We start from the raw sequence: 55,186 nt of genomic DNA, 5'->3' as shown, positions 1-55,186 counted from the left end.
CAGCTCAATGGTGTGTCGGCATAACATCGCTGGTTTCCTCACTCAAGGGGAGCAGGGGCGTGGAGTCGTTCTCTGTCGTCGTAACGCGCCAGACGACTGCCTGCCAGAGTGTGTTCAATCGGCTGTTTGCGCTTTCGAGTGGCGCGCTGGTCATTTCAGTCTCGCGTACGCGTTGACGGGGAAAGCGCAATCGAAGGCGCTGCCATACAGCCGGTTCAAGCCAACTATGGAGCAGTCCCAGCGGATCGGAATCGGGTGGCAGCATGTTGGGAGGCAGCGCCTTGGAGAGGCGCGTGCACCACAAGTGATGAGCTTCATTCAATGGGGACGTGGCGGCAGGATTGAAGGTTTCGTGAACCAGTGTCAGCACCAGGTTGAGTTGCTCCGCCGAGCTCAAGGCCAAGCGCAGCACGGTAGGGTGAGGTTCAGCAGGAAGGCAGGCGGAAAACCCTGTGAGGGTGTCTGGGGCTGACCGCCGACTGTGAAAAAGCACTTCAATCGCAGGATACTCGCTGCCCTTCCAGTCTTTGTGGGCAGACGTCCAGGGAAACACCCACCATTGTGCCCAGGCCAAGTGCTCACGCATGAGGGAATCGGAGCTAGGCGCCATGAATTGAACTCGTTGAATCGCCTTCCAAGGCCGACGCTTGAGGTGCTCGCTGACGGCGATTGCGCACGAACAATGTGCCAGCCACGGCCGATATCAGGCCAAGCAACAAAGCGATGACGCTGGTTCGCCAGAACCCGAGATCATCGCTGGGCACCAGGAACGGGCCGAAATACACCAGGCGTTGTTGTTCTTGATAAGTGGTGGCAGGTACGAATATCACGGTGAGCTTTTGCGGGTCGTTCACCGCCGTCGTCATGCCTGGGATGCTGCTCGCCACCATTCTGCGAACCCGTGCGCGGATGTTATCGGGGTCCAGACGTGGATCATGCTTCATAAACACTGACGCGGAGGCGGGTTGGACCGGCTCTCCTGGAGCGATGCGTTCCGGCAGCACCACGTGTACGCGTGCGACGATAACGCCGTCGATGTTGGACAAGGTGGCCTCAAGCTCTTGAGACAAGGCATAGATGTAGCGTGCTCGCTCTTCCAGCGGCGTGGAGATTACCCCTTCCTTGCGAAACGTATCCCCCAGCGTGGCGCGGGCAACTCTGGGTAGACCGGCGGCTTCCAGCGTGCGTACAGCGCGGCCGATGTCGGCAGTATTAACCGCCACGATGACACCATCTTTGGCCGGGATTTTTTGTGCGCGAATATGTTTATCCGCCAACTCTGCCACCACCTCATTGGCTTCCTGTTCGGAGAGCTGGCGATGAAGTTCCACGCGATCACTGCAGCCACTCAATATCAATGCAATGCCCAGGGCTAAGGCGAGAAACAGAGAGTTATTCATTGTTAAGACTGCATGTTGCAGATCTTGTCGATACCCTGTGTCGTCTTGGCAAGGCATTTCACCATCAGTTGTGATGTAAGTTGCGCGTTATATAGTTCGCGCGGGAAATTCGCTATCGCCTCGACGTCTATTTCTGTTTTGGTAGAGCGAAGTATTTTTGCAAAACCATTTCTTGATTCGCTGAGATGCTTTGACGCTTCTGTCAGAAGTACTGAGTCGCCAGGTCTGACAGAGGTATTGTTGGTCGGGTGTGAACTCTCCAACAGGGACGTGAAAAAGTTGACGTCCATACTTTGCCCTGATTGTTCCGGTGTCGTTCGGGCAGCCGTGATGACGTCGAATTCGTCTGAAAATTGATTTTCTATTATTCTCATGGACTCTCCACTCTCTCAGGGCATAAAGCAACTTATATAGAGATACGTCAAATAGCCCGCAGAGCTGATCGGATGATTACCTCTCGAGCTGAGAGGTAATCGATCAAGCAAAGTTACTGAGCCTTGGAAGAGGCGATCAGGCCTTTAAGGTGACTTACTCGAGACGAGGTCCAGGCATTATCTAACGTGTCTCTAATGGTTTTTTTCTGGATATATTCGGCTTCAATCTCATCTGGAGTCTTAGACTTCGATTTCATGTAACCATCGGCACGGTGACCGATATTGGTAATGCCTTGTATAAGTGAACCTATGATCATGTAGAGCTCCACTGATAACTTAAGGAGGTATTTAATATGCCTTTCTTCAAGCCCCGGGGGTGAAATAGCGTACGGTGAGGCTTGATGTTGACATATAACTATGTGGCCTATGCGAGCGAAGTGTTCCATGACTTTTTAGGCTTAGGTGTTTCTGAATTTTACTGGGGGGCTTATCACCCAGTTCAGTTGGGTTGTATGCCTATTCAGTTGATACGCGAAGGTTAATATTGGCTGCCAAGGCAATCGCTAGTTGGAGGGCGCGATGGCGCTTATACCAGCGATATGTCGAGTTGTTTCATCCTGTAGTACAGCGTGCGTTTAGCGACCCCCAGTTCAATAGCCGCGGTATCTACACAGTGATGGTGGCGATACAACGATTCTTCAATGAATGCTTTTTCGATGCAGTGCAGGCGTGCCTTGAGGCCGGTCCGGGCATCCTGTTGGTCGCTCTCCGAGGTTGAAAACGGTGGCAGGCCCAGTACGAACCGTTTGGCCGTAGAACGTAACTCACGAACATTGCCCAGCCAGGTGTGGCACAGCAGTTGTTGCAGCAGTCCGTCGGAGGGCGCTGGGGCTGTGCATTTGAACTGTTGGGCTTCTTGCTGAATCATTTTCAGGAACAACGGGATGATGCACTCTCGGCGGTCACGCAGGGCTGGAAGCTGGATGTTGACGACATTCAGGCGGAAGTACAGGTCACGCCTGAAGGTTCCGAGTTCGACCATCTGATGGAGTGAGTGCTGGGCAGATGCTATGACACGCATGTCCACCGGGATAAAGCGGGTTGAGCCCAGGCGCTCGACCCCCCGTGACTCCAGCACGCGCAGCAGTTTGGCTTGCAGGTTCAACGGCATGCTGTCGATCTCATCAAGGTACAGGGTGCCGAGATGGGCGGCCTCGATAAAACCGGCACGGGACTGGATTGCTCCGGTATAGGCACCGCTGTTGACGCCGAACAATTGGCTTTCGGCGAGACTTTCAGGAATGGCTGCACAATTGACGGCAACAAAGTTGCCACGCCGTGCCGATAGACGATGAACCCGCTGTGCCAGGGTATCTTTACCGGTGCCGGTCTCTCCCAGTAACAGTATGTCTATGTTGAGGGATGCCGTGCTTTTCAGTGTGTTTTCAATATCCGTGTCTTCGAAGAGTGAAAGGTCTTTTTGATCTTCTCTAGGGGCGGAGACCGACATCGAAGAGTTCTCCATTTTCGCTGGACTTCAGTGTTGAGAGGGCAGTGCGCACGTGTTAATCAGGGAGGGAGGGTATAAGATTTATCATGCGATATTGAAGTAACAGTGGGCCGAAATAATGTAGGAAAACCCGGTTTTATCGAGTTTAAATTGTGTAACTGCTGGGTTGCTTTAAGTGCGGGGGAGTCAGTAGGGGAAGTCTGATAGTTGGGCGTGACTGATGCTGATCAGAGGATATGAATATTCAGCCACAAAAAAAGCCGATGCAGTGCATCGGCTTTTTTGTTCGGACAATCGCGGTGTTTACACGTTAAAACGGAAGTGCATCACATCGCCATCTTTTACGATGTATTCCTTACCTTCCAGGCGCCACTTACCGGCTTCCTTGGTACCGGCTTCACCCTTGTACTGGATGAAGTCGTTGTAGGCGATCACTTCGGCGCGGATAAAACCTTTTTCGAAGTCGGTGTGGATCACGCCGGCGGCCTGAGGTGCGGTGGCACCAACCTTAACGGTCCAGGCACGCACTTCTTCGACACCGGCGGTGAAGTAGGTCTGCAAGTTGAGCATTTCGTAACCGGCGCGGATCACGCGGTTCAGGCCAGGCTCTTCCAGGCCCAGGGCCTCAAGGAACATGTCTTTTTCTTCGCCGTCATCAAGCTCGGCGATTTCTGCTTCGATCTTGTTGCACACCGGAACCACGATGGCGCCTTCTTCGTCGGCAATGGCCTTGACCACATCAAGCAGCGGGTTGTTCTCGAAACCGTCTTCTGCGACGTTGGCGATGTACATCACCGGCTTGGTGGTCAGCAGGTGAAAGCCCTTGATCACGGCCTTTTCGTCAGCGCCCATAGTCTTCATCAGGCTACGTGCCGGCTTACCCAGGGTGAAGTGCGCAATCAGCTGCTCCAGCAGGCCTTTCTGGACCACAGCGTCCTTGTCGCCGCCCTTGGCGTTACGCGCGACTTTCTGCAGTTGCTTCTCGCAGCTGTCGAGGTCGGCGAAGATCAGTTCCAGGTCGATGATCTCGATGTCGCGTTTCGGGTCGACGCTGTTGGAGACGTGAATCACGTTTTCGTCTTCAAAGCAGCGGACCACGTGGGCGATGGCGTCGGTTTCACGAATGTTGGCCAGGAACTTGTTGCCCAGGCCTTCACCTTTCGATGCGCCGGCCACCAGGCCTGCGATGTCGACGAACTCCATGGTGGTCGGCAGGACGCGCTTGGGATTGACGATGGCCGCCAGTGCGTCCAGGCGTGGATCCGGCATCGGCACGATACCGCTGTTGGGCTCGATGGTGCAGAAGGGGAAGTTCTCCGCCGCAATACCGGACTTGGTCAAAGCGTTGAACAAGGTGGATTTGCCGACGTTGGGCAGGCCGACGATGCCGCAATTGAATCCCATGGTGTTTCCCCTCGGAAAAAAGTCAGGCCTTCTGGCTGTGCAGGTTTTTCATCGCACGGTTCCATTCCCCGGCGAAGATATCCGGCAGCACGCCGAGGGCAAAATCGATGCTGGCATCGAGTTTTTCCTGTTCGGCGCGTGGCGCACGACCCAGGACGAAATTTGAAACCATACTGGCGACGCCTGGGTGGCCAATGCCGAGCCGCAGACGGTAAAAAGTATTCTGATTGCCCAACTGCGCGATGATGTCGCGCAGGCCATTGTGCCCGCCGTGCCCGCCGCCTTGCTTGAGCTTGGCAACACCGGGTGGCAGGTCCAGTTCGTCATGGGCCACCAGGATTTCCTCGGGTTTGATCCGGAAGAAGCCCGCAAGCGCCGCGACAGCCTGGCCGCTGCGGTTCATGTAGGTGGTGGGAATCAGCAGACGAACATCCTGACCCTGGTGCGAGAAGCGCCCGGTCAGGCCAAAATATTTGCGATCGGCGGCCAGGTTTACACCTTGGGCGTGGGCGATGCGCTCAACAAAAAGGGCCCCCGCGTTATGCCGGGTCTGTTCGTATTCGGCGCCTGGATTTCCCAGGCCAACGATCAGTTTAATGGCAGTCACGACAGGGGCCCTTCCTTTGGAGTTGTGGATAATATCGCCTGACCTGAGTGCGGCGAAAGTGGACGACAGGAGCTAACTTATCCAGAGATAAACTTCGCGTTATCGCCCGCTTTCTCGCTACGTTTCGGTCCGCGATGTTTCCTCAAGCTCCGGCAATACAGAGTGAATTACTCTGCAGCGCCTTCTTCAGCTTCTGGAGCAACGCGTGGAGCGTGTACGTTTGCAACAGCTTTGTCATCACCGTGAGCCAGTGCAACGAATTCAACGCCTTTAGGCGCTTTGAGGTCGGACAGGTGAACGATGTCGCCGATTTCCAGAGCCGACAGGTCGACTTCGATGAACTCAGGCAGGTCTTTCGGCAGGCAGGTCACTTCGATCTCAGCGACAACGTGCGAGACTTCGCCGCCTTTCTTGACCGGAGCTTCTTCACCAACAAAGTGCACAGGCACGATAGCGGTCAGTTTCTGACCGGCTACGACGCGTACGAAGTCAGCGTGCAGCACGTGGCCTTTAGCTGGGTGACGTTGCAGGGCCTTGATGATGACGTTCTGCTTTTTGCCACCCACGTTCAGCTCGATGATGTGGCTGTAGGCCGCATCGTTTTCGAGCAGCTTGGCAACTTCTTTAGCCAGCATGCTGATGGATTCAGGGGCTTTGTCGCCACCGTAAACTACAGCTGGAACCAGGCTTGCGAGACGACGCAGGCGGCGGCTCGCACCTTTCCCCAGGTCGGAACGCACTTCAGCATTCAGAGTAAAATCGTTCATGTTGTATCTCCAAAATAACCACATTCGCCCCAGCGTTTGCGACCAGCGCTAAAGGCGATATGGGCAAAAAAGCCCCGCCCCAACAGAATGCTGGGGCGGGGCGCTTTTCGTCAGTGAGGTGTTCCGAAGGTTTGACCCTTAGCGGAACATCGCGCTGATCGATTCTTCATTGCTGATGCGGCGAACCGCTTCGGCAACTACCGGTGCGATATCCAGTTGACGGATACGCGCACAGGCTTGAGCAGCGGCGGACAACGGGATGGTGTTAGTCACCACCAGTTCGTCCAGCACGGAGTTCTCGATGTTCTCGATCGCTCGGCCCGACAGCACAGGGTGTGTGCAGTAGGCGAAGACTTTAGCAGCACCGTGCTCTTTCAAGGCTTTGGCCGCGTGGCACAGGGTGCCGGCGGTGTCGACCATGTCATCAACCAGAATACAGGTACGCCCTTCGACATCACCGATGATATGCATCACTTCAGAGTGATTGGCTTTCTCGCGGCGTTTGTCGATGATCCCGAGGTCCACGCCCAGGGATTTGGCAACAGCCCGTGCACGCACGACGCCACCAATGTCCGGGGACACGATCATCAGGTTTTCAAAGCGCTGGTCTTCGATGTCATCCACCAGAACGGGGGAGCCGTAGATGTTATCTACCGGAATATCGAAGAACCCCTGGATTTGGTCAGCGTGCAGGTCAACCGTGAGAACACGGTCGATGCCTACCACGGTGAGCATGTCAGCAACGACTTTCGCGCTGATAGCCACACGTGCGGAACGCGGACGGCGATCCTGACGGGCATAACCAAAGTAAGGGATTACAGCTGTGATTCGAGTCGCTGAGGAGCGGCGGAAGGCATCAGCCATCACGACGAGTTCCATCAGGTTATCGTTGGTCGGAGCGCAGGTCGGCTGAATAATGAAGACGTCTTTACCGCGGACATTTTCATTGATCTCGGCTGTAATTTCGCCGTCGGAGAACTTACCGACAGAGATGTCACCGAGAGGGATATGCAGCTGACGTACGACACGTCGAGCCAGATCGGGGTTGGCGTTCCCCGTAAAGACCATCATCTTGGACACGCGCAGTACCTAGAGGCTGAGGGTAACCTGGATGAGTATTAGAAAATGGCAGGGGCGGCTGGATTCGAACCAACGCATGGCAGGATCAAAACCTGCTGCCTTACCGCTTGGCGACGCCCCTGTATCTGTTGCAACGAGTACCCAGTACTCGATTCCTTTTAGAGCAGACTTTGCAGCTTGCGATGCAACATCGAAACGTTGCTTCCCTTTGCTACAAACCCTGTAAGGGTCTCTGTAAGAAGGGCCGAGACTTTATCAGCTTCAGCTTTGCTTGGGAAGCCCCCAAACACACAACTTCCAGTTCCGGTTAATTTTGCTTCGGTAAATTTACCTAACAAATTCAAAGCGTTACGTACCTCTGGATAACGCCTTGCTACAACCGGCAAGCAGTCATTTCGACTGTTTCCCTTGGGAACGGGGCGCACTTTAATGGGAGGAGAGTTACGTGTCAACAGTGGATCTGAAAAAATTTCTGCTGTACTTACAGATACTTGCGGGACAAGCACGACATACCACGGCTCTTCGGGGTATTCCGGGGTGAGTTTTTCCCCCACGCCCTCAGCAAAAGCGGCGTGTCCACGCACGAAAACCGGGACGTCGGCGCCCAGCGTCAGGCCCAGCGCAGCCAGGCGATCAAAGTCCCAGCCCAGTTGCCACAAGTGATTGAGACCCAGCAGCGTGGTCGCGGCATTTGAGCTGCCACCACCTATTCCGCCCCCCATGGGCAAAATTTTATCGATCCATATATCGATGCCCTGGGAACAACCGGACTGCTCCTGAAGTTTTCTGGCCGCCCTCACGATCAGATTGCTGTCGTGGGGCACGCCTTCGAATTCAGTGTGCAGCTGGATCACGCCGTCGTCGCGCACGGCGAAGGTGAGCTCGTCGCCGTAGTCGAGAAATTGAAACAACGTCTGCAACTCGTGGTAGCCGTCTTCACGGCGACCCAGAATGTGCAGCATCAGATTGAGTTTGGCCGGGGAGGGCAGGGTCAACTTTTCTACGGTCACGTTTATTGCCCCAGCTTGCGTGGTTGCCAGTCCTTGATCACCAGCGTGACGTCCAGGTCGGTGCCATGCAGCTTGATGCGCTCGGGCAGCCAATAGCCACCCTGTTCCACGTAGCTGAGGTACTCAACCTGCCAGCCATCTTGCTCCAGGTTGGCCAGACGGCTGTCACCGTTAAGGCTCAGGCGGCTCTTGCTGTCCGGCGCAGGCAGGCCGCGGACCCACCACACGAGGTGCGAGACCGGCAGTTTCCAGCCAATCTGTTCTTCCAGCAGCGCTTCGGGCGAGGTGGCTTCATAGCGCCCTTGATTGGCAACTTCGAGGCTGACTTGCCCAGGGCGACCCGTCAGGCGAGCGGCGCCACGCCCCAAGGGGCCTGACAAGCGAATGTCGTAGTAGTCCTGGCGTTGCAGCCAGAACAAGGTGCCGCTGCCGGAGTCTTTCGGCGCGCGAACCCCGACTTTGCCTTCGATCTGCCAGCCGTCGATGCTGCTGAGCTGATCCTTGTGCTGTTGCCATTGTGCCGGGTTGCCCTGGCCCTCGACGGATTCACGGCTGCCGACGCCCGCGCAACCGGCGAGCAGGGCAATGAGGCTGAAAACGATAACGTGGCGCAAGAACATAAGCTTAAAGGGTCTCGGATCCGGTCAGGCGCTTGATGGTGCCGCGCAGGATGGGGCTTTCGGGTTGTTCCTTGAGGAATTTTTCCCAGATTTGTCGGGCTTCGCGTTGCTTGCCGTTGGCCCACAGTACTTCGCCCAGGTGGGCGGCAACTTCCTGGTCGGGAAAGCGCTCAAGCGCCTGGCGTAGCAAGCGCTCGGCTTCATCCAGGTTGCCCAGGCGATAGTTGACCCAGCCCAGGCTGTCGAGTACGGCCGGGTCTTCAGGATTGAGCTTGTGCGCCTGTTCGATCAGCGCCTTGGCCTCGTCGTAACGCGTGGTGCGGTCGGACAAGGTGTAACCCAAGGCATTCAGGGCCATGGCGTTGTCCGGGTCGCGCTTGATGATCAGGCGCAGGTCTTTTTCCATCTGTGCCAGGTCATTGCGTTTTTCCGCCTGCATGGCGCGTGTATACAGCAGGTTCAAATCGTCTGGGAATTGCAGCAACGCTTGCTGCAGCAGCTTCCAGGCGCGCTCGCCCTGATTGTTGGCCGATAGGGTCTCGGCCTGGATCAGGTACAGCTGGATCGCGTAATCGGGTTCTGCATCCCGCGCAGCCGTCAGGCGTTTCTCCGCCTCGTCGGTGCGGCCGTTGCTCATCAGGATATCGGCCTGGCGCAGTTGCGCCGGCAGGTAGTCGTTGCCGGGGCCGACTTGGGCGTATTCGAGCAGGGCAGCCTGCGGATCGTTGCGCTCTTCGGCAATACGGCCGAGGTTCAGGTGCGCCGAATCCACATGGCTTTCCCGTGCGATCAAGTCTTCCAGGTAACCCTTGGCCTCGTCCCAGGCCTTGGCTTCCAGGCACACCAGCGCCAGGGAATAGCGCAGTTCGTCGTCGTCCGGGTATTGCTGGACCAGGTTGGCGAACTGCACTTTGGCGTCCTCCATACGGTCCAGTTCCACCAGCGTGCGCGCGTAAGTCAGGCGCAGGCGCTTGTCGTCCGGATACTTCTTGATGCTTTTTTCCAGCAGCGGAATGGCTTCCTTGCCGCGATTGAGGTTCTGCAGCAGGCGCGCACGCAGCAGGATCGGGGCAATCTCGCCTTCGTCCGGCGGATTCTGCTCCAGCAGCTTCAGTGCGGCGTCGGCTTCATCATCCTGTTGCAGCAGCAAAGCCTTGCCGAACACCAACTGGCTGTTCTTCGGGTGTTTTTGCAGCAGGCGGTCGAAACTCTTCATCAGGCCATTACGCGTGTCCTGGTCGGTGTCGGCGGCCGACAGCGCGAGGAAGTCGAAATGGGTGTCGCCCTTGCCCTGCAGGACCTTCTCCATATAGACCATGGAGTCGTCATAACGCCCCGCCCGTGCCAGCTGAATGGCGGCTGCCCGTTGCGCTTCCAGATCGTCCGGCGCGTTCTTCGCCCAGATCAGCGAGGTGTCCAGCGCGGCCTGATCGGCCCCCAGGTACTCGGCAATGCGGAATGCCCGCTCGGAAATCCCCGGATCCTGGGTGTTGATGGCCTGGGTCACGTAATTATCCAGCGCAATGTCGAAGCGATTGCGCTGGCCGGCCAGTTCCGCGCTGAGCAGGCTGAACACCGTTTCTTCACTGAACGAGGAATAAACCTTGGGCTTTTCAGGCGCGGGGGTGCTGTCTTCCACCGGCGGTGTACCGTCCGGCGACACGGGTGCCATGGCCTGGCAGCCGCTGAGGAAGACAAAAGCGAGGAGCAACGCGGAGGATCTATTCATATAGGAAGAGGACGACTAACCTGCGGTCGGATCATCATGACACAAGCCTTCGGCCAAACATAACCGTGTAGGAGCGAGCTTGCTCGCGAAAAGCCTGAGGACAACGCGTTTTGTCAGGAGGCCGTGTCATGGTTCACGACCATCGCGAGCAGGCTTGCACCTGCAGATGGCCTTTTTATAGGCATAAGCTACTAGGACAATAGACGACGGTGGTTGTTCTGAATCTTTCGAAGTAGGACAATTGTCGGCTTCCCGACATCATCAGCGATATTGAATGGCCTTCCTCGCACTCGGTATTAACCACAAGACTGCTTCCGTAGACGTGCGCGAGCGCGTGGCGTTTACGCCAGAGCAGTTGGTTGAGGCCTTGCAGCAGCTCTGCCGTCTCACCGACAGCCGCGAAGCTGCGATCCTTTCGACCTGCAATCGCAGTGAGCTTTATATAGAGCAGGAACATCTTTCAGCGGATGTCGTGCTGCGCTGGCTGGCCGATTATCACCATTTGAGCCTCGAAGACCTGCGCGCGAGCGCCTACGTGCACGAAGACGATGCGGCAGTTCGTCACATGATGCGTGTGGCATCCGGTCTCGATTCGCTGGTGTTGGGCGAGCCGCAGATCCTTGGCCAGATGAAATCCGCCTACGCCGTGGCGCGCGAGGCCGGCACCGTCGGTCCGCTGCTGGGCCGTCTGTTCCAGGCCACCTTCAATTCCGCCAAGCAGGTGCGCACCGACACCGCCATCGGTGAAAACCCGGTGTCCGTGGCGTTTGCTGCCGTCAGCCTGGCCAAGCAGATTTTCAGCGATTTGCAGCGCAGCCAGGCGCTGTTGATCGGCGCCGGTGAGACCATCACCCTGGTCGCCCGCCACCTGCATGACCTGGGCGTGAAGCGCATCGTGGTCGCCAACCGTACCCTGGAGCGCGCCAGCATCCTCGCCGAGCAGTTCGGCGCCCATGCGGTGCTGCTTTCGGACATCCCAGCCGAACTGGTGCGCAGCGATATCGTCATCAGTTCCACCGCCAGCCAGCTACCGATCCTCGGCAAGGGCGCGGTAGAAAGCGCGTTGAAACTGCGCAAGCACAAGCCGATCTTCATGGTCGACATTGCTGTTCCCCGGGATATCGAGCCCGAAGTCGGCGAGTTGGACGACGTTTACCTCTACAGCGTCGACGATCTGCATGAAGTGGTTGCCGAAAACCTCAAGAGTCGCCAGGGCGCTGCCCAGGCGGCTGAAGAGATGGTCAGCGTCGGCGCCGAAGAATTCATGGTGCGCCTGCGTGAGCTGGCGGCGGTGGACGTGCTCAAGGCGTATCGTCAGCAGGGCGAACGCCTGCGTGATGAAGAGTTGATCAAGGCCCAGCGCCTGCTCGCCAACGGCAGCAGCGCCGAGGAGGTGCTGATGCAATTGGCCCGCGGCCTGACCAACAAGTTGCTGCATGCGCCCAGCGTACAATTAAAAAAACTGACTGCCGAAGGCCGCCTCGATGCGCTGGCCATGGCCCAGGAACTCTTTGCCCTCGGTGAGGGCGCGCCCAGCTCTTCGGATAAAAAATCGCAATGAAAGCGTCACTGCTCAATAAACTGGACGTGCTCCAGGATCGTTTCGAAGAACTGACCGCCTTGCTCGGCGACGGCGAGGTCATCTCGGATCAGACCAAATTCCGCGCCTATTCCAAGGAATACGCCGAAGTTGAGCCCATTGTGGCTACCTACAAAAACCTCACTAAAGTGCAGGCCGATCTCGAAGGCGCCCAGGCGCTGCTCAAGGACAGCGACCCGGACATGCGCGAAATGGCCGTGGAAGAAGTCCGCGAAGCCAAGGACAAGTTGGCCGAGCTGGAAGGCGACCTGCAGCGCATGCTGCTGCCCAAGGACCCGAATGACGGGCGCAACGTGTTTCTCGAAATCCGTGCTGGCACCGGCGGTGACGAAGCGGCGATTTTCTCCGGCGACCTGTTCCGCATGTATTCACGGTATGCCGAGCGTCGCGGCTGGCGGGTCGAGATCCTGTCCGAAAACGAGGGCGAGCACGGCGGCTATAAAGAAGTCATCGCGCGGGTCGAAGGCGACAACGTCTATGGCAAGCTGAAGTTCGAGTCCGGTGCCCATCGTGTGCAGCGGGTTCCGGCGACGGAGTCCCAGGGCCGTATCCACACCTCGGCATGCACCGTGGCCGTGTTGCCCGAGCCGGACGAGCAGGAAGCCATCGAGATCAACCCGGCCGACCTGCGGGTCGACACCTACCGCTCGTCGGGCGCCGGTGGCCAGCACGTCAACAAGACTGACTCGGCGATCCGCATCACCCACTTGCCGTCGGGCATCGTGGTGGAGTGCCAGGAAGAGCGTTCCCAGCACAAGAACCGTGCGCGGGCCATGTCCTGGCTGTCGGCCAAGCTGAATGACCAGCAGACCAGCGCCGCCGCCAACGCGATTGCCAGCGAGCGCAAATTGCTGGTGGGCTCGGGCGACCGCTCCGAGCGCATCCGTACCTACAACTTTGCCCAGGGCCGGGTCACTGACCACCGGGTCAACCTCACGCTTTACTCCCTGGACGAGATTCTCGCCGGTGGCGTGGATGCGGTGATCGAGCCATTGCTCGCCGAATACCAGGCCGATCAGTTGGCGGCGATAGGTGAATAAATGACCATTATCGCCAGCCTGCTGCGCGCCGCCGACCTGCCCGACTCGCCCACGGCGCGCCTGGATGCCGAGTTGTTGCTGGCTGCGGCCTTGGGCAAGTCCCGCAGCTACCTGCACACCTGGCCGGAAAAAATCGTCAGCAGCGAGCACGCCCTGACCTTTGCCGGCTACCTGCAACGCCGCCGTGGCGGTGAGCCGGTGGCCTATATCCTCGGCCAGCAAGGTTTCTGGAAGCTGGACCTGGAGGTCGCGCCCCACACACTGATCCCACGTCCTGACACTGAGCTGCTGGTGGAAGCGGCCCTGGAACTGTTACCGGCCACCCCCGTCAAGGTCCTCGACCTGGGCACCGGCAGCGGCGCCATCGCCCTGGCCCTGGCCAGCGAGCGTCCGGCCTGGCACGTCACGGCCGTCGACCGCGTGCTGGAAGCCGTGGCGCTGGCCGAGCGCAATCGCCAGCGCCTGCACCTCCATAACGCTACGGTGCTCAACAGCCATTGGTTCAGCGCCCTGACAGGCCAGACTTACGACCTGATCATCAGCAACCCGCCCTACATCGCCGACAACGATCCGCACCTGGTGGCGGGCGATGTACGTTTCGAGCCAGCCAGCGCCTTGGTTGCGGGCCATGATGGTTTGGACGACCTGCGGCTGATCATCGCCCAGGCCCCGGCCCACCTGGATGCCACTGGCTGGCTGCTGCTGGAACACGGTTACGACCAGGCCGCAGCGGTGCGCGACCTGTTGCTGAGCCAAGGCTTCGACCAGGTGCACAGCCGCATTGACCTCGGCGGTCACGAGCGCATCACCCTGGGACGACGGCCGTGCTGACCGATCAGGAGCTGTTGCGCTATAGCCGACAGATTCTGTTGCAGCATGTCGACATCGACGGCCAATTGCGCCTGAAAAACAGCTGCGCGTTGATCGTCGGTCTCGGTGGCCTGGGCGCCCCGGTGGCGATGTACCTGGCCGCCGCTGGCGTCGGCGAATTGCACCTGGCAGATTTCGACACCGTCGACCTCACCAACCTGCAACGCCAGATCATCCATGACACCGACAGTGTCGGGCAGTCCAAGGTCGACTCGGCCCTGCGCCGCCTGAGCGCCCTCAACCCCGAAATCAAACTGGTCGCCCATCCCATCGCGCTGGATGCCGATACCTTGGCGGCGGCAGTGGTGGATGTGGACGTGGTGCTCGATTGCAGCGACAACTTCTCCACCCGCGAGGCGGTCAATGCCGCCTGTGTGGCTGCGACCACGCCCTTGATCAGCGGCGCGGCGATTCGTCTTGAAGGGCAGCTGTCGGTGTTCGATCCACGGCGCGCCGAAAGCCCGTGCTACCACTGTTTATACGGGCACGGCAGTGACACTGAACTCACCTGCAGCGAAGCGGGCGTGGTCGGCCCGCTGGTGGGCCTGGTCGGTAGCCTGCAAGCCCTGGAAGCCTTGAAGTTGCTGGCGGGTTTCGGCGAGCCGCTGGTGGGCCGCTTGCTGCTGATCGACGCATTGACCACACGCTTTCGCGAATTGCGCGTCAAGCGTGATCCCGGTTGCAGTGTCTGCGGGACGCGACATGGTTAAGGACGCGCCGATCGGTGTGTTCGATTCCGGCGTCGGCGGCTTGTCGGTGCTGGATGAGATTCAGCAATTGCTGCCCCATGAGTCACTGTTGTACGTGGCCGATTGCGGGCATATCCCCTACGGCGAGAAAACCCCGGCGTTCATTCTTGAGCGTTCCCGGTCGGTTGCCGAGTTTTTCCGCGAGCAGGGCGCCAAGGCCTTTGTGATTGCCTGTAACACCGCAACCGTGGCGGCCGTCGCGGATTTGCGCCAGGACTACCCCGATTGGCCCCTGGTGGGCATGGAGCCCGCAGTCAAGCCCGCTGCTGCCGCCACTCGCAGTGGGGTGGTCGGGGTGCTCGCCACCACCGGCACCCTGCAAAGCGCCAAGTTCGCCGCGTTGCTCGACCGTTTTGCCACCGATGTACGGGTGATCACCCAGCCGTGCCCGGGCCTGGTGGAGCTGATTGAAACCGGTGACCTGGACAGTCCGGCCCTGCGCCAGTTGTTGCAGGGCTATATCGACCCGCTGCTCAGCGCCGGCTGCGACACCATCATCCTCGGCTGCACCCACTATCCCTTCCTCAAGCCGCTTCTGGCGCAGATGCTGCCCCCCAGCATCATCCTCATCGACACCGGCGCTGCCGTCGCACGTCAGCTCAAGCGTTTGCTGGGCGAACGCGATTTGCTGGCCCTCGGCGATCCTGAGCCTGCGCAGTTCTGGACCAGCGGCGATGTGTATCACCTAAGAAATATCCTACCGACACTATGGAAACATTCTGGAGTTGTGCGAAGCTTCGTGTCGTGAAAATTTCGTGAAAAATCGCGGATACCGGCTGAACTTCTGACACCGCGTCCGCTTCTATAGCCAGATTGCTTGTACAAAACCATATAACTTCGTTCGGAAAGGATGTTTCTTATGAAGCGCTTGTTCTGTTTGGCTGCGATTGCGGCCGCTGTGGTGGGACACTCTTTTTCGGCGCAGGCTGCCGGGCTTGAGTTTGGCCTGGGGGCTACCAGTGATTCGACGCTGACCTATCGATTGGGGCTGACGTCGGATTGGGACAAGAGCTGGATGCAAAGCGACGTTGGTCGCCTGACCGGCTACTGGAGCGGCGCCTACACCTACTGGGAAGGTGACGACCGTGCAGGTGCGAGCAGCCTGTCGTTCTCGCCGGTCTTTGTGTATGAATTCGCCGGCCAGTCGGTCAAGCCCTACATCGAAGCCGGGATCGGCGTGGCGGTGTTCTCCCGTACCAAGCTGGAAGACAACAACATCGGCCAGGCTTTCCAGTTCGAAGACCGCCTGGGCTTCGGCCTGCGCTTCACCGGTGGGCATGAAGTCGGCATTCGCGCCACGCACTACTCCAATGCCGGGATCAGCAGCAATAACGACGGTGTAGAAAGCTACTCGCTGCACTACACCATGCCGCTGTAATTCCCAGGAACGCTGCAAAACAGTGTGGGAGGGGGTAAGCCCCCTCCCACATTTTGATCGTCATCAGTCTTCAGGTCAGCGGTAGGCCGTGGCGATTCCTTCGCGTTCGGTCAGGCACTCCGGCGCACCCATCTCGAACTCCCTGCAGATCAGCGGTCGACGCTCGTAAATCGTGCACATCATCGTGTCCCGATCCAGCGCCGCGCACCAGCCGTCGTCCAGGCGCAGCATCACTTCACCGCCCCATTCATCGGTATCGATATAGCGTTCCGGCACGCCGGTGTCGGTGATCAGCATCACTTCCAGCTGGCAGCAGCAGGCCGCGCAGGTCGAGCAGGTGACGGCGGGTTCGGTGATTTGAGTGTGCGGGATGTTGGTCATAGGCGCGCAGTGTAAGGCAAGCGGGTGACGCAGGTGTGAACGCTCTGACAGACGTCAGCGCGCCACTCGGTGCAGCGCGACGAACACCACCGCCCAAAGCAGCGCCAACCCAGTCATGGTGGGCAACAGCGCATAGCCAAAATACACGCCCGCCAACTGGCTCCCGGCGTAATACGACAACGGCCCGCCGATCGCCCCCAATGCTGCCGCACGCCACCAGGGCCGTGCACTCCAGGCCAGGCAATGGCGCAAGGTGGTGGCCAGCACTGCCCATAGCAGAATCAGCCAGAACGGAATCAGCGGTCCGGGCTCGCTGAAGTGAAACACCCCCAGGCTGCGCAGCAACGTATCCAGTACCGTTCCCAGCGCCGTCACGCGGATAATCAGCGCGCCGTCCTGGGCCCACGAACTTATCCACAGCAGGTGGATTGCCAGCACCGCCAGCCCCACCAGCAACCAAGGGCCGTCGCCGCCGAGTACACAGGCAAACCACCCGCACTGGAACAGCACGGCATTGGCCAAAGGTTTAAGCACTGAAGCGCCCGAGCAGCGGTGGGTTGATGGCCGACGGTTTGGCCAACAGTAATTGCGCGGTGCCAATGGTGCGCTCCATAAAGCCGCCCTCGCAGTAGCACAGGTAAAACTCCCACAACCGCAGGAAATATTCGTCGTAGCCCAACTCCGTCAGATGGCCGTGGGCGTGGCGAAAGTTCTCGTGCCACAGGCGTAGGGTTCGCGCGTAGTGCAGGCCGAAATCCTCCATGTGCAGCAGGTTCATGTCGGTGTCGCGGCTGACGATGTTCAGCATGTTCTGCACACTGGGCAGGGCGCCGCCGGGGAAGATATAGCGCTGGATAAAGTCGACGCTGTTCTTCGCCTGTTCAAAGCGTTGTTCACGGATGGTGATGGCTTGCAGCAACATCAGGCCATCGCGCTTGAGCAGGTGCGCGCACTGTTTGAAGTAGGTCGGCAGGAAGCGATGGCCCACCGCTTCGATCATTTCGATGGACACCAGCTTGTCGTACTCGCCGGTCAGGTCGCGGTAGTCCTGCAGCAACAACGTGACCTGGTCTTGCAACCCCAGGGCGGCGATGCGTTTTTCGGTGTAGGCGAACTGCTCCTTGGACAAGGTCGTGGTGGTGACCTTGCAGCCGTAATGCTGCGCCGCATACAGCGCCATGCTGCCCCAGCCGGTGCCGATCTCCAGCAGATGATCGGTGGGTTTGAGCGCGAGCTTCTGGCAGATGCGTTCCAGTTTGTTCAGTTGCGCCTGTTCCAGGGTGTCGTCAGGCGTCAGGAACTGCGCGGCCGAATACATCATGGTCGGGTCGAGGAATTCTTCGAACAGGTCATTGCCCAGGTCGTAGTGAGCGGCGATGTTTTTCTGCGAGCCTTTGCGCGTATTGCGGTTGAGCCAGTGCAGGCCTTGGGTGAACGGCCGCGCCAAGCTCGCCAGGCCCCCCTCCATTGCGTCGAGCACATCCAGGTTGCTCACCATCACCCGCACCACCGCCGTCAGGTCCGGGCTGGTCCAGTAGCCGTGGATAAAGGCTTCGCCCGCGCCGATGGAACCGTTGGCCGCCACCAGGCCCCAGACCGCCGAATCGACAATCTGGATTTCCCCCAGCAGGTGCGCTTCCCGTGCGCCGAATACCTGGCGCTCGCCGTCCTCAATCACCACCAACTGGCCATGGCGCAGTTGGCTGAGTTGGCGCAGCACACCCTTGCGCAGCAGCGCACTGGTCATGCCGTTGACGTTCAGGCGGTTGGTCTTGACCGATAAGCTAGGGGATTTCATGGCGGCGATCCTTGGTGTACCCGACTGCTGTGCGAGAGGCGCCATCGGCGGCCTGATGGGAAAAAATCGGTGTGCGCTTGAGCAACAGGCGCAGGGCCTGCCAATAAATGGCCAGGCAGGTCTTGGCGGTCATCCACGGAAAGCGCCACAGGTAACGGTGCAGGCTGGCGCGGTTGAGCGTTTCTTTGTGCAGGCTCAGGGTGGCGTCGAAGACTTTCACGTCGCCCTGCCAATCGGCCATGTGCACGCCGAGCTTGGTGGCGGGCGGGCTGAAGCTCATGCGGTATTCCAGATCGCGCGGCAAAAACGGCGACACGTGAAACGCCTTGGCCACGGCGAAGTGCTGGTGTTCATCCGCGCCGAGGGCCTGTGCCGGCAGCACATAGTGATAGCGCTCGCGCCATGGGGTGTTGGTGACTTCGCACAGGATCGCGGCCAGTCGTCCGTCGGCCTCGAAGCAGTAGAAGAAACTCACCGGATTAAAAGCCAGGCCCCAACTGCGGGCCTGGGTCAGTAGGCAGATAACGCCCAGGGGTGTATGCCCCAGGGCCTTGCCGACTTCCTGGCGCACGGCATCGGTCAAACTCATGCCGTGACGCGTAAATTCACGCAGGTAGTCCTGCTCGCGAAAGCCGAAGGGCGCCAGGCGACTCGCACCGGCCAGGGGCGACAGCCCGAGCACTTCGTCTTGTTCGCTGAGGTCCAGGTACAGCAGGCCGATGCGGTAGCGAAAGGCATGGGCCTTGGGTGCAAACCGCCGATGGGCGATCCAGCCGCTGTACAGGGCGCTGTTCACAGGCTTTCCCCAAAGGCTTCGGCCACGCGCAGGGCGCTGACCACGCCGTCTTCATGAAAACCGTTGGCCCAATAGGCACCGCAATACCAGGTATGTCGGGTGCCGTTCAGTTCTTCCCAGCGTGCTTGTGCGGCCACGGCGGCCAGGCTGTATTGCGGGTGGGCATAGGTGTAGCGCGCAAGGATCTTCAGCGGGTTGATCATCGACGTCTGGTTGAGGCTGACGCAAAAGGTGGTGGCGCTGTCGATGCCTTGCAGGATGTTCATGTCATAGGTGACGGCAGCCTGGGTCTGTGCGCCACCGCTCAGCCGGTAGTTCCAGCTGGCCCAGGCCAGTTTGCGTTCGGGCAGCAGCCGCGTGTCGGTGTGCAGTACCACGTCGTTGTCGGCGTAGGGCAGGGCGCCGAGGATCTCCTGTTCGGCCTGGCTCGGGTCACCGAGCAAGGCCAGCGCCTGGTCGCTGTGGCAGGCAAACACCACCTTGTCGAAAGCTTCGGTGCCGGCGGCGCTGTGGATAATCACCCCCTGCGCGTCGCGTTCGACCAGGTGCACGGGGCAGTCGAGGCGAATCTGCTCGCGAAAGCTGCGGGTCAGCGGTTCGATATAACGACTGGAACCGCCCTCGATCACGCACCACTGCGGCCGGTTGTTCACCGAGAGCAAGCCGTGGTTCTTGAAGAAGCGCACAAAGAATTGCAGCGGAAAGTTGAGCATGTCCGCCAGGGACATCGACCAGATCGCCGCGCCCATCGGCACGATGTAGTGCTGGATAAACCGCGGCCCGTAGCCCCCTGCTTCGAGGTAGTCGCCCAGGGTCATCTCGGCGCTGATGCGCTGCTCTTGCAGGTCCAGCGGCGCCTGGCGATTGAAGCGCAGGATGTCACGCAGCATGCCCCAGAAGCCCGGCGACAGAATATTGCGGCGCTGGGCAAACAGGCTGTTGAGGTTGTTGCCGTTGTACTCGAAGCCGCTGCTCTGATCGCACACCGAAAAGCTCATTTCGGTGGGCTTGAAGGTGACGCCGATCTGCCCCAGCAAGCGGATGAAGTTGGGGTAGGTCCAGTCGTTGAACACGATGAAGCCGGTATCCACCGCATAGGGTTTGCCCTCGACGGTGACGTTGACCGTGTGGGTATGCCCGCCGATACGGTCGCCCGCCTCGAACAGCGTGATGTCGTGACGGCGGCTGAGCAGGTAGGCGCTGGTCAGCCCGGCGATGCCGCTGCCGATAATGGCGATCTTCACAGGTCGTCCTTTTTCGGTGGCGGGCTGCGCAACATGCGTTTGCCGATGATCAATTGCGCACGGTTCGGCAGTTTTGACAGCGGCCACAGCGTGGCGATAAACAGCGCGGGGAAGGCGATCTCCAGCGGGCGTTTTTCCAGCTTGGCGAAGATATGCCGCGCAGCCTTGTCGGCGGACCAGCTCAGGGGCATCGGGAAGTCATTGCGCTCGGTGAGTGGGGTGTCGACGAAGCCTGGGCTGATCACCGTGACGTCGATGTTCTCGGGCGACAGGCTGATGCGCAGGGATTCGAACAGGTAGCGCAGCCCTGCCTTGGACGCGCCATACGCTTCGGCCCGTGGCATCGGCAGGTAGGTCACGGCGCTGGCGACGCCCACCAGGTGTGGCGTGCGCCCGGCGCGCAACAACGGCAGCGCCGCTTCGATGCAGTAACTGCTGGCCAACAGGTTGGTGCGCACCACGTGTTCGATAATCGAGGAATCGAATTGCTTGGCGTCCACATATTCACAGGTGCCGGCGTTGAGGATGACGGTGTCGACCGAACCCCAGGTCGCGCCGATGTGTTCACCGATCTCGCGCACGGTCTGGCTGTTGGTCAGGTCGCCGGCCACCACCAGCACTTGGCCGGGGTAACGTTGGGCGAGTGCTTCCAGCGGGCCTTTGGTGCGTGAACTGAGGGCCACGTGGGCGCCGCTGTTGAGCAACTCCACGGCCAGCGCGGCGCCGATGCCACTGCTGGCACCGGTCAGCCAATAACGACGGGGCGGCAGTGCGTTCATCCCACTCTCCTTTTCAACCAACTGACGATCCCGCCCAGCACGGGAAGGTGTTCGTACAACAGGGCGCCGGCGTCGAAGTAATCGCGGTGGCGGTACACCTTGTCACGCCACATCAAATGCGAGCAGCCCTCCACGCGGATGACCTTGCCCTTGCCCAGGCGTGGGTGGCAGAAACTCATTTTCCAGCGCAGGTAACCTTCGCCTTCGGCCACCTGGTCGAAACCATGGAAGTCGAAGCGCAGCTGGCTGACGTTGCTGTACAGCTCGGCGAAGTACGTGTGCAGCGCAGTCAGGCCGTGGATTTCATGCAGCGGGTCGGTGAAGGCGATGTCCTTGCTGTAGAGACCGTCGAGCAACTGCAGATTGTGCTTGTCCAGCGAGGCAAACGCCTGGGCGAAGCGGGGCAGGAAGTCACTCATGTTCAGCGACCTCCTGGCGTGAAGGCAGGTTGCGAAAGGCCGCCAGGGCGCGTTCGCGGGATTTTTTCAGGTCGACAATCGAGCGTGGATAATCCGCCACGCCAAACAAGCCGCCAGCGGTTTCCGGATTGTGTACTTCCTTCTTGTTCAGTGTGGCCAGCTCCGGCAGCCAGTGCTTGATAAACACGCCTTCGCTGTCGAATTTTTCCGACTGGCTCAGCGGGCTGAAAATCCGGAAATACGGCGCCGAATCGGTACCGGTGGATGAACTCCATTGCCAGCCGCCGTTGTTGGCCGCCAGGTCGCCGTCGATCAGGTGGCGCATGAAGAAGCGCTCGCCTTCGCGCCAGTCGATCAACAGGTTCTTGGTCAGGAACATCGCCACCACCATGCGCAGGCGGTTATGCATCCAGCCGGTTTCCAGCAGTTGGCGCATCGCGGCATCGATGATTGGCAGACCGGTGCGCGCCTGCTGCCAGGCGGCGAGGTCCTTGGGCGCATCGCGCCAGACCAAGGCTTCGGTCTCGGGACGGAAGGCGCGGTGACGGGAGACCCGTGGGTAGCCGACCAGAATGTGTTTGTAGAACTCACGCCAGAGCAGTTCGTTGATCCAGGTGATGGCGCCGATGTCGCCGCTTTCGAACTCGCCCTGGTTGGTTTGCAGGGCGGCGTGCAGGCATTGGCGCGGTGAAACCACGCCGGCGGCCAGGTACGCCGAGAGCTGGCTGGTGCCGGGTTTGGCCGGAAAGTCGCGCTCGTCTTTGTAGTAGCTGATCTGCTGGTCGGCGAAGGTGTCGAGGCGGCGGCGGGCCTCTTCTTCGCCAGCGGGCCACAGCGCACGTAACGTGTCGCTGGGTGGTTCGAAGCCTTCGACCTGCTGGGGAATCGCATCGCTCTTGAGCGTGAGCGGGGCTTGGGCCTGGGGCGCTGCAACCAAGCGTGGCAGGGCGCTGTGCAGGCGGGCGTAGCAAACCTTGCGGAACTGGCTGAACACCTGGAAGTAGGTGCCGGTCTTGGTCAGCACGCTGCCCGGTTGAAAGAGCAGTTGGTCCAGGTAGCTGTGGAAGCTTACGTCGCCGGCTTCCAGCGCCTTGGCGACAGCGGCATCGCGGCGGCTTTCATGGATGCCGTATTCCTCGTTGACGTGCACCGACTCCACGGACAGTTCCCGGCACAGTTGGCTCAATACGGCGGGAGCCTGGTCCCAGGTGGCAGCGTGGCGGATCAGCAAGGGAATGTTCAGCGCGCCCAGGGCCTGGCTCAAGTGCTGCAGGTTGCGCAGCCAGAAATCCACTTTGCACGGCGCATCGTCATGGGCCAGCCATTGCTCTGGAGTGATCAGGTACACGGCGGCCACCGGGCCTCGCTGGCGGGCGGCGGCCAGGGCGGTGTTGTCGTGAAGGCGCAAGTCGGTGCGCAGCCAGATCAAGTGCATTTAAATAAGTCCACGCTGGATCAGGAGCTGGTGGGCCGACAACGAGTCTTCGGCCACGAACAATTCAGGGATGTCATCGGTTAATACGGCGAGCTCGGCCTGGTGGATGCATACCGTTGGTCCGACGATCAGTTTGGCGCAACTGACTCCGGCCAGAAGCTTGGTGAGTGCCGGCAATTGCAGGGCCTTGCTCGAGTACAGGAGCACGGCGCGCGGTTGCAGGTGTTCCGCCGCGAGGGCCAACTCGCCGACGGGCAGCGGCCAGTCGAAGACTTCCACCGGGCAATCGGCGCTGCTGGCCAGCCAGGCGCTGAGCCACAGGTGCGGCTCCAGGGGCAGGTCGGAGTGGTTGACCAGCAACAGCGGCGCGCCGTGCAACTGCCGGTTGTTGTGGTAGATGCGTGCACCAAACTTGCTGCGCAGCCAGGACAGGAAAAACACCCGCTCCATCTGCGCGCCAAACTGGCCTTGCCAGCGTTGCTCCAGCTCCTGCAGCAGCGGCAGCAGCAGTTGCTCACACAGGGTGCGCGGCGGGTAGAGCGCCATGGCTTGGTTAAACACATCGTCCACCCGACGCTCGGCCAATTCGCTGACGGCCTGCACCAAATTCTGACGCAAGGCATGCCACTCGTTCTCCACCGCATCGGGGAGGACCTGGGCTGAGTCGATCAAGCCTTTGACCTGGCTGACCGGCACGCCGCGATTGAGCCAGGTGAGGATGGTCTGGATGCGTTGTACATGGTCGGCGTTGAACAGCCGATGGCCCTTGGGTGTGCGCTGGGGCACGATCAGGCCATAACGGCGTTCCCAGGCGCGCAGGGTCACGGCGTTGACGCCGGTCTGGCGCGCCACTTCGCGAATCGGCAGCCAGCCGTCTTCGAGGGCTTGGGCGATATCTGCGCCGGGTTCGTCTGGCAAGACAGCTGTCATGAGGCTTTTCATGGTCTAGATCGCATTACGCAGGCTGAGATTTTCCGGATGCGGCTGCAAGTAGGCCTGCTGCGCGATGTAGCGGTCCGGGTGTTGGCGAAAGTGATGCTTGAGCAGGGTCAAGGGCACCACCAGCGGCACAATGCCCTGGTGGTACTGGCCGATAACCGTTTGCATTTCCTGTTTGTCATCAGCGCTGATGGCTTGCTTGAGGTAGCCGCTGATGTGTTGCAGCACGTTGGTGTGGGTGCCGCGGGTGGCGCACTTTTTCAGGCCGGTCATCAGGTCGCTGAAATAGCAGGCGCCCAACTCGTCGAGGTTGACGTGCTTGGCCATGCTGCCGAGTTGGTGGCCCAGGTTTTTGTAATGCGCGGGGCTGTGGGCCATCAACAGGTATTTGTAGCGCGAATGGAAGGCCAGCAGGCGATGACGGGTCAGGCCCTCCGCCAGCAGTTGTTGCCAGCTGGCGTAAACGAAGACGCGGGTCAGGAAGTTTTCCCGTAGCACCGGATCATTCAGGCGGCCGTCTTCTTCCACCGGCAGGTTGGGGTGGCGCGCACAGAACGCCTGGGCGTAAATGCCGCGTCCGCCGCCCTCCACCGGTGCGCCGTTGTCCCGATAGACCTTGACGCGTTCCAGGCCGCAGGACGGCGACTTCTGCATGAAGATGTAGCCACACAGGTCAGTGTGTTCAGCGGCCATTTTGCGTCCGTATGCGTCCAGCGGCGCGGTGACATTCAGCTCACGGTGTACGGTGCCGACGGCCTGGGGCTGTTCGGCATCGCCCACCAGGCGAATGGTTTCACGGGGAATGCCCAGGCCGATCGCCACTTCCGGGCACAGCGGTACGAAGTCGAAATACTCGGCGAGTACTTCGCTGCATAGCTGAGATTGCTTGTGGCCACCATTGAAACGCACGTTCTCGCCCAGCAGGCAGGCGCTGATGCCAATCTTCGGCTTGATGGACGGTGTGGTGGGCATGGCCAAACCTCTGCGAGAATCCTGTACAAAATCTAAAGTCTGTACAACTAAGTCTCATCATAGGTTTGATGCTGTACAAGTCAAATATTTTGTACAGGTATTTGCGTAGAGACTATTTCCAGCCGATGTGCCAATCCTCGGCATTTTGCAGGGTTTGCCAGGCCAGGCGCTGAGCGCGCTTGGTCATCACGGCTTGCAGCTCGATTTCCAGCACCGTGCCTTCTTCATCACGAAACAGTTCGGTGACCAGGAAGTGTTTTTCCTTGTTGCGTGGCAGGGCTGCTGTCCATTTCGACAGCAGCAATTTGGCGGGGTTGATGCGGTTCATTGCAGGTGCTCGATCAGCCGTCGCGCGGCCTCTTGGCCACTGAGCCACGCGCCTTCCACTCGGCCCGAGAGGCACCAGTCGCCACACACGTACAGGCCCAGGTCGGCGTCGGCCAGCACCCCGAATTCATGGGCGCTGGACGGTCGGGCGTAAAGCCAGCGGTGCGCCAGGCTGAAGGACGGTGCGGGCATGGCGCTGTGCAGCAATTCGGCGAAGGCACCGTGCAGGTGTTCGATCACCGCTTCCTTGGACAGGTCCAGGTGGGCCTTGCTCCAGGTGCTGGTGGCGTGCAGTACCCAGGTGTCGAGGGTGTTGTCGCGTCCCGGTTTGCTGCGGTTGCGCGCCAGCCAATCCAGCGGGCTGTCTTGCACGAAGCAGCCTTCCATCGGCGTATCCAGGGGCTTGTCGAAGGCCAGGGCGATGGCCCAGGTCGGGTCCATCTTCACCCCGGCGGCGGCACTCGCCAGCTTGGGAGCGGCGGCCAGCAGCGCAGTGGCTTGGGGGGCGGGCGTGGCAATGATCACGTGGCTGAACGGGCCGTGATTTTCGCCATCGGCATCCAGCAGGTTCCAGTGTTGCTTGCCTTGGAAGACTTCGGTGATACGGCAACCGAACTCCACCGGCAGGTCGTCGAGCAGGGCGCGGGTGATTGCGCTCATGCGTGGCGTGCCGACCCAGCGGATCTGTTCATCGGGGGAGGGCGTGAGCTGGCCGGACTTGAAGTTGTACAACTGCGGCTTCCATTGCTCGGCCCAGCCGTTGCTTTGCCAGCGCTGCACTTCGTTGACGAAGCGCCGGTCGCGGGCGGTGAAGTATTGGGCGCCCATGTCCAGCGCGCCGGCATCGCTGCGTTTGCTGGACATGCGGCCGCCGCTGCCGCGGCTTTTATCGAAGAGTTGTACAACGTGCCCCGCGTCTTGTAACGCTCGGGCGGCGGAGAGACCGGCAATGCCGGTACCGATGATCGCGATGGGGACAGTCATGGGAGGCCTCGTTTTACCGTTGGGTACAGACTACGCCGACACCAATAGCTGTACAATATTGTTTTTTGGTATAAGTTTTGGCGTACCTGATCTCTTAGCGTGACCTATGGTTAACCATGAGGCTTAAACAAAAGTCACGCCCGATTACAAATTGATCCCTGCTTATAAAATAGACCAGTGATCGGCGGCGAACGTTACATGAGGAGCGTCCCATGCATATTTTGCTGACCGGCGGTACCGGCCTGATCGGTCGCCAACTCTGCCAACACTGGATTGCCCAAGGCCATCGCCTGACGGTGTGGAGTCGCCATCCTGAAGATGTCGCTCGGTTGTGCGGTGCGACGGTGCTGGGTGTTGGGCGTCTGGAGGACGTGACCGGCGTGGTGGACGCGGTGGTCAACCTGGCTGGCGCGCCGATTGCTGACCGTCCCTGGACCCACAAACGCAAGGCGCTGCTATGGAGCAGCCGCATCGGCTTGACCGAGACCCTGCTGGCCTGGCTCGACGGCCTGGCGCAAAAGCCGGCGGTGTTGGTTTCCGGTTCGGCGGTGGGCTGGTATGGCGACGGCGGCGAGCGCGAACTGACCGAGGCCAGCGGGCCGGTGCAGGACGATTTCCCCAGCCAATTGTGCATCGCCTGGGAAGAAACCGCCCAGCGCGCCGAAGCCATGGGCATCCGCGTGGTACTGGTGCGTACCGGCCTGGTGCTGGCAGCCGAGGGCGGCTTTTTGTCGCGCCTGCTGCTGCCGTTCAAACTCGCGCTGGGCGGGCCTATCGGCACGGGGCGGCAGTGGATGCCGTGGGTACATATCAAGGATCAAATCGCCCTGATTGATTTTCTTCTGCACAAGGATGACGCCAGCGGTCCTTATAATGCCTGCGCGCCGCACCCGGTGCGTAACCGTGAGTTCGCCAAGGCATTGGGCCAGGTGCTGCACCGCCCGGCCTTCATGCCGATGCCGGCCTTTGCGTTAAAGGTGGGCTTGGGCGAGTTGTCGGGGCTGTTGCTGGGCGGGCAGAAGGCGATTCCCGAACGCTTGATGGCCGCCGGTTTCATTTTTCAGTTCACTGAGTTGCATGCGGCTTTGGATGAACTGTCCAGTCGCCTCTAAGAGATAGGAAGTTGCATGACGGATCACGCGTTGTTACTGGTTAACCTGGGCTCACCGGCGTCCACTTCGGTGGCCGATGTGCGCAGCTACCTCAATCAGTTCCTGATGGACCCTTATGTGATCGACCTGCCGTGGCCGGTTAGGCGCTTGCTGGTGTCGCTGATCCTGATCAAGCGCCCCGAGCAGTCGGCCCATGCCTATGCCTCGATCTGGTGGGACGAGGGCTCGCCGCTGGTGGTACTCAGCCGTCGCCTGCAACAGCAGATGACAGCGCAGTGGACCCAGGGCCCGGTGGAGTTGGCGATGCGTTATGGCGAGCCTTCCTTGGAGACCACCCTGACGCGATTGGCTGCCCAAGGCATTCAAAAGGTCACCCTGGCGCCTTTGTACCCGCAATTTGCCGACAGCACCGTGACCACGGTGATTGAAGAAGCCAGGCGTGTGGTGCGCGATAAAAAGCTCAGCGTGCAGTTCTCGATCCTGCAACCCTTCTACGACCAACCCGAATACCTGGATGCGCTGGCGGCAAGTGCACGGCCGTATGTCGAGCAGCATTACGATCACTTGTTGCTGAGTTTTCACGGGCTGCCCGAGCGTCATCTGAAAAAGCTCGACCCTACCGGCCAGCATTGCTTCAAGGATGCCGACTGCTGCAAGAACGCCTCGCCCGAGGTGCTCGCCACCTGCTATCGCGCGCAATGCTTCAGCGTTGCCCGGGATTTCGCTGCGCGTCTGGGCTTGTCCGACGACAAATGGTCAGTGGCGTTCCAGTCGCGCCTGGGCCGTGCGAAGTGGATCGAACCCTATACCGAGGCACGCCTGGAAGCGCTGGCCCAGCAAGGGGTGAAAAAGCTGCTGGTGATGTGCCCGGCCTTTGTTGCCGATTGCATCGAGACCCTGGAAGAGATCGGTGATCGCGGGCTGGAGCAATTTCGCGAGGCGGGCGGTGAGGAGTTGGTGCTGGTGCCGTGCCTCAATGATGACCCGCAATGGGCGGCGGCGCTCAATACGCTCTGCGAAAGAGCACCGCTGTCACTGTAGGCGCGAGCTTGCTCGCGAGGGTCGTTAACGATAAAGCACGGCGTCTGGGTTAACGCGGCGCTCTCGGGTTTTTCGCGAGCAAGCTCGCTCCTACAGGGGGTTGGGTTAGAGGTCGAGGGTCAGGCTGACGGTGAGGTTGCGCGGCTCGCCGGGGTTGACCCAATAATTGCTGTAGGACCGCTCGTAGTACTTTTCATCGAACAGGTTGTTGAGGTTCAGGCCCACAGTAACGTTTGGCGTGGCTTTGTAATGGGCCAGAAGGTCGACGGTGTGGTAGGCGGGCAACTCGAAACGAGTGCCCGCTTCACCGGAGCGATCACCCACATAAGTGAATGCCGCGCCCAGGTCTGAACCGCGCAAGGCACCCTCCTGGAATTCATACACCCCCAGCAGACTGCCGCTGCGCTTGGCCACGCCGAGTATTCGGCTGCCCGTAGGTATGGCTTTATCACCTTTGGTCACTTCGGCATCGATGTAGGCAAAGGCGCCGATCACCTGTACGGCATCGGTCAGTTGTCCCGTCAGTTGCAGGTCAAATCCCTGGCTGCGTGCCTTGCCCATGGCGCGGTTGGTATTGGTGGCCGGGTCCAGGGCCAGCACGTTTTCCTTTTCGATATGGAAGGCGGCGAGGGTGGCGCTGAGGCGGTCGTCGAACAGCTCGCTCTTGATCCCCACTTCATAGCCCACGCCTTCTTCGGGCTTGAAGGTTTTGCCGGTGGCGTCCAGGCCGCTGTTGGGTTTGAACGAGGTGGAGGCGTTGGCGAATACGCCGACCTCTGGCGTCAGTTGATAGAGCAGGCCGGCGCGCTGGGTAAGTGCGTCGTGGGTTTGCCGACTCTTGGCGTGGTTGCGGGTGAAGTCGTCGGTGCTTTGTTCGAAGTGCTCGAAGCGCGCGCCGATCATGCCGCGCAGGCGGTCGGTGAAGATGATCTGGTCTTGCAGGTTCAGCGCCTGGCTTTTGGTCTGTTCAAAGAAGTCGGTGCCGGAGCGTGCGCCATTGGGCTTGGGCTGGCCGTAGACCGGGTTGTAGAGGTCGATGGCGTAGGGGCTGCCGGCAATGGTGGTGACGCGCTCTTTTTTGCGGTAGTCCTCGTATTCGGTGCCGACCAGCAGTTCGTGCTGCCAACTGCCAACCTCGAACAGGCCGCGCAGTTCCAGCTGGGTGATGCTGTCGTGCCAGCCCGTGGAGCGTTCGCGGTAACGGCGGTTAAGGGTATGGCCGTCGGTGTTCAGTGCGCGGTTTTCCGAGGCGTCGCCCCATAGGCTGCCCTGTTTGTAATGGCTGGCCAGGCGCAGTTTCCAGGCGTCGTTGAGGTGATGTTCAAGGGTGGCCTGGATGCGGTTGTTGTGGTTGTCGATAGTGCCGTCGTTGGGTTCGCCGAGGAAGGTGGAGCGCGATACGCCGGGGGCGTCGACGATGCCACGGTCGAAGGTGGAGCTGTGGCGGACGAATTCGCTCTCCACCAGCAGGGACGTGTCCGGGTCCAGCTGCCAGCTGAATGAAGGCGCGACAAATACACGCTTGCTCTCGACGTGATCGCGGAAGCTGTTGTTGTCTTCCACCGCCAGGTTGACCCGTGACAGCAGGTTGCCCTCGCTGTCCAGCGGCGTGTTGACGTCCAGGGCGGTGCGATAACGGTCCCAACTGCCGGCGCTGGTTTGCAGGGTGGTGAAGGCTTCAGGCTGAGGCTTTTTGGTGACGATATTCACGGTGCCGCCGGGATCACCACGGCCATACAGGCTGGCGGCCGGGCCTTTGAGCACTTCGATACGTTCGATATTGGCCGCGTCCGGCGTGCTCGGGTAGCCCCGGTTGGCGCTGAAGCCGTCTTGGTAGAACTCTGATGTGGTAAAGCCGCGCACGCTGTATTCGTAGAGCGTGAGGCCGCCAAAGTTGTTCTGCTTGGACACGCCGCCGGCAAATTCCAGGGCGCGCTCCACGTTGGTGCTGCCCAGGTCCGTGAGTACCGAGGCGGGAATCACGCTGATGGACTGTGGGATGTCGCGCAGGGCGGTGTCGGTTTTAGTCGCGCTGGCAGAGCGGGTGGCGCGGTAGCCGTTGACCGGGCCGGTGGCGGATTCATAGGCGTCGGTAGTGACGCTGATGGTGTCCAGCTCAACGGTGTTTTCTTCGGCAAACGCGGGATCCAGCAGCAGACCCAAGGCCAGGCCAGCCAGGGGGGCAAACTTTCGAGACGGCATGATAGAGCGTTCCAATGGCGATATTGAAACAATATAACATGTCTAATGAGAATGCTTTTGCTTTGAAATATATGCTTACAGGTACCCGCGAACGGGTACCTGTGGAGCCGGTTTATTCCTCTTCTTTGACCGGCGCAGGCGGTGGGCGCAGGCCGATTTCCGCCAGCAGCTTGATCTCTTTACCGTTGCGCATGACCTGGATCGCCACCTTGTCGGTCGGCTTGATCCGCGCGACCTGGTTCATCGACTTGCGCCCATCACCGGCCGGTTCGCCGTTGATACTGAGGATCACGTCCCCGAGTTGCAGGCCGGCTTTCTGCGCCGGGCCATCGCGGAAGATCCCGGCGACCACGATGCCGGGACGCCCGGTCAGGCCAAACGACTCGGCCAATTCCTTGGTCAACGGCTGTACTTCAATCCCCAGCCAGCCGCGAATTACCTGGCCGTGCTCGATGATCGACTTCATCACTTCCATCGCCAGCTTCACCGGGATCGCAAAACCGATACCTTGGGAACCGCCGGATTTGGAGAAGATCGCCGTGTTGATGCCGGTCAGGTTGCCATTGGCATCCACCAGCGCACCGCCGGAGTTGCCTGGGTTGATCGCCGCGTCGGTCTGGATGAAATCTTCGTAGCTGTTAAGCCCCAACTGGTTACGTCCGGTGGCGCTGATGATGCCCATGGTCACCGTCTGGCCCACCCCGAACGGGTTGCCGATGGCCAGTGCCACATCACCCACCCGCAGTCCATCGGAGCGGCCGAGGGTGATGGACGGCAGGTTTTTCAAATCGATCTTCAGTACCGCGAGGTCGGTTTCCGGGTCGCTGCCCACCACGCGGGCGAGGGTTTCGCGGCCGTCACGCAGGGCCACCACAATCTGGTCGGCGCCGGTGGTCACGTGGTTATTGGTGAGGATGTAGCCTTCGGGGCTCATGATCACCCCGGAACCCAGGCTGGACTCCATGCGGCGCTGCTTGGGCCCGTTGTCACCGAAATAGCGGCGAAACTGCGGGTCTTCAAACAGCGGATGCGCCGGCTTGTTGATGACCTTGGTGGTGTACAGGTTGACCACGGCAGGGGCCGCAATGACTACCGCATCTGCATAAGTCACCGGGCCTTGCACTACCGCACTGGTTTGCGGTGCCTGTTGCAGGTTCACATCAAGGCTGGGTAAGCCCACCCACTGGGGATAACGCTGAATAATCAGCATCGCGATCAGCACGCCAGCCAACAATGGCCATCCAAAAAAACGCAGTGCCTTGAGCATCAAGTAAGTCCTGACAGGTTGCAGGGGGCGGGAGAGCGCCCATAATGTCGCGCATTATACGAGGCTGCGAGCGCCTCGGAACGGGATATTTAGGAGTCTTTTATGGCCGTCCCCCTTACCACCCTCGTCGAGGAAGCGGACCGCTACCTTGGCAGCGCAAAAATTGCCGATTACTGCCCCAATGGCCTGCAGGTCGAGGGGCGGCCGCAAGTGATGCGCATCGTCAGCGGCGTCACGGCGAGCCAGGCTTTGCTGGACGCGGCCGTCGAAGCCCAGGCCGATTTGATCCTGGTGCACCACGGTTATTTCTGGAAAGGCGAAAACCCCTGCATCACCGGCATGAAGCAACGCCGCCTGAAAACCCTGCTCAAACATGACATCAGCCTGCTGGCCTATCACCTGCCGCTGGACCTGCACCCCGAGGTCGGCAACAACGTGCAGCTTGCCCGCCAGTTGGACATCACGGTCGAAGGCCCACTGGACCCGAGCAACCCCAAGATTGTCGGCCTGGTCGGCTCGCTCGCCGAACCACTGTCGCCCCGCGACTTCGCCCGGCGCGTGCAGGACGTGATGGGCCGCGAGCCGCTGTTGATCGAGGGCAGCCAGATGATCCGTCGCGTCGGCTGGTGCACCGGCGGTGGCCAGGGCTACATCGACCACGGGATTGCCGCTGGCGTGGACCTGTTCCTGAGCGGCGAAGCTTCCGAGCAGACTTTCCATAGCGCCAGGGAAAACGACATCAGCTTCATTGCTGCCGGCCATCACGCCACCGAGCGTTACGGCGTGCAGGCACTGGGCGATTACCTGGCGCGGCGCTTTGCCCTGGAGCACCTGTTCATCGATTGCCCCAACCCGATTTGACTGCCAAACCTTGGGGCATATTGATATACCGTTTCGATCTAGCTGGCGCCCTGAATAGAAGAAGGTGCTGTGCTAGCATGCCCCGCTCGAACACGGCCCGCTGGCCGTCCATAAGATCGTTTTTCCGTGAGTAACCATGGTCGACAAACTGACGCATCTGAAACAGCTGGAGGCGGAAAGCATCCACATCATCCGCGAGGTCGCCGCCGAGTTCGATAACCCGGTGATGCTCTACTCGATCGGTAAAGACTCCGCCGTGATGCTGCACCTGGCGCGCAAGGCCTTTTTCCCAGGCAAATTGCCGTTCCCGGTGATGCACGTCGACACCCGCTGGAAATTCCAGGAGATGTACAAGTTCCGCGACAAGATGGTCGAAGAGCTGGGCCTGGACCTGATCACCCACGTCAACCCGGACGGCGTGGCGCAGGGCATCAACCCGTTCACCCACGGCAGCGCCAAGCACACCGACATCATGAAGACCGAAGGCCTCAAACAGGCCTTGGACAAGCATGGTTTCGACGCTGCGTTCGGCGGTGCCCGTCGCGATGAAGAGAAATCCCGTGCCAAAGAGCGCGTGTACTCGTTCCGCGACAGCAAGCACCGCTGGGACCCTAAGAACCAGCGCCCGGAGCTGTGGAACGTCTACAACGGCAACGTCAACAAGGGTGAGTCGATCCGTGTGTTCCCGCTGTCCAACTGGACCGAGCTGGACATCTGGCAGTACATCTACCTGGAAGGCATCCCGATCGTGCCGCTGTACTTCGCCGCCGAACGTGATGTCATCGAGAAGAACGGCACGTTGATCATGATCGACGACGACCGCATCCTCGAACACCTGTCCGACGAAGACAAAGCCAGAATCGTCAAAAAGAAAGTACGTTTCCGTACCCTTGGCTGCTACCCGTTGACGGGCGCGGTGGAGTCCGAAGCCGAGACGCTGACGGACATCATTCAGGAAATGCTCCTGACGCGAACTTCCGAGCGCCAGGGCCGTGTCATCGACCACGATGGTGCAGGCTCGATGGAAGATAAAAAACGTCAAGGCTATTTCTAAGGGGCTGTCATGTCGCATCAATCTGATTTGATCAGCGAGGACATCCTCGCCTACCTGGGCCAGCACGAGCGCAAAGAGATGTTGCGCTTCCTGACCTGTGGCAACGTCGACGACGGCAAGAGCACCCTGATCGGGCGCCTGCTGCACGACTCCAAGATGATCTACGAAGATCACCTGGAAGCCATCACCCGTGACTCGAAAAAGTCCGGCACCACCGGTGACGACATCGACCTGGCGTTGCTGGTCGACGGCCTGCAGGCCGAGCGTGAGCAGGGCATCACCATCGATGTCGCCTACCGCTACTTTTCCACCGCCAAGCGCAAATTCATCATCGCCGACACCCCCGGCCATGAGCAGTACACCCGCAACATGGCCACCGGTGCATCCACCTGTGACCTGGCGATCATCCTGATCGACGCCCGTTACGGCGTGCAGACCCAGACCCGTCGCCACAGCTATATCGCCTCGTTGCTGGGCATCAAGCACATCGTGATCGCCGTCAACAAGATGGACATCAACGGCTTTGACCAAAGCGTGTTCGAGTCGATCAAGGCCGATTACCTGAAGTTCGCCGAAGGCATCGCGTTCAAGCCAAGCACCATGGCCTTCGTGCCGATGTCGGCGCTCAAGGGCGACAACGTGGTGAACAAGAGCGAGCGTTCGCCTTGGTACACCGGCCAGTCGCTGATGGAGATCCTCGAGACCGTCGAGATCGCCAACGACCGTAACTACACCGACCTGCGTTTCCCGGTGCAGTACGTCAACCGACCGAACCTGAACTTCCGTGGGTTTGCCGGCACCCTGGCCAGCGGCATCGTGCACAAAGGCGACGAAGTCGTGGTGCTGCCGTCGGGCAAGAGCAGCCGCGTCAAATCCATCGTTACCTTCGAAGGTGAGTTGGAGCACGCCGGCCCAGGCCAGGCCGTGACCCTGACCATGGAAGACGAGATCGACATCTCCCGTGGCGACCTGCTGGTGCATGCCGACAACGTGCCGCAAGTGACCGACGCCTTCGACGCCATGCTGGTGTGGATGGCCGAAGAGCCGATGCTGCCGGGCAAGAAATACGACATCAAGCGCGCCACCAGCTACGTGCCGGGCTCCATCACCAGCATTGTGCACCGTGTGGACGTGAACACCCTGGCCGAAGGCCCGGCGAGTTCGCTGCAGTTGAACGAGATCGGCCGGGTCAAGGTCAGCCTCGATGCCGCCATCGCGTTGGATGGCTATGACAGCAACCGCACCACCGGTGCGTTTATCGTCATCGACCGCTTGACCAACGGCACTGTGGCGGCGGGCATGATCATTGCGCCACCGGTCACTCACGGCAGTGCGGGGCAGCACGGCAAGTTGGCCCATGTCGCCACCGAAGAACGCGCCCTGCGTTTCGGTCAGCAACCGGCGACTGTTTTGTTCAGCGGCCTGTCGGGCGCTGGCAAGAGCACCTTGGCCTACGCGGTCGAGCGCAAACTGTTCGACAGGGGCCGCGCGGTGTTTGTGCTGGATGGCCAGAACCTGCGTCACGACCTGAACAAAGGGTTGCCGCAGGACCGTACCGGGCGTACCGAGAACTGGCGTCGTGCTGCCCACGTGGCGCGTCAGTTCAACGAAGCCGGCCTGTTGACCCTGGCTGCGTTCGTCGCCCCGGATGCCGAAGGCCGTGAACAGGCCAAGGCGCTGATTGGTGCTGATCGCTTGCTGACGGTCTACGTGCAAGCCTCGCCGCTGGTGTGCGCCGAGCGTGATCCGCAAGGCCTGTACGCGGCGGGCGGGGATAACATCCCTGGCGAATCCTTCCCGTACGACGTGCCGTTGAATGCCGATCTGGTGATCGACACCCAGGCCCTGTCGCTGGAAGACAGCGTCAAGCAAGTGCTGGAATTGCTGCGCCAGCGCGGCGCGATCTAAGCCTCAAGCGCACAAAAAAGCCCGCCACCGATCACTTGGTGGCGGGCTTTTTCATGCGAACCGTGATCTCTGTAGGAGCGAGCTTGCTCGCGAAAAACCTGAGTGCGCCGCGTTGAATCAGGATGCCAACGTCATCGTTAACGACCTTCGCGAGCAAGCTCGCTCCTACAGGTGTCAAGCAGGAAAGTCGCGGTGAAGTTTTTCGAGCAACACATCCCTCTCTTCCCACAACCGGTTGATCCAACCCTGGAACGCCAACCGATACTCCCCATCCTGCTCATAATTCCTGCCGATAAACTCTGCCGGAATCTGCACCTCTTCAAACTGCACCACAACGTCCTTCACATTCCCGCACAGCAAGTCCCAATACCCCGGGCGCCCGCCAGGGTAGTGAATGGTCACGTTGACCAGTGATTTCAGCTGTTCCCCCATGGCATCCAGCACAAACGCGATACCACCCGCCTTGGGCTTGAGCAGGTAACGAAACGGCGACTTCTGCTGTGCGTGCTTGCCCGGCGTAAAGCGCGTGCCTTCGGCAAAGTTGAAAATCCCCACTGGGTTGTCGCGAAACTTCGCACAGGTCTTGCGGGTGGTTTCCAGGTCTTTGCCTTTCTTCTCCGGGTGTTTTTCCAGGTAGGCCTTCGTGTAGCGCTTCATGAAGGGAAAGCCCAGCGCCCACCACGCCAAACCAATCACCGGCACCCAGATCAACTCCTGCTTGAGGAAGAACTTCAGCGGGCGAATCCGACGATTGAGCACGTATTGCAGGACCATGATGTCGACCCAGCTCTGGTGGTTGCTGGTCACCAGGTATGAGTGCTGGTAGTCCAGGCCTTCAAGGCCTTTAAGGTGCCAGCGGGTGCTGCGCACCAGGTTCATCCAACCCTTGTTGTTGGTAACCCAGGCTTCATGGGTGTGGTTCATCAGCCATTCGCTGAAGCGTTTGGCGAAGGGCAGCGCCTTGAACAGTGCCACGATGAACAGGAATGAGCACAGCAGGATCGTGTTCAGCGCCAGCAACAAGGACGCGATCACCCCGCGTACGGCGGCAGGTAGAAAATCCAGCATTTAGATATCCATAGGTCGGTTGGCGGCTTGGATCGCAGTCAGTGCGATGGTGTACACGATGTCGTCGACCTGGGCACCGCGTGGCAGGTCGTTGACCGGTTTGCGCAGGCCCTGGAGCATCGGCCCGAGGCTGACGCAATCGGCACTGCGTTGCACGGCCTTGTGGGTGGTATTGCCGGTGTTCAGGTCCGGGAACACGAACACAGTGGCTTTGCCGGCGACCAGGCTGTCGGGGGCCAGTTGGCGAGCCACGGTTTCGTTGGCGGCGGCGTCGTATTGCAACGGGCCGTCGATCAGCAGTGAGCTTTGCTGCTCATGAGCGAGCAGGGTGGCTTCGCGGACTTTCTCCACTTCTTCACCGCTGGCCGAGTCGCCGCTGGAGTAACTGATCATCGCCACACGCGGGGTGATGCCAAAGGCTGCGGCCGAGTCGGCGCTTTGCAGGGCGATTTCCGCCAGCTCGGCGGCACTTGGGTGCGGATTCATCACGCAGTCGCCGTAGACCAGCACCTGCTCCGGGAACAGCATGAAGAACACCGACGACACCAGGGTGCAGCCCGGTGCGGTCTTGATCAACTGCAGGGCCGGGCGAATAGTGTTGGCGGTGGAATGGATAACGCCGGAGACCAGGCCGTCCACTTCATCCAGCGCGAGCATCATGGTGGCGATCACCACGGTGTCTTCCAGTTGCTGCTCGGCCATCGGTGCGTTGAGGCTCTTGCTTTTGCGCAGGGCAACCATGGGCTCGACGTAGCGCTGGCGAATCAGGTCCGGGTCGAGAATCTCCAGGCCTTCGGGCAATTCGATGCCCTGGGCGCGGGCGACGGCTTCCACGTCAGCCGGCTTGGCCAGCAGCACACAGCGAGCGATGCCCCTTGCCTGGCAGATAGCGGCGGCTTGCACGGTCAGCGGCTCGCTGCCCTCGGGCAACACGATGCGTTTGTTGGCGGCCTGGGCGCGCTGGATCAACTGATAGCGGAACACCGCCGGCGACAGGCGCATCTCTCGTGGCGTGCCGCAGCGCTGGTGCAGCCAGCGCGCATCGAGGTGGCTGGCGACGAAATCGGTGATGATCTCCGCGCGCTCGCGGTCATCGATGGGGATTTCCTTGTTGAGGTTGTTGAGCAGATTGGCGGTCTCGTAGGAACCGGTACTTACCGACAAAACCGGCAGCCCGGCCTGGAACGCACCGCGGCAGAGCTCCATGATGCGCGGGTCGGGCAGGGTGTCGCTGGTCAGCAGCAGGCCGGCGAGGGGCACGCCGTTGATCGCGGCCAGGCTGACGGCGAGGATGATATCGTCGCGGTCGCCGGGGGTCACCACCAGCACGCCGGGCTTGAGCAGCTCCACGGTGTTACGCATGGTGCGGGCGCAGATGATGATCTTGGTCATGCGCCGGGTTTCGTAGTCGCCGGCATTGAGGATCTGTGCGCCCATCAGGTCGGCCACGTCGCGGGTGCGTGGCGCGTTGAGTTCCGGCTGGTAAGGAATGCAGCCGAGCAGGCGGAAATCGCCGCTGCGCAGCAAGGGCGAATGCTCCTTGAGGCGTGCCGAGAAGGCTTCCATGCCTTCGTCGGTACGGACCTTGTTCAGGATCACACCGAGCACTTTCGGGTCTTTCGGGCCGCCGAACAGCTGGGCCTGCAATTCCACGCGGCCGGAGAGTTCGGTAAGTACTTCGTTTTCCGGAGCCGAGACCAGGATCACTTCCGCATCCAGGCTCTTGGCCAAGTGCAGGTTGACCCGCGCCGCATAGCTGGCGCTGCGGGTCGGCACCATGCCTTCGACGATCAGCACGTCCTTGCCCACGGCGGCCTGCTGATAAAGGGTGATGATTTCTTCGAGCAGTTCGTCGAGTTGGCCGTCGCCGAGCATCCGCTCTACGTGAGCCAGGCCCAGGGGCTGTGGTGGTTTCAGTCCGTGGGTGCGCGCTATCAATTCAGTGGAGCGCTCAGGGCCGGTATCGCCAGGGTGCGGCTGGGCAATCGGCTTGAAGAAGCCGACTTTCAGGCCGGCTCGCTCGAGGGTACGCACCAGCCCAAGGCTGATGGAGGTCAGGCCCACACCAAAATCGGTGGGCGCGATAAAAAAAGTCTGCATGCGAATTCTCTGGAGGTGCATGGCTTCGGTGGCGCTCTATGGCTGAGTGCCTGCCGGGAATCAGGTGCCAAGGTTATCGTTATTCGGGCGCTCGCGCACACCAGCCGCAGGCAAAGGGCTGGCCTATTTTTTCCAGGCGCTGCGCAGGGTCGAGTACCCACGCGCGGGACTGCCATGGCGGCTGGTGGCGCAGGTGCTGGGTGTGGCCGCAAGACAGCTCGGCAACCCAGTGATCCTCCTCGTCCTGGTGGAAACCGATGATCAAGGATGCCGTTGATCGGTCCCGTCCGTCCGGGTTCTGTTCGCTTTCGGGCAAATCCTTGTTTAGACTTGTCCGTTCTTCATTCTTATGCAAAAGGTCTCGCCCCATGACGATCGCCGCTAACAAGGCTGTCTCCATCGACTATACCCTGACCAACGACGCTGGTGAGGTCATCGACAGCTCAGCCGGCGGCGCGCCGCTGGTCTACCTGCAAGGCGCAGGTAACATCATCCCAGGCCTGGAAAAGGCCCTGGAAGGCAAGAGTGTCGGTGATGAACTGACCGTTGCCGTAGAACCTGAAGATGCCTACGGCGAATATTCCGCCGAACTGGTCAGCACCCTGAGCCGCAGCATGTTCGAAGGTGTTGATGAGTTGGAAGTGGGCATGCAGTTCCACGCTTCCGCGCCGGACGGCCAAATGCAGATCGTCACTATCCGTGATCTGGACGGCGACGACGTTACCGTCGACGGCAACCACCCTCTGGCTGGCCAGCGCCTGAACTTCCAAGTGAAGATCGTTGCCATCCGTGACGCTTCCCAGGAAGAAGTGGCCCACGGCCACGTCCACGGTGAAGGCGGTCATCACCATTGATTGATGTTTTGATCAAGTGGTAGCCAAAACGCCCCGACTGGTTCGGGGCGTTTTTTTTGTCTGAGAATCACCACATCCACCTGTAGGAGGGGCGTATTTTCAGGCACAAACAAAAATGCCCCGGACCTTTCGGTACGGGGCATTTCTTAACTGTTTCGCAACCGAGGCTGCGTCGCAGTTGTTACCACTTAGGCTGCAGCAGGAACGCTCAGAGCCTTGATGTGGCCATTCAGGCGGCTCTTATGACGAGCGGCCTTGTTCTTGTGGATGATGCCTTTATCGGCCATACGGTCGATAACTGGCACAGCCAGAACGTAAGCTGCTTGAGCTTTTTCAGCGTCTTTGGTGTCGATGGCTTTAACTACATTCTTGATGTAGGTACGAACCATGGAACGCAGGCTGGCGTTGTGGCTGCGACGCTTCTCAGCCTGTTTTGCACGTTTTTTGGCGGAAGGTGTGTTGGCCACCGTCGAGCTCCTCGAAAGACTTTTTAGGAAATAGCAAACAAAATAGGCCGCGAATCATGCCGATGACTTGATGTGTTGTCAAGGCCGGCTGATGCGAACTGCTGAGTGGTCGATCTGAAGAGGCGGGTGATTTATTTCCGGCGCTTGACCTGTAAACTCGCGAGCTTTGGCGCTGTGCTGTTGCAGGCGCGCAGTATCGCATAAGTAGGCGCTTAGTTCGCCTGCTCTTTATCTATAGGCGCAAACTCTTTCAATGAATCTGCTCAAATCGTTGGCCGCCGTCAGCTCTATCACGATGATCTCCCGGGTTTTGGGGTTTGTGCGTGACACCCTGCTGGCGCGTATTTTTGGCGCCAGCATGGCCACGGATGCGTTCTTTATTGCGTTTAAACTGCCCAACCTGCTGCGGCGGATCTTTGCCGAGGGCGCATTTTCCCAGGCGTTCGTGCCGATTCTGGCCGAGTACAAGACCCAGCAAGGGGAGGAGGCGACCCGTACCTTTATCGCCTACGTCTCGGGCCTGCTGACCCTGGTGCTGATGCTGGTGACCCTCGTCGGCATGCTCGCTGCGCCTTGGGTGATCTGGGCCACCGCGCCGGGTTTTGCCAATACGCCGGAAAAATTCGCGCTGACCACTGATCTGTTGCGGGTGACCTTTCCTTATATATTGCTGATCTCGCTGTCATCCCTGGCCGGTGCGATCCTCAACACCTGGAACCGTTTCTCGGTGCCGGCGTTCGTGCCGACGCTGCTTAACGTCAGCATGATTATCTTTGCACTGTTCCTGACACCTTACTTCGATCCGCCGGTCATGGCCCTTGGCTGGGCCGTGCTGGCCGGTGGCCTGGCGCAATTGCTCTACCAGCTGCCGCACCTGAAAAAGATCGGCATGCTCGTATTGCCGCGCCTGAACCTCAAGGACACCGGCGTGTGGCGCGTAATGCGCAATATGTTGCCGGCGATCCTTGGCGTGTCGGTGAGCCAGATTTCCCTGATCATCAACACCGCGTTCGCCTCGCTGCTGGTATCCGGCTCGGTGTCGTGGATGTATTACGCCGACCGCCTCATGGAATTGCCGTCCGGCGTGCTGGGCGTGGCGCTGGGCACCATTTTGCTGCCGACACTGGCGCGCACCTACGCCAGCAAGGATCGCCAGGAATACTCGCGCATCCTCGATTGGGGGCTGCGCCTGTGCTTCGTCCTGGTCCTGCCATGCGCACTGGCCTTGGGGATCCTGGCCGAGCCGCTGACAGTGTCGCTGTTCCAGTACGGGCAATTCGATGCACATGATGCGTTGATGACCCAGCATGCGTTGGTGGCGTATTCCGTCGGCCTGCTCGGCATCATCGTGATCAAGGTGCTGGCGCCTGGTTTCTATGCCCAGCAGAACATCCGTACCCCGGTAAAGATCGCGATCTTTACGCTGATCGTCACGCAACTGCTCAACCTGGTGTTTATCGGCCCACTGGCCCACGCCGGCCTGGCCCTGGCCATCAGTGCCGGTGCGTGCATCAACGCCGGCCTGTTGTTTTATCAACTGCGCAAGCAACAGATGTTTCAGCCCCAGCCGGGCTGGGGCATGTTTGCCCTCAAGTTGCTGGTGGCCGTTGCGATGATGTCGGCGGTATTGCTCGGCCTGATGCACTTCATGCCGGCCTGGGATGAAGGCCATATGCTCGAGCGTTTCATGCGCCTGGGTGTGCTGGTCGTGGCCGGTGTGGTGGTGTACTTCGGGATGTTGCTGCTGCAGGGCTTCCGCCTGCGGGATTTCAATCGCAAGTCATTGAGCTAGAGAGTTTGCCGCGATAAAACGGTTGTTTTATCGATTCGATCCATTTGCCCTGCGCTGTTGCCTGTCGTCCGGGGCCGGGTGTGGTTATAATCGACCACTTTATGAGCAAGAAGCGCGTTATGCAGCTGGTTCGAGGTCTCCACAACCTGCGCCCTGAACATCGGGGCTGCGTCGCCACTATTGGCAACTTTGACGGTGTTCACCGTGGCCACCAGGCTATCCTGGCCCGGCTGCGCGAGCGTGCGGTCGAGTTGGGCGTACCCAGCTGCGTGGTGATTTTTGAGCCGCAGCCGCGGGAGTATTTCACCCCGGAAACGGCGCCGGCGCGTCTGGCCCGTCTGCGGGACAAGCTGCAACTGCTGGCCGAAGAGGGTGTGGACCGCGTCCTCTGCCTGGCTTTCAACCAGCGTTTGCAAAGCCTCAGCGCTGCCGAGTTCGTCGACCGCATATTGGTAGACGGCCTGGGCGTACAGCATTTGGAGGTCGGCGACGACTTCCGTTTCGGGTGCGACCGCGTAGGCGATTTCGATTTCCTGCAACAGGCTGGTATCACCCAAGGCTTTACCGTCGAAGCCGCACAAACCGTCGAACTGGACGGCCTGCGCGTGAGCAGTACCCAGGTGCGTAACGCCCTGGCCGCTGCCGACTTCGCCCTGGCCGAGCGTTTGCTCGGTCGCCCGTTCCGCATTGCCGGACGGGTACTGCACGGTCAGAAGCTGGCGCGCCAACTGGGCACGCCAACCGCCAACGTGCAACTCAAGCGCCGCCGTGTGCCGCTCACCGGGGTTTACCTGGTCAGCGTCGACATCGACGGCCAGCCGTGGCCGGGAGTCGCCAACATAGGCGTCAGGCCCACGGTTGCAGGTGATGGCAAGGCCCACCTGGAAGTTCACCTTTTGGATTTTGCCGGTGATCTGTATGACCGGCGTTTGACGGTGGTTTTCCACCAGAAGCTGCGTGAAGAGCAGCGTTTCGCCTCCCTTGAGGCGTTGAAAACGGCGATCAATGCGGATGTCGCCGCCGCCCGTGCACTAGCCGCACCTAGCGCCCATCGCTAACCGAAGAGCCTTAAATGACCGACTATAAAGCCACGCTAAACCTTCCGGACACCGCCTTCCCAATGAAGGCCGGCCTGCCACAGCGCGAACCGCAGATCCTGCAGCGCTGGGACAGTATTGGCCTGTACGGAAAGTTGCGCGAAATTGGCAAGGATCGTCCGAAATTCGTCCTGCACGACGGCCCTCCTTATGCCAACGGCACGATTCATATCGGTCATGCGCTGAACAAGATTCTCAAGGACATGATCCTGCGCTCGAAAACCCTGGCGGGCTTCGACGCGCCTTATGTCCCGGGTTGGGACTGTCACGGCCTGCCGATCGAACACAAGGTCGAAGTGACTTACGGCAAGAACCTGGGCGCGGATAAAACCCGCGAGCTGTGCCGTGCCTACGCTGCCGAGCAGATCGAAGGGCAGAAGTCCGAGTTCATCCGCCTGGGTGTGCTGGGCGAGTGGGACAACCCCTATAAAACCATGAACTTCAAGAACGAGGCCGGTGAAATCCGTGCCTTGGCCGAAATCGTCAAGGGCGGTTTCGTGTTCAAGGGCCTCAAACCCGTGAACTGGTGCTTCGATTGCGGCTCGGCCCTGGCTGAAGCGGAAGTCGAGTACGAAGACAAGAAGTCCTCGACCATCGACGTGGCCTTCCCGATCGCCGACGACGCCAAGCTGGCCCAGGCGTTCGGCCTGGCAAGCCTGAGCAAGCCGGCTGCTATCGTGATCTGGACCACCACCCCGTGGACCATTCCCGCCAACCAGGCGCTGAACGTGCACCCGGAATTCACCTACGCCTTGGTAGACGTCGGTGATCGCCTGCTGGTGCTGGCCGAGGAAATGGTCGAAGCGTGCCTGGCGCGCTACGAACTGCAAGGTTCGGTGATCGCCACCACCACCGGTTCCGCGCTGGAGCTGATCAACTTCCGTCACCCTTTCTATGACCGTCTGTCGCCGGTGTACCTGGCTGACTACGTCGAGTTGGGTTCGGGTACAGGTGTGGTTCACTGCTCGCCCGCCTATGGTGTGGACGACTTCGTGATCTGCAAGAAGTACGGCATGGTCAACGATGAGATCATCAACCCGGTGCAAAGCAACGGTGTTTATGTGCCGTCGCTGGAATTCTTCGGTGGCCAGTTCATCTTCAAGGCCGACCCGGCGATCATCGACAAGCTGCGTGAAGTCGGTGCGCTGATGCAGACCGACACCATCAAGCACAGCTACATGCACTGCTGGCGCCACAAGACCCCGCTGATCTACCGCGCCACCGCGCAATGGTTTATCGGCATGGACAAAGAACCGACCAGCGGCGACACCCTGCGTGTGCGCTCGCTCAAGGCCATCGAAGACACCAAGTTCGTCCCGGCCTGGGGCCAGGCGCGCCTGCATTCGATGATTGCCAACCGTCCGGACTGGTGCATCTCCCGCCAGCGCAACTGGGGCGTGCCGATCCCGTTCTTCCTCAACAAGGAAAGCGGCGAGTTGCACCCACGTACCGTCGAACTGATGGAAGTGGTGGCCCAGCGTGTTGAACAGGAGGGCATCGAAGCCTGGTTCAAGCTGGACGCCGCCGAGTTGCTGGGTGACGAAGCACCGCTGTACGACAAGATCAGCGACACCCTCGACGTGTGGTTCGATTCGGGCACCACCCATTGGCACGTGCTGCGCGGTTCGCACCCTATGGGTCACGAGACCGGCCCGCGTGCCGACCTGTACTTGGAAGGCTCCGACCAACACCGTGGCTGGTTCCATTCCTCGTTGCTGACCGGTTGCGCCATCGACGATCACGCCCCGTACCGCGAGCTGCTGACCCACGGCTTCACCGTCGATGAGACGGGCCGCAAGATGTCCAAGTCGCTGAAGAACGTGATCGAGCCGAAGAAGATCAACGACACCTTGGGCGCCGACATCATGCGTCTGTGGGTGGCATCGACCGATTACTCGGGCGAAATCGCCGTGTCGGACCAGATCCTGGCCCGCAGCGCCGATGCTTACCGCCGTATCCGTAATACCGCGCGCTTCCTGCTGTCGAACCTGACCGGGTTCAACCCGGCCACCGACATCCTGCCGGCCGAGGACATGCTCGCCCTGGACCGTTGGGCCGTGGACCGTACCCTGTTGCTGCAGCGCGAGTTGCAGGAACACTATGGCGAATATCGTTTCTGGAACGTCTACTCGAAGATCCACAACTTCTGCGTGCAGGAGCTGGGTGGTTTCTACCTCGACATCATCAAGGACCGCCAGTACACCACCGGCGCCAACAGCAAGGCCCGCCGTTCGGCGCAGACCGCGCTGTACCACATATCCGAAGCGCTGGTGCGCTGGATCGCCCCGATCCTGGCCTTCACCGCCGACGAACTGTGGGAATACCTGCCGGGCGAGCGTAACGAGTCCGTCATGCTCAACACCTGGTATGAAGGTTTGACCGAACTGCCGGCCGACTTCGAGCTGGGTCGCGAGTACTGGGAAGGCGTAATGGCCGTCAAGGTTGCGGTGAACAAGGAGCTGGAGGTTCAGCGTGCGGCCAAGGCCGTCGGTGGCAACCTGCAGGCCGAAGTCACCCTGTTTGCCGAGGAAGGCCTGACCGCCGACCTGACCAAGCTGAGCAACGAACTGCGCTTCGTATTGATCACTTCCACTGCGAGCCTGGCACCGTTTGCCCAGGCACCGGCGGACGCCGTGGCCACCGAAGTACCGGGTCTCAAGCTCAAAGTGGTCAAGTCGGCCTTCCCTAAGTGCGCCCGTTGCTGGCACTGCCGTGAAGATGTGGGCGTGAACCCTGAGCATCCGGAAATCTGCGGTCGTTGCGTCGATAACATTTCTGGTGCAGGCGAGGTTCGCCACTATGCCTAACGCCAGTCGTTTCGGACGTCTGGGCTGGCTCGTGTTGAGTTTGCTGGTCCTGGTCATCGACCAGGTCAGCAAGGCTCACTTCGAAGGCTCCCTGGAAATGTTCCAGCAAATCGTGGTGATCCCGGATTACTTCAGCTGGACCCTGGCCTACAACACCGGCGCGGCTTTCAGCTTCCTGGCTGACGGTGGTGGCTGGCAGCGCTGGCTGTTCGCTCTGATCGCCGTAGTGGTCAGTGCGGTGCTCGTGGTCTGGCTCAAGCGCCTGGGCCGCGATGACACCTGGCTGGCCATCGCCTTGGCTTTGGTGCTGGGCGGCGCGTTGGGCAACCTGTACGACCGCATTGCCCTGGGCCATGTGATCGACTTCATCCTGGTGCATTGGCAGAACCGCCATTACTTCCCGGCGTTCAATTTTGCCGACAGCGCCATCACCGTCGGCGCAATCATGCTGGCGTTGGACATGTTCAAAAGTAAGAAAACCGGAGAGACCGTCAATGACTGATCAGGTATTGGCTGAGCAACGCATCGGCCAGAACACGGAAGTCACCTTGCATTTCGCACTGCGCCTGGAGAATGGCGACACGGTCGACAGTACATTCGACAAAGCCCCGGCGACTTTCAAAGTCGGCGATGGCAACCTGCTGCCGGGTTTTGAAGCAGCCCTGTTCGGTTTCAAGGCCGGCGATAAGCGCACCCTGCAGATCCTGCCGGAGAACGCGTTTGGCCAGCCCAACCCGCAAAACGTGCAGATTATCCCGCGTTCGCAGTTCCAGGATATGGAACTGTCGGAAGGCCTGCTGGTGATTTTCAACGATGCGGCGAATACCGAGCTGCCCGGTGTGGTCAAGACCTTCGATGACGCGCAAGTGACCATCGACTTCAACCATCCGTTGGCCGGTAAAACCTTGACGTTCGATGTTGAAATCTTCGACGTTAAAGCGATCTGATCGACGAAAACCAGCGCCTGCGGGCGCTGGCCTGTGTAGGAGCCAGCTTGCCGACGATTGCATCACCGCGACGTAGCTTATACGACGCTGCGCCTGCATCGCCGGCAAGCCAGTTCCTACAGGATTCGGTACCCGTCAGGGGCCGGGTTGATCCAATTTCTTGCGCTGCAAGACACGAGGCATAGCATGCAAATCAAACTCGCCAACCCCCGTGGCTTCTGTGCTGGCGTGGACCGGGCGATCGAAATCGTCAATCGCGCCCTGGAAGTCTTTGGGCCACCGATTTACGTGCGCCATGAAGTCGTCCACAACAAATTCGTGGTCGAAGACCTGCGCGCCCGTGGTGCGATCTTCGTCGAAGAGCTGGATCAGGTGCCGGACGACGTGATCGTCATCTTCAGCGCCCACGGTGTTTCCCAGGCCGTGCGCACCGAAGCGGCTGGCCGTGGGCTGAAAGTGTTCGATGCTACTTGTCCACTGGTCACCAAGGTGCATATCGAAGTGGCACGCTATAGCCGTGACGGTCGTGAATGCATCCTGATCGGCCATGCTGGCCACCCGGAAGTCGAAGGCACCATGGGCCAGTACGACGCCAGTAACGGCGGCGCCATCTATCTGGTGGAAGACGAGAAAGACGTTGCCAACCTGCAGGTGCACAACCCCGACCGATTGGCTTTCGTGACCCAGACCACCTTGTCCATGGACGATACCAGTCGTGTCATCGACGCGCTGCGCAGCCGTTTCCCGGCTATCGGCGGCCCGCGTAAGGACGACATCTGCTACGCCACCCAGAACCGCCAGGATGCAGTCAAGCAACTGGCGGATGAGTGCGACGTGGTGCTGGTGGTCGGCAGTCCTAACAGCTCCAACTCTAACCGCTTGCGCGAGTTGGCTGAACGCATGGCGACACCGGCGTACCTGATCGATGGGGCCGAAGATATGCAGCGCAGCTGGTTCGATGGTGTCGAGCGTATTGGCATCACGGCGGGCGCTTCGGCCCCGGAAGTCCTGGTGCGCGGTGTTATCCAGCAGTTGCATGCCTGGGGGGCTACGGGCGCCGATGAGTTGGCGGGTCGTGAAGAGAACATCACTTTCTCCATGCCCAAGGAGCTGCGGGTTCGCTCGCTGCTCTGAATGCCAGGGTGCCGGAGTAATTCCGGCACAACGCCTGTTCGGCTCTATCGCTGCGCAGGCTGATGCGCCCACTGGGTGCCAGCACCACCTGGTGCTGGCTCTGCGCCGAATCCTTTGCACATATGTGCACCGTGCCAGCACGAAAACCTCCCCCAGCAAATACCGGCTCGCCCAGCCCGCTGAAGCGTACCTGGCTTTTGACCGGTCCATTCCCGACTATCGGTACGCGACCGCTGCCCTGACGCTCCAGTAACACCGGGTTGTCATCGTCCAGATGACCACGCCCGCTTACATCCAATACGACCCGCCAACCCAGGCTCCAGTCATCGTCAAATGCGTGGATGACCACCGCTCGGTTACGCGTGATGGCTTCAGTGCGGGCGAAGCGGAGCCCATGCGCCAGCGACTGCGCCGCGCTTTGTCGCTGCTGTGATTCCAGCAGCCCCGTGAAATTGGGCGCTGCCAGATGTGCCAGGATGCCGCTTACTAACAGTCCGAGCAGCAGTTCGATCAGGGTGAAACCTCGTTGCTCCATAGGTCGTCCCTCCGTGGACGTGTGTATAGCGGGTTGAGACATAGGTATAGCGTCCAGTTCGGAGCGTCGAATGGTGGCCTTTATGTCCAAAGTATTTCCCTTTGTTCCGTGGGCGGCGCGGGTGAAAAACCGACGCTAGTCTTGGGTCGCACAGCAGGGTTTCCTGCTTTTTTCGGCCTTCGACACGGATGACGACGGTAATGCTTGCCTGCCTGACAACCTGTTTCTCCCCCACTTTTCCTCGGTCCCAAATCGGCACGACGTTGATCGAAGTGCTCGTGGCGGTGCTGATTCTCGCCGTTGGCCTGTTAGGCGCAGTGGTGCTCCAGCTCAACGCCCTCAAGTACACCGACAGTTCAAGGATGACCAGCCAGGCCAGTTTCATCGCCTACGATATGCTCGACCGAATCCGTGCCAATTCCGGTGCCGACTACTCATTGCGCCGGGGCGTACGGGCGCCGCCCAGTGCCGCGAACACCAGCATGCGTGATCTGGACCTGCATGACTTCGAGGCCAATATTCGCGGTTTTGCCGGGGAGAGTGCCAAAGGCTCCGTGGCGGTCAGTGCAAATGAGGTGACTGTCAGTATCAGTTGGGATGACAGGCGGGGGGCAAACACGCCTGGCGCGCGTGAAACCCTTACCCTGACCAGTCGCATCGACAATGAACCCGGGGTGATGCAATGAGGTGTCAGGCTAGGGGTTTCAGCCTGGTGGAATTGCTCCTGGCCCTGGCCGTCGGGTTGGTATTGGTGCTGGGGGTGAGTCAGGTGCTGATCAGTTCCCGAGCGACCCACGCCAGCCAGCAGGCTGCCATGTTGTTGCAGGATGATGCGCGGTTTGTACTGGGCAAGATGATCCGGGATATTCGCCAGGCGGGCATGTTTGGTTGTTTGGCCACGGCTTTTATTGACAACGCCCCGCCAGCCTTCGAGCGACCCGTCAGTTGGAGTGCCGGGGGCAGTTCAAAGTCGCTGACGCTGGTCACCGCCGATGTCGACGCAGGAGGTGGCAGGCCCGACTGGACGGTACTGTCCGACTGCACTGCTACTGCCCAAGCCTATGCAGGAAGCTCACCTGAGCCGGCGCCTGGGCAGATTCGCTTTGCGATTCGACAACGGACCTACACCTTCGAGGCGGGCCAGTTGAAGGTCAGCACGCCCGCGGCGCCGGCCAAGGCGGTGTTGGTGGACAACGTACGGGCCTTCGATATCAGTTTCGGCGTGGCTGCCAGGCCGACATCCGCACAGGCTGTGCGCTACGACGCCATGCCTGGCGATGAATCTTTGATCCGCAGTGTACGTATCCGCATGACGCTGCAAGACCCGACGGGGCGGGTAAAAGATCAAACCTACAGCGTCGTGGCAGCGCTGCGAAACCGTGTGGGGTAGGACGGCCATGGTGCTTGCTGAAGGTATGTCTTCGCGGCAGAGGGGGATGGTCCTGCTGATAAGTCTGGTGTTTTTGCTGCTGTTGTCATTGATCGGCCTATCTTCGATGCAGGGGGCGGTAGCGCAGCAAAAGATCAGCGCCAGCCTGTGGCATCGCAACCAGTCGCTGCAAACTGCAGAAAGTGGTTTGAGGCTGGGAGAGCAAGGCGTGAGGCAAAAGGGCGCTGCCTTGCCGCAGTGCCAGTCGATCGTTGCCTGTGGCCCGCCGGATGACGCGTATTCGGTGGTTGGCGCCGGTGCCAGTCCTGTGTCATCGGTTAACTGGGTTTCTATCAAGGGTGGCTTCTACGGTATTCAATCCCTGGGCCATGGCATGGGGCTGCCCCATTTACCGCCGCAAACCCTGGCAGCGTTGTATCGGGTGACTGCGATCGGGATCAGTGGCCAATCGCGCACGGTATTGGAGACCGTGTATGTGCGGGTGGAAGAGGAAAGTGGTTCGCGGTTTCGACGCGTGTCATGGCGACAACTTCAATAAGGAGCAATGGAATGGGCATGGACAGCCAGGGCTTTACCCTGATCGAGTTATTGATCGCTGTGGCGATCATCGCGTTTTTAGCCGGGATCGCTTACCCCGGGTATACCGGCCATGTGAAAAAGGTCTATCGCGCGGAAATTGTCGCGCTGCTGACTGAGCAGGCTCAGCACCTGGAGCGGTTTTATGTCAGGAACGGCAGTTTTATTGACGCAAGCGGCGTCAGTACGGGCAATGATCGCTATAGAATCACCGCAGCATTGAACCCTCAGGATTTCTACCTGGTCGCTACGCCGGGCGTCGATTCGGTGATGGCTGGCGACCCTTGCGGTGAATTCAGCTTGGGCAGCAGCGGTGCGCGAGGCAATCCGGGTGCTGCGCCTGAAATGTCGCGCCAGAAATGCTGGGGGCAATGATGAGGGTGCTGGATGATTGGGCGCCGGGTGCGCTTGTCCCTATTTATTGGCTGGATCAAATAATGGCTAAGCAGCAAGTGGTGATTGTCGGTGGCGGAGTCATCGGCTTGTTGACGGCGTTCAACCTGGCGACCGAGGGGCAGGCAGTGGTCCTGCTGGAGCGCGCCGGTGTCGGGCAGGAATCGTCATGGGCGGGCGGAGGTATTGTTTCGCCACTGTATCCGTGGCGCTACAGCCCGGCGGTCACAGCGCTGGCCCATTGGTCTCAGGATTTTTATCCGCAACTGGCTGAGCGGCTGTTTGCCGCTACCGGTGTCGACCCGGAGGTTCACACCACGGGCTTGTACTGGTTGGACCTGGATGACGAAGCCGAGGCACTGGACTGGGCGGCTCGTGAAGGCCGGCCCCTGAGCAAGGTGGATGTGTCTGCCGCCCATGACGCGGTTCCTGTCTTGGGCGATGGGTATTCCCAGGCAATCTATATGGCCAATGTGGCCAACGTGCGCAACCCGCGCCTGGTCAAATCCTTGAAGGCCGCGCTATTGGCTCTGCCTGCCGTGACCGTTCACGAACAGTGCGAAGTGACCGGTTTTGTTCTGGACGGCGACAATGTAGTGGGAGTGGATACGGTAGAGGGGCCGATTCTGGGGGATCAGGTGGTGCTCGCAGCGGGTGCGTGGAGCGGCGAGTTGCTCGCCACGTTGGGAATAGCGCTGCCGGTGGAGCCGGTCAAGGGGCAGATGATTTTGTACAAGTGCGCCTCGGACTTCCTGTCGAGCATGGTCCTGGCCAAAGGGCGTTATGCGATCCCTCGGCGGGATGGACACATCCTCATCGGTAGCACCCTGGAACATGAGGGCTTCGACAAGACGCCCACCGAAACTGCGCTGGAAAGCCTCAAGGCTTCGGCTGTGGAACTGATCCCCGCATTGGCGGACGCTGAAGTGGTTGGGCATTGGGCAGGTCTGCGGCCCGGTTCGCCGGAAGGCATCCCTTACATCGGCCGGGTACCCGGCTTCGACGGGCTGTGGCTCAACTGCGGGCATTACCGCAACGGGCTGGTCCTGGCCCCGGCATCGTGTCAGTTATTTGCCGATTTGCTGCTGGAGCGTGCGCCGATTATCGACCCGGCACCCTACGCGCCCGAAGGTCGGATCAGCGCTGGATAGACTTCGGCCCTTGCTCCAGATGCGCCTGGGTGCAATACCACTCCTGGCGCGAGCTAAGGGCGCGATCCTGCGGCAGGTGCACGCCGCAGTGGGCGCAGCGCACCATCAATGATGAGCCTGGTTCGCTGGTGCGTTGCTGCTTGGCGGTCGGGCTTTTGAATTTGCGCCAGAACCACACTGCGGCAGCAATAACGGCAATCCAGAACAGAAGACGAAGCATGATGGGTGGTTTCTCGACAAGGAATGAGCCAGTTTAGCCAAGGACGTGGCAGGCGCCCAGCGCAATAACGCTTACCCATAAAAAAGGAGCCCCGAGGGGCTCCTTTTTTGCGTTGCGTCGACAGATCAGTCGAACACACCGAAGGTCATGTAGCTGAACCACGAGCGGTCCTGGTTGTTGCCCAGGGCCTGCGGCTCTTCCTCTTCGATTACGTCGCCGTTCTCGTCGTGCGGCTTGAGGTCCGAAGGAATGGCTTCCTTGGCATCCTGGAACTGCTTGATCACGTCCTGATTGGCGCGGGTTTCGCCCGGCGGCAACGGTGGGCGCGACTCGATCAGGCCAAGGGTGTACTTGCTCAGCCACGAACGGTTGTCCGCTTCGGCAACCTGAGGCACGAACTGTCCGTCTTTCAGGCTTGGGTGATCAGGGTAGTTGAGCTTCAGGGTTTCCAGGCTGGTAGCGGCCAGCTCGTCCAGGTGCAGGCGCTGGTAAGCCTCGGTCATCACCGCCAGGCCGTCACCCACGGAAGGGGTTTCCTGGAAGTTTTCTACGACATAACGACCACGGTTGGCGGCAGCGACATACGCCTGACGGGTCAAGTAGTAGTGGGCCACGTGGATTTCGTAGGAAGCCAGCAGGTTGCGCAGGTAGATCATGCGCTGCTTGGCGTCCGGCGCGTAGCGGCTGTTTGGGTAGCGGCTGGTCAGCTGGGCGAACTCGTTGTAGGAGTCGCGGGCGGCACCCGGGTCGCGCTTGGTCATGTCCAGCGGCAGGAAGCGCGCCAGCAGGCCAACGTCCTGGTCGAACGAGGTCAGGCCCTTCAAGTAGTAGGCGTAGTCCACGTTCGGATGTTGCGGGTGCAGGCGGATGAAACGCTCGGCGGCGGACTTGGCAGCTTCCGGCTCGGCGTTCTTGTAGTTGGCGTAGATCAGCTCAAGCTGGGCCTGATCGGCGTAGCGCCCGAACGGATAGCGCGACTCCAGTGCCTTCAGCTTCGCTGTGGCGCTGGTGTAGCTATTATTGTCCAAGTCTTTCTGAGCCAATTGGTACAGCTCGACTTCGCTCAGGTTTTCGTCGACGACTTCCTTTGTTGACGAGCAAGCAGCAGTCATGGCGAGGATGGCGATCAGCAGCAGGTGTTTCACTTGCATGGCGGCTTGCGTCCCTATGACGGCCGCTGTCTTGGGCGGGGCCGTCCTGTTATGATGAGCGCCCCGTTGAAAGCCTCGGGGCAAAAGACGCCGTATTTAACCACAAGCGCGCAGCCGAAACCAAAGGCTGTGCCACGCCTAGTCTGAGCATGTCCGATAAAATTGAACTTCGCGCAGAGGTGCCGTCCGAATTGGGCGGCCAACGCCTCGATCAAGTCGCCGCACAATTATTCGCTGAGCACTCGCGCTCGCGCCTTTCCGCCTGGATCAAAGACGGCCGCCTGACTGTGGATGGAGCGGTTATCCGCCCGCGAGACATAGTTCATGGCGGTGCGATTCTTGAGCTGACTGCCGAGCAGGAAGCCCAGGGAGAATGGGTCGCCCAGGACATCGAGCTGGACATCGTCTATGAAGACGACGACATCCTGGTCATCAACAAACCCGCAGGCCTGGTGGTTCACCCGGCGGCCGGGCACGCTGATGGCACCTTGCTCAATGCCCTGTTGCACCACATCCCCGACATCGTCAACGTGCCGCGTTGCGGCATCGTGCACCGTTTGGACAAGGACACCACCGGCTTGATGGTGGTGGCCAAGACCATTCAGGCGCAGACGCAACTGGTTACGCAATTGCAGAGCCGTAGCGTCAGCCGTATCTACGAGTGCATCGTGATTGGTGTGGTCGTCGCCGGTGGCAAGATCAATGCCCCGATCGGTCGCCACGGCCAGCAGCGCCAGCGTATGGCGGTGATGGAAGGCGGCAAGCAGGCGGTGAGTCACTACCGCGTGCTGGAGCGTTTCCGGTCCCACACCCATGTGCGGGTCAAGCTGGAAACCGGTCGTACCCACCAGATTCGCGTGCATATGGCCCACATCAACTTCCCGTTGGTGGGCGATCCAGCCTACGGTGGCCGCTTCCGCATTCCGCCTGCGGCGAGCCAGACCATGGTCGAATCGCTCAAGACGTTCCCGCGCCAGGCGTTGCATGCACGTTTCCTGGAACTGGACCATCCGACGAGCGGTAAGCGTATGAGCTGGGAATCGCCACTTCCAGACGATTTTGTCTGGTTGCTGTCGCTGCTCAAGCAGGATCGTGAGGCGTTTGTCGGATGAATGACTGGCTGATCCCCGACTGGCCCGCGCCGGCTCGGGTAAAGGCCTGTGTCACCACTCGTGCGGGCGGCGTCAGTCTGGCGCCGTTCGACAGCCTCAACCTGGGCGATCATGTCGAGGACAGCCTGGAGGCCGTCCTTGAAAATCGCCGTCGTCTTCGCGACGCATTTGATATTCAGCCGGCCTGGCTGCGCCAAGTCCACGGGGTGACCGTGGTTGAGGCTGACCCTGGCCGCACGGCTGAAGCCGACGGCAGTTGGACCAGTACCCCTGGCATCGCCTGTACTTCTATGACTGCCGATTGCCTGCCCGCGTTGTTCTGCAACCGTGCTGCGACGCGCGTCGCTGCCGCGCATGCCGGTTGGCGTGGCCTGGCGGCTGGTGTGTTGGAAGCTGCTGTTGAAAGTCTGGATACCGAACCTGCCGATGTACTGGTCTGGTTGGGCCCGGCAATCGGTCCGCAATCCTTTGAAGTCGGTCCGGAGGTGCGTGAAGCCTTCATGCAGCGTCTGCCGACAACTGCCGAAGCCTTTGTACCAAGCCGCAATCCCGGCAAGTTCATGGCCGACATCTATCAGTTGGCGCGCCTGCGCCTTGCCGCACGGGGTGTCACGGCTGTTTACGGTGGTGGTTTCTGCACCGTGACCGATCCGCGCTTCTTTTCTTACCGGCGCAGCCCGCGCACCGGTCGATTTGCCTCCCTGATCTGGCTCGAACGCTAGACTCTCCTGACTT

General features: G+C 60.2%; 58 protein-coding genes, 1 tRNA gene and 1 pseudogene (1 of these 60 only partly in view). 25 read left to right on the top strand and 35 right to left on the bottom strand.

Translation table 11 applies throughout. From position 1 onward, the window contains the following. The 13 genes from sctL to J1G35_RS01590 form a co-directional block, all read right to left on the bottom strand. Positions 1 to 27, bottom strand: partial view of a type III secretion system stator protein SctL gene (sctL, locus tag J1G35_RS01650; RefSeq protein ID WP_053131877.1) — the beginning only. 567 nt of this gene lie to the left of the window's left edge; only the first 27 of its 594 coding nucleotides appear in the window; its start codon is at positions 25 to 27; its stop codon lies off the left edge, out of view. Between the two features lie 572 nt (positions 28 to 599). Beyond that, the gene (gene sctJ, locus J1G35_RS01645; protein WP_053131872.1) at positions 600 to 1,400 is read right to left on the bottom strand and encodes a type III secretion inner membrane ring lipoprotein SctJ; all 801 of its coding nucleotides are present in this window, start codon (positions 1,398 to 1,400) and stop codon (positions 600 to 602) included. Positions 1,401 to 1,402: 2 nt separating this feature from the next. After that, complete coding sequence (locus J1G35_RS01640) at positions 1,403 to 1,774, bottom strand: EscI/YscI/HrpB family type III secretion system inner rod protein (protein ID WP_223013035.1); 372 nt, start codon at positions 1,772 to 1,774, stop codon at positions 1,403 to 1,405. Positions 1,775 to 1,887: 113 nt separating this feature from the next. After that, complete coding sequence (locus J1G35_RS01635; protein WP_053131866.1) at positions 1,888 to 2,091, bottom strand: hypothetical protein; 204 nt, start codon at positions 2,089 to 2,091, stop codon at positions 1,888 to 1,890. 269 nt (positions 2,092 to 2,360) lie between these two features. Continuing rightward, the gene (locus J1G35_RS01630; protein WP_053131863.1) at positions 2,361 to 3,284 is read right to left on the bottom strand and encodes a sigma 54-interacting transcriptional regulator; all 924 of its coding nucleotides are present in this window, start codon (positions 3,282 to 3,284) and stop codon (positions 2,361 to 2,363) included. Positions 3,285 to 3,587: 303 nt separating this feature from the next. Continuing rightward, a complete protein-coding gene (ychF, locus tag J1G35_RS01625; protein ID WP_053131861.1) occupies positions 3,588 to 4,688 on the bottom strand; it encodes a redox-regulated ATPase YchF in 1,101 nt (366 codons plus the stop codon). A gap of 22 nt (positions 4,689 to 4,710) precedes the next feature. Next, on the bottom strand, positions 4,711 to 5,295 hold the full coding sequence (gene pth, locus J1G35_RS01620; RefSeq protein WP_053131858.1) for an aminoacyl-tRNA hydrolase: 585 nt from the start codon (positions 5,293 to 5,295) through the stop codon (positions 4,711 to 4,713). Between the two features lie 167 nt (positions 5,296 to 5,462). Next, a complete protein-coding gene (locus tag J1G35_RS01615; protein ID WP_053131856.1) occupies positions 5,463 to 6,062 on the bottom strand; it encodes a 50S ribosomal protein L25/general stress protein Ctc in 600 nt (199 codons plus the stop codon). Positions 6,063 to 6,200: 138 nt separating this feature from the next. Continuing rightward, positions 6,201 to 7,142 (bottom strand): ribose-phosphate pyrophosphokinase, encoded by a 942-nt coding sequence (locus tag J1G35_RS01610; protein WP_003171603.1) that lies wholly within the window; start codon positions 7,140 to 7,142, stop codon positions 6,201 to 6,203. 46 nt (positions 7,143 to 7,188) lie between these two features. Continuing rightward, positions 7,189 to 7,263: transfer RNA gene (locus J1G35_RS01605), tRNA-Gln, on the bottom strand. A gap of 37 nt (positions 7,264 to 7,300) precedes the next feature. Beyond that, entirely contained in the window at positions 7,301 to 8,104 is an 804-nt protein-coding gene (ispE, locus tag J1G35_RS01600) for a 4-(cytidine 5'-diphospho)-2-C-methyl-D-erythritol kinase (RefSeq protein WP_256243894.1), read from the bottom strand. A gap of 50 nt (positions 8,105 to 8,154) precedes the next feature. Next, positions 8,155 to 8,772 (bottom strand): lipoprotein insertase outer membrane protein LolB, encoded by a 618-nt coding sequence (gene lolB, locus J1G35_RS01595; RefSeq protein ID WP_053131850.1) that lies wholly within the window; start codon positions 8,770 to 8,772, stop codon positions 8,155 to 8,157. Positions 8,773 to 8,776: 4 nt separating this feature from the next. Beyond that, positions 8,777 to 10,501 (bottom strand): tetratricopeptide repeat protein, encoded by a 1,725-nt coding sequence (locus J1G35_RS01590; RefSeq protein ID WP_053131846.1) that lies wholly within the window; start codon positions 10,499 to 10,501, stop codon positions 8,777 to 8,779. A 274-nt stretch (positions 10,502 to 10,775) separates the two neighbouring features. Here J1G35_RS01590 and hemA point away from each other — a divergent pair, with 274 nt between their 5' ends. From hemA to J1G35_RS01560, 6 genes are all read left to right on the top strand, one after another. Next, a complete protein-coding gene (gene hemA, locus J1G35_RS01585; protein WP_053131843.1) occupies positions 10,776 to 12,062 on the top strand; it encodes a glutamyl-tRNA reductase in 1,287 nt (428 codons plus the stop codon). Beyond that, positions 12,059 to 13,141, top strand: a complete 1,083-nt coding sequence (prfA, locus tag J1G35_RS01580) for a peptide chain release factor 1 (protein WP_053131841.1) — start codon at positions 12,059 to 12,061, stop codon at positions 13,139 to 13,141. The genes hemA and prfA overlap by 4 nt, the downstream gene beginning before the upstream one ends. Continuing rightward, positions 13,142 to 13,972 (top strand): peptide chain release factor N(5)-glutamine methyltransferase, encoded by an 831-nt coding sequence (gene prmC / locus J1G35_RS01575; RefSeq protein ID WP_223013033.1) that lies wholly within the window; start codon positions 13,142 to 13,144, stop codon positions 13,970 to 13,972. It abuts the gene before it with no gap. Further along, complete coding sequence (locus J1G35_RS01570) at positions 13,966 to 14,721, top strand: molybdopterin-synthase adenylyltransferase MoeB (RefSeq protein WP_223013032.1); 756 nt, start codon at positions 13,966 to 13,968, stop codon at positions 14,719 to 14,721. The genes prmC and J1G35_RS01570 overlap by 7 nt, the downstream gene beginning before the upstream one ends. Next, positions 14,714 to 15,508 (top strand): glutamate racemase, encoded by a 795-nt coding sequence (gene murI / locus J1G35_RS01565; protein WP_223013030.1) that lies wholly within the window; start codon positions 14,714 to 14,716, stop codon positions 15,506 to 15,508. The genes J1G35_RS01570 and murI overlap by 8 nt, the downstream gene beginning before the upstream one ends. 111 nt (positions 15,509 to 15,619) lie before the next feature. Then, on the top strand, positions 15,620 to 16,138 hold the full coding sequence (locus tag J1G35_RS01560) for an acyloxyacyl hydrolase (RefSeq protein ID WP_032886125.1): 519 nt from the start codon (positions 15,620 to 15,622) through the stop codon (positions 16,136 to 16,138). Positions 16,139 to 16,213: 75 nt separating this feature from the next. Here the strand turns inward: J1G35_RS01560 and J1G35_RS01555 are convergent, their stop codons facing one another. From J1G35_RS01555 to J1G35_RS01500, 12 genes are all read right to left on the bottom strand, one after another. Beyond that, positions 16,214 to 16,519 carry a YkgJ family cysteine cluster protein gene (locus J1G35_RS01555; protein ID WP_223013028.1) on the bottom strand — a complete coding sequence of 102 codons (306 nt, stop codon included), beginning with the start codon at positions 16,517 to 16,519 and terminating at the stop codon, positions 16,214 to 16,216. Between the two features lie 54 nt (positions 16,520 to 16,573). Next, entirely contained in the window at positions 16,574 to 17,053 is a 480-nt protein-coding gene (locus J1G35_RS01550) for a DUF2878 domain-containing protein (RefSeq protein ID WP_223013026.1), read from the bottom strand. Further along, on the bottom strand, positions 17,046 to 18,317 hold the full coding sequence (locus J1G35_RS01545) for a cyclopropane-fatty-acyl-phospholipid synthase family protein (RefSeq protein ID WP_223013025.1): 1,272 nt from the start codon (positions 18,315 to 18,317) through the stop codon (positions 17,046 to 17,048). The genes J1G35_RS01550 and J1G35_RS01545 overlap by 8 nt, the downstream gene beginning before the upstream one ends. Continuing rightward, entirely contained in the window at positions 18,304 to 19,113 is an 810-nt protein-coding gene (locus J1G35_RS01540) for a DUF1365 domain-containing protein (RefSeq protein WP_223013023.1), read from the bottom strand. The genes J1G35_RS01545 and J1G35_RS01540 overlap by 14 nt, the downstream gene beginning before the upstream one ends. Beyond that, positions 19,110 to 20,357 (bottom strand): FAD-dependent oxidoreductase, encoded by a 1,248-nt coding sequence (locus tag J1G35_RS01535; protein WP_223013021.1) that lies wholly within the window; start codon positions 20,355 to 20,357, stop codon positions 19,110 to 19,112. The genes J1G35_RS01540 and J1G35_RS01535 overlap by 4 nt, the downstream gene beginning before the upstream one ends. Next, positions 20,354 to 21,136, bottom strand: coding sequence for an SDR family NAD(P)-dependent oxidoreductase (locus tag J1G35_RS01530; RefSeq protein ID WP_053131821.1), 783 nt, complete (start codon positions 21,134 to 21,136; stop codon positions 20,354 to 20,356). The genes J1G35_RS01535 and J1G35_RS01530 overlap by 4 nt, the downstream gene beginning before the upstream one ends. After that, positions 21,133 to 21,555 (bottom strand): nuclear transport factor 2 family protein, encoded by a 423-nt coding sequence (locus tag J1G35_RS01525; RefSeq protein WP_053131818.1) that lies wholly within the window; start codon positions 21,553 to 21,555, stop codon positions 21,133 to 21,135. Before J1G35_RS01525 ends, J1G35_RS01530 begins: the two co-directional genes overlap by 4 nt. Continuing rightward, a complete protein-coding gene (phrB, locus tag J1G35_RS01520; RefSeq protein ID WP_223013019.1) occupies positions 21,548 to 22,990 on the bottom strand; it encodes a deoxyribodipyrimidine photo-lyase in 1,443 nt (480 codons plus the stop codon). The genes J1G35_RS01525 and phrB overlap by 8 nt, the downstream gene beginning before the upstream one ends. After that, positions 22,991 to 23,920 carry a MerR family transcriptional regulator gene (locus J1G35_RS01515; protein WP_223013017.1) on the bottom strand — a complete coding sequence of 310 codons (930 nt, stop codon included), beginning with the start codon at positions 23,918 to 23,920 and terminating at the stop codon, positions 22,991 to 22,993. It abuts the gene before it with no gap. A 15-nt stretch (positions 23,921 to 23,935) separates the two neighbouring features. Further along, on the bottom strand, positions 23,936 to 24,901 hold the full coding sequence (locus J1G35_RS01510; RefSeq protein WP_223013015.1) for a DUF523 and DUF1722 domain-containing protein: 966 nt from the start codon (positions 24,899 to 24,901) through the stop codon (positions 23,936 to 23,938). Positions 24,902 to 25,013: 112 nt separating this feature from the next. Continuing rightward, positions 25,014 to 25,229 carry a TIGR02450 family Trp-rich protein gene (locus J1G35_RS01505; RefSeq protein ID WP_053131803.1) on the bottom strand — a complete coding sequence of 72 codons (216 nt, stop codon included), beginning with the start codon at positions 25,227 to 25,229 and terminating at the stop codon, positions 25,014 to 25,016. After that, positions 25,226 to 26,212, bottom strand: a complete 987-nt coding sequence (locus J1G35_RS01500; RefSeq protein ID WP_131698511.1) for an NAD(P)/FAD-dependent oxidoreductase — start codon at positions 26,210 to 26,212, stop codon at positions 25,226 to 25,228. Before J1G35_RS01500 ends, J1G35_RS01505 begins: the two co-directional genes overlap by 4 nt. Before the next feature lie 212 nt (positions 26,213 to 26,424). Between J1G35_RS01500 and J1G35_RS01495 the strand changes: the two genes are divergently transcribed. Both J1G35_RS01495 and hemH read left to right on the top strand, forming a co-directional pair. Next, complete coding sequence (locus J1G35_RS01495) at positions 26,425 to 27,324, top strand: TIGR01777 family oxidoreductase (RefSeq protein ID WP_223013013.1); 900 nt, start codon at positions 26,425 to 26,427, stop codon at positions 27,322 to 27,324. Positions 27,325 to 27,339: 15 nt separating this feature from the next. Next, positions 27,340 to 28,365 (top strand): ferrochelatase, encoded by a 1,026-nt coding sequence (gene hemH, locus J1G35_RS01490; RefSeq protein ID WP_053131795.1) that lies wholly within the window; start codon positions 27,340 to 27,342, stop codon positions 28,363 to 28,365. A gap of 105 nt (positions 28,366 to 28,470) precedes the next feature. Here hemH and J1G35_RS01485 read toward each other — a convergent pair whose 3' ends face one another. Continuing rightward, positions 28,471 to 30,567 (bottom strand): TonB-dependent siderophore receptor, encoded by a 2,097-nt coding sequence (locus J1G35_RS01485; RefSeq protein ID WP_223013010.1) that lies wholly within the window; start codon positions 30,565 to 30,567, stop codon positions 28,471 to 28,473. A gap of 112 nt (positions 30,568 to 30,679) precedes the next feature. Further along, a complete protein-coding gene (algW, locus tag J1G35_RS01480) occupies positions 30,680 to 31,834 on the bottom strand; it encodes a Do family serine endopeptidase AlgW (protein WP_053131789.1) in 1,155 nt (384 codons plus the stop codon). A 102-nt stretch (positions 31,835 to 31,936) separates the two neighbouring features. Here algW and J1G35_RS01475 point away from each other — a divergent pair, with 102 nt between their 5' ends. The 3 genes from J1G35_RS01475 (at position 31,937) to cysN (ending at position 35,657) form a co-directional block, all read left to right on the top strand. After that, on the top strand, positions 31,937 to 32,695 hold the full coding sequence (locus J1G35_RS01475) for a Nif3-like dinuclear metal center hexameric protein (protein WP_053131787.1): 759 nt from the start codon (positions 31,937 to 31,939) through the stop codon (positions 32,693 to 32,695). A 136-nt stretch (positions 32,696 to 32,831) separates the two neighbouring features. Continuing rightward, positions 32,832 to 33,749 carry a sulfate adenylyltransferase subunit CysD gene (cysD, locus tag J1G35_RS01470; protein WP_017137614.1) on the top strand — a complete coding sequence of 306 codons (918 nt, stop codon included), beginning with the start codon at positions 32,832 to 32,834 and terminating at the stop codon, positions 33,747 to 33,749. Between the two features lie 9 nt (positions 33,750 to 33,758). After that, a complete protein-coding gene (gene cysN, locus J1G35_RS01465; RefSeq protein ID WP_223013009.1) occupies positions 33,759 to 35,657 on the top strand; it encodes a sulfate adenylyltransferase subunit CysN in 1,899 nt (632 codons plus the stop codon). 70 nt (positions 35,658 to 35,727) lie between these two features. On the opposite strand, the pseudogene J1G35_RS31225 reads toward cysN, so the two are convergent. The 4 genes and pseudogenes from J1G35_RS31225 to J1G35_RS01450 form a co-directional block, all read right to left on the bottom strand. Next, positions 35,728 to 35,835, bottom strand: a pseudogene (locus J1G35_RS31225) (outer membrane lipoprotein carrier protein LolA); the annotation flags it as partial. After that, positions 35,832 to 36,725, bottom strand: a complete 894-nt coding sequence (locus tag J1G35_RS01460; protein WP_223013007.1) for an acyltransferase — start codon at positions 36,723 to 36,725, stop codon at positions 35,832 to 35,834. The gene J1G35_RS01460 and the pseudogene J1G35_RS31225, both read right to left, overlap by 4 nt. Further along, positions 36,726 to 38,825, bottom strand: a complete 2,100-nt coding sequence (gene pta, locus J1G35_RS01455; RefSeq protein ID WP_223013005.1) for a phosphate acetyltransferase — start codon at positions 38,823 to 38,825, stop codon at positions 36,726 to 36,728. It lies immediately after the preceding gene. 79 nt (positions 38,826 to 38,904) lie between these two features. Beyond that, a complete protein-coding gene (locus J1G35_RS01450) occupies positions 38,905 to 39,141 on the bottom strand; it encodes a DUF3565 domain-containing protein (RefSeq protein WP_256243893.1) in 237 nt (78 codons plus the stop codon). Between the two features lie 52 nt (positions 39,142 to 39,193). On the opposite strand from J1G35_RS01450, the gene J1G35_RS01445 reads away from it, so the two are divergent. After that, positions 39,194 to 39,679 carry a peptidylprolyl isomerase gene (locus J1G35_RS01445; RefSeq protein WP_027606858.1) on the top strand — a complete coding sequence of 162 codons (486 nt, stop codon included), beginning with the start codon at positions 39,194 to 39,196 and terminating at the stop codon, positions 39,677 to 39,679. A gap of 188 nt (positions 39,680 to 39,867) precedes the next feature. On the opposite strand, the gene rpsT is transcribed toward J1G35_RS01445, so the two are convergent. After that, positions 39,868 to 40,146 (bottom strand): 30S ribosomal protein S20, encoded by a 279-nt coding sequence (rpsT, locus tag J1G35_RS01440; protein ID WP_003188401.1) that lies wholly within the window; start codon positions 40,144 to 40,146, stop codon positions 39,868 to 39,870. A gap of 253 nt (positions 40,147 to 40,399) precedes the next feature. Between rpsT and murJ the strand changes: the two genes are divergently transcribed. From murJ to ispH, 6 genes are all read left to right on the top strand, one after another. Next, positions 40,400 to 41,938, top strand: coding sequence for a murein biosynthesis integral membrane protein MurJ (gene murJ / locus J1G35_RS01435; RefSeq protein ID WP_092358832.1), 1,539 nt, complete (start codon positions 40,400 to 40,402; stop codon positions 41,936 to 41,938). Positions 41,939 to 42,057: 119 nt separating this feature from the next. Continuing rightward, positions 42,058 to 42,996, top strand: a complete 939-nt coding sequence (gene ribF, locus J1G35_RS01430; protein WP_053131769.1) for a bifunctional riboflavin kinase/FAD synthetase — start codon at positions 42,058 to 42,060, stop codon at positions 42,994 to 42,996. A gap of 14 nt (positions 42,997 to 43,010) precedes the next feature. Next, on the top strand, positions 43,011 to 45,842 hold the full coding sequence (ileS, locus tag J1G35_RS01425; protein ID WP_223013004.1) for an isoleucine--tRNA ligase: 2,832 nt from the start codon (positions 43,011 to 43,013) through the stop codon (positions 45,840 to 45,842). Continuing rightward, positions 45,835 to 46,344, top strand: coding sequence for a signal peptidase II (gene lspA, locus J1G35_RS01420; protein WP_053131764.1), 510 nt, complete (start codon positions 45,835 to 45,837; stop codon positions 46,342 to 46,344). The genes ileS and lspA overlap by 8 nt, the downstream gene beginning before the upstream one ends. 7 nt (positions 46,345 to 46,351) lie before the next feature. After that, on the top strand, positions 46,352 to 46,789 hold the full coding sequence (fkpB, locus tag J1G35_RS01415) for an FKBP-type peptidyl-prolyl cis-trans isomerase (protein ID WP_172681466.1): 438 nt from the start codon (positions 46,352 to 46,354) through the stop codon (positions 46,787 to 46,789). A gap of 186 nt (positions 46,790 to 46,975) precedes the next feature. Further along, entirely contained in the window at positions 46,976 to 47,923 is a 948-nt protein-coding gene (ispH, locus tag J1G35_RS01410) for a 4-hydroxy-3-methylbut-2-enyl diphosphate reductase (RefSeq protein WP_223013003.1), read from the top strand. Here the strand turns inward: ispH and J1G35_RS01405 are convergent. Continuing rightward, positions 47,877 to 48,458: a GspH/FimT family protein gene (locus tag J1G35_RS01405; protein ID WP_053131756.1), complete on the bottom strand. Its 582-nt coding sequence runs from the start codon at positions 48,456 to 48,458 to the stop codon at positions 47,877 to 47,879. The genes ispH and J1G35_RS01405 overlap by 47 nt on opposite strands. Positions 48,459 to 48,658: 200 nt before the next feature. Between J1G35_RS01405 and pilV the strand changes: the two genes are divergently transcribed. The 5 genes from pilV (at position 48,659) to thiO (ending at position 51,968) form a co-directional block, all read left to right on the top strand. Further along, the gene (pilV, locus tag J1G35_RS01400) at positions 48,659 to 49,144 is read left to right on the top strand and encodes a type IV pilus modification protein PilV (protein ID WP_223013002.1); all 486 of its coding nucleotides are present in this window, start codon (positions 48,659 to 48,661) and stop codon (positions 49,142 to 49,144) included. Continuing rightward, positions 49,141 to 49,848, top strand: coding sequence for a prepilin-type N-terminal cleavage/methylation domain-containing protein (locus J1G35_RS01395; protein ID WP_053131749.1), 708 nt, complete (start codon positions 49,141 to 49,143; stop codon positions 49,846 to 49,848). The genes pilV and J1G35_RS01395 overlap by 4 nt, the downstream gene beginning before the upstream one ends. A 7-nt stretch (positions 49,849 to 49,855) precedes the next feature. Then, positions 49,856 to 50,386: a PilX N-terminal domain-containing pilus assembly protein gene (locus tag J1G35_RS01390; protein ID WP_223013001.1), complete on the top strand. Its 531-nt coding sequence runs from the start codon at positions 49,856 to 49,858 to the stop codon at positions 50,384 to 50,386. Between the two features lie 11 nt (positions 50,387 to 50,397). Next, a complete protein-coding gene (locus tag J1G35_RS01385) occupies positions 50,398 to 50,799 on the top strand; it encodes a type IV pilin protein (protein ID WP_223013000.1) in 402 nt (133 codons plus the stop codon). Between the two features lie 62 nt (positions 50,800 to 50,861). After that, a complete protein-coding gene (gene thiO, locus J1G35_RS01380) occupies positions 50,862 to 51,968 on the top strand; it encodes a glycine oxidase ThiO (RefSeq protein WP_223012999.1) in 1,107 nt (368 codons plus the stop codon). Here thiO and J1G35_RS01375 read toward each other — a convergent pair. After that, entirely contained in the window at positions 51,955 to 52,188 is a 234-nt protein-coding gene (locus J1G35_RS01375) for a PP0621 family protein (protein WP_223012998.1), read from the bottom strand. The genes thiO and J1G35_RS01375 overlap by 14 nt on opposite strands. 125 nt (positions 52,189 to 52,313) lie before the next feature. Then, positions 52,314 to 53,339, bottom strand: coding sequence for an outer membrane protein assembly factor BamD (locus J1G35_RS01370; protein WP_053131735.1), 1,026 nt, complete (start codon positions 53,337 to 53,339; stop codon positions 52,314 to 52,316). Positions 53,340 to 53,488: 149 nt separating this feature from the next. On the opposite strand from J1G35_RS01370, the gene rluD reads away from it, so the two are divergent. Both rluD and pgeF read left to right on the top strand, forming a co-directional pair. Then, the gene (gene rluD / locus J1G35_RS01365; RefSeq protein WP_027606843.1) at positions 53,489 to 54,451 is read left to right on the top strand and encodes a 23S rRNA pseudouridine(1911/1915/1917) synthase RluD; all 963 of its coding nucleotides are present in this window, start codon (positions 53,489 to 53,491) and stop codon (positions 54,449 to 54,451) included. Continuing rightward, positions 54,448 to 55,173: a peptidoglycan editing factor PgeF gene (gene pgeF, locus J1G35_RS01360; protein WP_223012997.1), complete on the top strand. Its 726-nt coding sequence runs from the start codon at positions 54,448 to 54,450 to the stop codon at positions 55,171 to 55,173. The genes rluD and pgeF overlap by 4 nt, the downstream gene beginning before the upstream one ends. The last annotated feature ends 13 nt before the right edge of the window (positions 55,174 to 55,186 follow it).

It is taken from the genome of Pseudomonas sp. SH10-3B, assembly GCF_019891415.1.
Lineage (GTDB): Bacteria > Pseudomonadota > Gammaproteobacteria > Pseudomonadales > Pseudomonadaceae > Aquipseudomonas.
Note: the sequence above shows the minus strand (reverse complement) of the source record. Positions and strands in the feature narration are given on the sequence as shown.

What these genes read in the sequence shown, in the direction of transcription:
- rluD (WP_027606843.1), top strand. Translation starts at nt 53,489, where the DNA reads ATGTCCGATAAAATTGAACTTCGCGCAGAGGTGCCGTCCGAATTGGGC.
- J1G35_RS01590 (WP_053131846.1), bottom strand. Translation starts at nt 10,501, where the DNA reads ATGAATAGATCCTCCGCGTTGCTCCTCGCTTTTGTCTTCCTCAGCGGC.
- J1G35_RS01485 (WP_223013010.1), bottom strand. Translation starts at nt 30,567, where the DNA reads ATGCCGTCTCGAAAGTTTGCCCCCCTGGCTGGCCTGGCCTTGGGTCTG.
- cysD (WP_017137614.1), top strand. Translation starts at nt 32,832, where the DNA reads ATGGTCGACAAACTGACGCATCTGAAACAGCTGGAGGCGGAAAGCATC.
- J1G35_RS01515 (WP_223013017.1), bottom strand. Translation starts at nt 23,920, where the DNA reads ATGACAGCTGTCTTGCCAGACGAACCCGGCGCAGATATCGCCCAAGCC.
- J1G35_RS01385 (WP_223013000.1), top strand. Translation starts at nt 50,398, where the DNA reads ATGGGCATGGACAGCCAGGGCTTTACCCTGATCGAGTTATTGATCGCT.
- J1G35_RS01390 (WP_223013001.1), top strand. Translation starts at nt 49,856, where the DNA reads ATGGTGCTTGCTGAAGGTATGTCTTCGCGGCAGAGGGGGATGGTCCTG.
- pgeF (WP_223012997.1), top strand. Translation starts at nt 54,448, where the DNA reads ATGAATGACTGGCTGATCCCCGACTGGCCCGCGCCGGCTCGGGTAAAG.
- murI (WP_223013030.1), top strand. Translation starts at nt 14,714, where the DNA reads ATGGTTAAGGACGCGCCGATCGGTGTGTTCGATTCCGGCGTCGGCGGC.
- ileS (WP_223013004.1), top strand. Translation starts at nt 43,011, where the DNA reads ATGACCGACTATAAAGCCACGCTAAACCTTCCGGACACCGCCTTCCCA.
- pta (WP_223013005.1), bottom strand. Translation starts at nt 38,825, where the DNA reads ATGCAGACTTTTTTTATCGCGCCCACCGATTTTGGTGTGGGCCTGACC.
- murJ (WP_092358832.1), top strand. Translation starts at nt 40,400, where the DNA reads ATGAATCTGCTCAAATCGTTGGCCGCCGTCAGCTCTATCACGATGATC.
- J1G35_RS01500 (WP_131698511.1), bottom strand. Translation starts at nt 26,212, where the DNA reads ATGACTGTCCCCATCGCGATCATCGGTACCGGCATTGCCGGTCTCTCC.
- sctJ (WP_053131872.1), bottom strand. Translation starts at nt 1,400, where the DNA reads ATGAATAACTCTCTGTTTCTCGCCTTAGCCCTGGGCATTGCATTGATA.
- lspA (WP_053131764.1), top strand. Translation starts at nt 45,835, where the DNA reads ATGCCTAACGCCAGTCGTTTCGGACGTCTGGGCTGGCTCGTGTTGAGT.
- J1G35_RS01475 (WP_053131787.1), top strand. Translation starts at nt 31,937, where the DNA reads ATGGCCGTCCCCCTTACCACCCTCGTCGAGGAAGCGGACCGCTACCTT.
- cysN (WP_223013009.1), top strand. Translation starts at nt 33,759, where the DNA reads ATGTCGCATCAATCTGATTTGATCAGCGAGGACATCCTCGCCTACCTG.
- lolB (WP_053131850.1), bottom strand. Translation starts at nt 8,772, where the DNA reads ATGTTCTTGCGCCACGTTATCGTTTTCAGCCTCATTGCCCTGCTCGCC.
- J1G35_RS01545 (WP_223013025.1), bottom strand. Translation starts at nt 18,317, where the DNA reads ATGAAATCCCCTAGCTTATCGGTCAAGACCAACCGCCTGAACGTCAAC.
- prmC (WP_223013033.1), top strand. Translation starts at nt 13,142, where the DNA reads ATGACCATTATCGCCAGCCTGCTGCGCGCCGCCGACCTGCCCGACTCG.
- J1G35_RS01530 (WP_053131821.1), bottom strand. Translation starts at nt 21,136, where the DNA reads ATGAACGCACTGCCGCCCCGTCGTTATTGGCTGACCGGTGCCAGCAGT.
- J1G35_RS01370 (WP_053131735.1), bottom strand. Translation starts at nt 53,339, where the DNA reads ATGCAAGTGAAACACCTGCTGCTGATCGCCATCCTCGCCATGACTGCT.
- J1G35_RS01555 (WP_223013028.1), bottom strand. Translation starts at nt 16,519, where the DNA reads ATGACCAACATCCCGCACACTCAAATCACCGAACCCGCCGTCACCTGC.
- J1G35_RS01510 (WP_223013015.1), bottom strand. Translation starts at nt 24,901, where the DNA reads ATGCCCACCACACCGTCCATCAAGCCGAAGATTGGCATCAGCGCCTGC.
- phrB (WP_223013019.1), bottom strand. Translation starts at nt 22,990, where the DNA reads ATGCACTTGATCTGGCTGCGCACCGACTTGCGCCTTCACGACAACACC.
- thiO (WP_223012999.1), top strand. Translation starts at nt 50,862, where the DNA reads ATGGCTAAGCAGCAAGTGGTGATTGTCGGTGGCGGAGTCATCGGCTTG.
- J1G35_RS01495 (WP_223013013.1), top strand. Translation starts at nt 26,425, where the DNA reads ATGCATATTTTGCTGACCGGCGGTACCGGCCTGATCGGTCGCCAACTC.
- J1G35_RS01640 (WP_223013035.1), bottom strand. Translation starts at nt 1,774, where the DNA reads ATGAGAATAATAGAAAATCAATTTTCAGACGAATTCGACGTCATCACG.
- J1G35_RS01375 (WP_223012998.1), bottom strand. Translation starts at nt 52,188, where the DNA reads ATGCTTCGTCTTCTGTTCTGGATTGCCGTTATTGCTGCCGCAGTGTGG.
- J1G35_RS01525 (WP_053131818.1), bottom strand. Translation starts at nt 21,555, where the DNA reads ATGAGTGACTTCCTGCCCCGCTTCGCCCAGGCGTTTGCCTCGCTGGAC.
- hemH (WP_053131795.1), top strand. Translation starts at nt 27,340, where the DNA reads ATGACGGATCACGCGTTGTTACTGGTTAACCTGGGCTCACCGGCGTCC.
- J1G35_RS01445 (WP_027606858.1), top strand. Translation starts at nt 39,194, where the DNA reads ATGACGATCGCCGCTAACAAGGCTGTCTCCATCGACTATACCCTGACC.
- J1G35_RS01560 (WP_032886125.1), top strand. Translation starts at nt 15,620, where the DNA reads ATGAAGCGCTTGTTCTGTTTGGCTGCGATTGCGGCCGCTGTGGTGGGA.
- hemA (WP_053131843.1), top strand. Translation starts at nt 10,776, where the DNA reads ATGGCCTTCCTCGCACTCGGTATTAACCACAAGACTGCTTCCGTAGAC.
- prfA (WP_053131841.1), top strand. Translation starts at nt 12,059, where the DNA reads ATGAAAGCGTCACTGCTCAATAAACTGGACGTGCTCCAGGATCGTTTC.
- pilV (WP_223013002.1), top strand. Translation starts at nt 48,659, where the DNA reads ATGCTTGCCTGCCTGACAACCTGTTTCTCCCCCACTTTTCCTCGGTCC.
- J1G35_RS01615 (WP_053131856.1), bottom strand. Translation starts at nt 6,062, where the DNA reads ATGAACGATTTTACTCTGAATGCTGAAGTGCGTTCCGACCTGGGGAAA.
- J1G35_RS01460 (WP_223013007.1), bottom strand. Translation starts at nt 36,725, where the DNA reads ATGCTGGATTTTCTACCTGCCGCCGTACGCGGGGTGATCGCGTCCTTG.
- ribF (WP_053131769.1), top strand. Translation starts at nt 42,058, where the DNA reads ATGCAGCTGGTTCGAGGTCTCCACAACCTGCGCCCTGAACATCGGGGC.
- ispH (WP_223013003.1), top strand. Translation starts at nt 46,976, where the DNA reads ATGCAAATCAAACTCGCCAACCCCCGTGGCTTCTGTGCTGGCGTGGAC.
- J1G35_RS01635 (WP_053131866.1), bottom strand. Translation starts at nt 2,091, where the DNA reads ATGATCATAGGTTCACTTATACAAGGCATTACCAATATCGGTCACCGT.
- algW (WP_053131789.1), bottom strand. Translation starts at nt 31,834, where the DNA reads ATGCTCAAGGCACTGCGTTTTTTTGGATGGCCATTGTTGGCTGGCGTG.
- J1G35_RS01505 (WP_053131803.1), bottom strand. Translation starts at nt 25,229, where the DNA reads ATGAACCGCATCAACCCCGCCAAATTGCTGCTGTCGAAATGGACAGCA.
- ispE (WP_256243894.1), bottom strand. Translation starts at nt 8,104, where the DNA reads ATGCTGCACATTCTGGGTCGCCGTGAAGACGGCTACCACGAGTTGCAG.
- J1G35_RS01405 (WP_053131756.1), bottom strand. Translation starts at nt 48,458, where the DNA reads ATGGAGCAACGAGGTTTCACCCTGATCGAACTGCTGCTCGGACTGTTA.
- J1G35_RS01630 (WP_053131863.1), bottom strand. Translation starts at nt 3,284, where the DNA reads ATGTCGGTCTCCGCCCCTAGAGAAGATCAAAAAGACCTTTCACTCTTC.
- ychF (WP_053131861.1), bottom strand. Translation starts at nt 4,688, where the DNA reads ATGGGATTCAATTGCGGCATCGTCGGCCTGCCCAACGTCGGCAAATCC.
- J1G35_RS01395 (WP_053131749.1), top strand. Translation starts at nt 49,141, where the DNA reads ATGAGGTGTCAGGCTAGGGGTTTCAGCCTGGTGGAATTGCTCCTGGCC.